Origin of the sequence: Streptomyces sp. ISL-99 (assembly GCF_018614005.1) — a bacterium.
GTDB classification, from domain to species: domain Bacteria; phylum Actinomycetota; class Actinomycetes; order Streptomycetales; family Streptomycetaceae; genus Streptomyces; species Streptomyces flavidovirens.
Genome location: NZ_JAGGPC010000016.1, coordinates 1 through 55,073, shown reverse-complemented (window position 1 = coordinate 55,073; position 55,073 = coordinate 1). Strand labels below are relative to the sequence as shown.

44 protein-coding genes and 1 tRNA gene are annotated in these 55,073 nt (G+C 71.7%); 28 read left to right on the top strand and 17 right to left on the bottom strand.

Features of this window, described 5'->3' with window-relative positions:
• Positions 1-66 precede the first annotated feature (66 nt).
• The 3 genes from J7E91_RS10445 to J7E91_RS10435 form a co-directional block, all read right to left on the bottom strand.
• Positions 67-294 carry a DUF3107 domain-containing protein gene (locus J7E91_RS10445; RefSeq protein ID WP_028811791.1) on the bottom strand — a complete coding sequence of 76 codons (228 nt, stop codon included), beginning with the start codon at positions 292-294 and terminating at the stop codon, positions 67-69.
• A 163-nt stretch (positions 295-457) separates the two neighbouring features.
• On the bottom strand, positions 458-1,096 hold the full coding sequence (locus J7E91_RS10440; protein ID WP_028811790.1) for a TetR/AcrR family transcriptional regulator: 639 nt from the start codon (positions 1,094-1,096) through the stop codon (positions 458-460).
• A gap of 196 nt (positions 1,097-1,292) precedes the next feature.
• On the bottom strand, positions 1,293-1,520 hold the full coding sequence (locus J7E91_RS10435) for a hypothetical protein (protein ID WP_214901156.1): 228 nt from the start codon (positions 1,518-1,520) through the stop codon (positions 1,293-1,295).
• A gap of 114 nt (positions 1,521-1,634) precedes the next feature.
• Here J7E91_RS10435 and J7E91_RS10430 point away from each other — a divergent pair, with 114 nt between their 5' ends.
• The 7 genes from J7E91_RS10430 (at position 1,635) to moeZ (ending at position 10,651) form a co-directional block, all read left to right on the top strand.
• Positions 1,635-2,600, top strand: coding sequence for an alpha/beta fold hydrolase (locus J7E91_RS10430; RefSeq protein WP_214901154.1), 966 nt, complete (start codon positions 1,635-1,637; stop codon positions 2,598-2,600).
• 8 nt (positions 2,601-2,608) lie between these two features.
• On the top strand, positions 2,609-4,027 hold the full coding sequence (locus J7E91_RS10425) for a DUF3152 domain-containing protein (protein WP_214901152.1): 1,419 nt from the start codon (positions 2,609-2,611) through the stop codon (positions 4,025-4,027).
• A 220-nt stretch (positions 4,028-4,247) separates the two neighbouring features.
• Positions 4,248-5,987, top strand: a complete 1,740-nt coding sequence (locus tag J7E91_RS10420) for a DUF3492 domain-containing protein (RefSeq protein ID WP_214901150.1) — start codon at positions 4,248-4,250, stop codon at positions 5,985-5,987.
• Between the two features lie 147 nt (positions 5,988-6,134).
• On the top strand, positions 6,135-7,505 hold the full coding sequence (locus J7E91_RS10415) for a hypothetical protein (RefSeq protein ID WP_214901148.1): 1,371 nt from the start codon (positions 6,135-6,137) through the stop codon (positions 7,503-7,505).
• 141 nt (positions 7,506-7,646) lie between these two features.
• The gene (locus tag J7E91_RS10410; RefSeq protein ID WP_214901146.1) at positions 7,647-8,648 is read left to right on the top strand and encodes an NAD-dependent epimerase/dehydratase family protein; all 1,002 of its coding nucleotides are present in this window, start codon (positions 7,647-7,649) and stop codon (positions 8,646-8,648) included.
• Positions 8,636-9,409, top strand: a complete 774-nt coding sequence (locus J7E91_RS10405; RefSeq protein ID WP_214901144.1) for a spherulation-specific family 4 protein — start codon at positions 8,636-8,638, stop codon at positions 9,407-9,409. The genes J7E91_RS10410 and J7E91_RS10405 overlap by 13 nt, the downstream gene beginning before the upstream one ends.
• A gap of 63 nt (positions 9,410-9,472) precedes the next feature.
• A complete protein-coding gene (gene moeZ, locus J7E91_RS10400) occupies positions 9,473-10,651 on the top strand; it encodes an adenylyltransferase/sulfurtransferase MoeZ (protein ID WP_214901142.1) in 1,179 nt (392 codons plus the stop codon).
• A gap of 91 nt (positions 10,652-10,742) precedes the next feature.
• On the opposite strand, the gene J7E91_RS10395 is transcribed toward moeZ, so the two are convergent.
• The 8 genes from J7E91_RS10395 to J7E91_RS10360 form a co-directional block, all read right to left on the bottom strand.
• The gene (locus tag J7E91_RS10395; protein ID WP_214901141.1) at positions 10,743-11,540 is read right to left on the bottom strand and encodes a ParB/RepB/Spo0J family partition protein; all 798 of its coding nucleotides are present in this window, start codon (positions 11,538-11,540) and stop codon (positions 10,743-10,745) included.
• The gene (locus tag J7E91_RS10390; protein ID WP_214901139.1) at positions 11,540-12,313 is read right to left on the bottom strand and encodes a ParA family protein; all 774 of its coding nucleotides are present in this window, start codon (positions 12,311-12,313) and stop codon (positions 11,540-11,542) included. Before J7E91_RS10390 ends, J7E91_RS10395 begins: the two co-directional genes overlap by 1 nt.
• A gap of 151 nt (positions 12,314-12,464) precedes the next feature.
• Complete coding sequence (locus tag J7E91_RS10385) at positions 12,465-14,072, bottom strand: alpha/beta hydrolase (protein ID WP_214901137.1); 1,608 nt, start codon at positions 14,070-14,072, stop codon at positions 12,465-12,467.
• 108 nt (positions 14,073-14,180) lie between these two features.
• On the bottom strand, positions 14,181-15,743 hold the full coding sequence (locus J7E91_RS10380) for an alpha/beta hydrolase (RefSeq protein ID WP_214901135.1): 1,563 nt from the start codon (positions 15,741-15,743) through the stop codon (positions 14,181-14,183).
• 98 nt (positions 15,744-15,841) lie between these two features.
• A complete protein-coding gene (locus tag J7E91_RS10375; protein ID WP_214901133.1) occupies positions 15,842-17,818 on the bottom strand; it encodes an ABC transporter permease in 1,977 nt (658 codons plus the stop codon).
• On the bottom strand, positions 17,815-18,591 hold the full coding sequence (modA, locus tag J7E91_RS10370) for a molybdate ABC transporter substrate-binding protein (protein ID WP_308376310.1): 777 nt from the start codon (positions 18,589-18,591) through the stop codon (positions 17,815-17,817). Before modA ends, J7E91_RS10375 begins: the two co-directional genes overlap by 4 nt.
• A gap of 70 nt (positions 18,592-18,661) precedes the next feature.
• Positions 18,662-19,057: a molybdopterin-binding protein gene (locus J7E91_RS10365; RefSeq protein ID WP_214901128.1), complete on the bottom strand. Its 396-nt coding sequence runs from the start codon at positions 19,055-19,057 to the stop codon at positions 18,662-18,664.
• A 95-nt stretch (positions 19,058-19,152) separates the two neighbouring features.
• Positions 19,153-21,750 (bottom strand): lysylphosphatidylglycerol synthase transmembrane domain-containing protein, encoded by a 2,598-nt coding sequence (locus J7E91_RS10360; RefSeq protein ID WP_214901126.1) that lies wholly within the window; start codon positions 21,748-21,750, stop codon positions 19,153-19,155.
• 249 nt (positions 21,751-21,999) lie between these two features.
• Between J7E91_RS10360 and J7E91_RS10355 the strand changes: the two genes are divergently transcribed.
• The 5 genes from J7E91_RS10355 to nudC all read left to right on the top strand — a co-directional run bounded on the left by J7E91_RS10355 (position 22,000) and on the right by nudC (position 32,502).
• On the top strand, positions 22,000-22,386 hold the full coding sequence (locus tag J7E91_RS10355) for an MGMT family protein (protein WP_214901124.1): 387 nt from the start codon (positions 22,000-22,002) through the stop codon (positions 22,384-22,386).
• A gap of 298 nt (positions 22,387-22,684) precedes the next feature.
• Entirely contained in the window at positions 22,685-26,110 is a 3,426-nt protein-coding gene (locus tag J7E91_RS10350; protein WP_251015479.1) for an ATP-dependent DNA helicase, read from the top strand.
• A gap of 83 nt (positions 26,111-26,193) precedes the next feature.
• Complete coding sequence (locus J7E91_RS10345; RefSeq protein ID WP_214901120.1) at positions 26,194-30,048, top strand: UvrD-helicase domain-containing protein; 3,855 nt, start codon at positions 26,194-26,196, stop codon at positions 30,046-30,048.
• A gap of 10 nt (positions 30,049-30,058) precedes the next feature.
• Positions 30,059-31,459 (top strand): dipeptidase, encoded by a 1,401-nt coding sequence (locus J7E91_RS10340; RefSeq protein ID WP_214901118.1) that lies wholly within the window; start codon positions 30,059-30,061, stop codon positions 31,457-31,459.
• A 101-nt stretch (positions 31,460-31,560) separates the two neighbouring features.
• Entirely contained in the window at positions 31,561-32,502 is a 942-nt protein-coding gene (gene nudC, locus J7E91_RS10335; RefSeq protein WP_214901164.1) for an NAD(+) diphosphatase, read from the top strand.
• A 96-nt stretch (positions 32,503-32,598) separates the two neighbouring features.
• Here the strand turns inward: nudC and J7E91_RS10330 are convergent, their stop codons facing one another.
• Positions 32,599-32,853, bottom strand: coding sequence for a mycoredoxin (locus J7E91_RS10330; protein WP_028811775.1), 255 nt, complete (start codon positions 32,851-32,853; stop codon positions 32,599-32,601).
• A 223-nt stretch (positions 32,854-33,076) separates the two neighbouring features.
• Here J7E91_RS10330 and J7E91_RS10325 point away from each other — a divergent pair, with 223 nt between their 5' ends.
• From J7E91_RS10325 to J7E91_RS10305, 5 genes are all read left to right on the top strand, one after another.
• Positions 33,077-35,209, top strand: coding sequence for an ATP-dependent DNA helicase UvrD2 (locus tag J7E91_RS10325; RefSeq protein ID WP_374224662.1), 2,133 nt, complete (start codon positions 33,077-33,079; stop codon positions 35,207-35,209).
• 181 nt (positions 35,210-35,390) lie between these two features.
• Positions 35,391-35,693, top strand: coding sequence for a hypothetical protein (locus J7E91_RS10320; RefSeq protein WP_251015477.1), 303 nt, complete (start codon positions 35,391-35,393; stop codon positions 35,691-35,693).
• Positions 35,694-35,851: 158 nt separating this feature from the next.
• A complete protein-coding gene (locus J7E91_RS10315; RefSeq protein ID WP_214901106.1) occupies positions 35,852-36,229 on the top strand; it encodes a WhiB family transcriptional regulator in 378 nt (125 codons plus the stop codon).
• Positions 36,226-36,549, top strand: a complete 324-nt coding sequence (locus J7E91_RS10310) for a hypothetical protein (RefSeq protein WP_028811771.1) — start codon at positions 36,226-36,228, stop codon at positions 36,547-36,549. Before J7E91_RS10315 ends, J7E91_RS10310 begins: the two co-directional genes overlap by 4 nt.
• Before the next feature lie 118 nt (positions 36,550-36,667).
• Entirely contained in the window at positions 36,668-36,895 is a 228-nt protein-coding gene (locus tag J7E91_RS10305) for a hypothetical protein (protein WP_214901166.1), read from the top strand.
• Between the two features lie 9 nt (positions 36,896-36,904).
• On the opposite strand, the gene J7E91_RS10300 is transcribed toward J7E91_RS10305, so the two are convergent.
• Positions 36,905-38,335, bottom strand: a complete 1,431-nt coding sequence (locus tag J7E91_RS10300; protein ID WP_214901104.1) for an AarF/ABC1/UbiB kinase family protein — start codon at positions 38,333-38,335, stop codon at positions 36,905-36,907.
• A gap of 42 nt (positions 38,336-38,377) precedes the next feature.
• Complete coding sequence (locus J7E91_RS10295) at positions 38,378-39,532, bottom strand: ThiF family adenylyltransferase (protein WP_214901102.1); 1,155 nt, start codon at positions 39,530-39,532, stop codon at positions 38,378-38,380.
• A gap of 201 nt (positions 39,533-39,733) precedes the next feature.
• Between J7E91_RS10295 and J7E91_RS10290 the strand changes: the two genes are divergently transcribed.
• From J7E91_RS10290 to J7E91_RS10275, 4 genes are all read left to right on the top strand, one after another.
• Entirely contained in the window at positions 39,734-40,309 is a 576-nt protein-coding gene (locus tag J7E91_RS10290; RefSeq protein WP_308376309.1) for a SprT-like domain-containing protein, read from the top strand.
• A gap of 107 nt (positions 40,310-40,416) precedes the next feature.
• Positions 40,417-42,063, top strand: coding sequence for a TerD family protein (locus J7E91_RS10285; RefSeq protein WP_214901100.1), 1,647 nt, complete (start codon positions 40,417-40,419; stop codon positions 42,061-42,063).
• An 11-nt stretch (positions 42,064-42,074) separates the two neighbouring features.
• Positions 42,075-42,755, top strand: coding sequence for an AIM24 family protein (locus tag J7E91_RS10280; protein WP_214901098.1), 681 nt, complete (start codon positions 42,075-42,077; stop codon positions 42,753-42,755).
• A gap of 19 nt (positions 42,756-42,774) precedes the next feature.
• Entirely contained in the window at positions 42,775-43,530 is a 756-nt protein-coding gene (locus J7E91_RS10275) for an AIM24 family protein (protein WP_214901096.1), read from the top strand.
• A 73-nt stretch (positions 43,531-43,603) separates the two neighbouring features.
• Here J7E91_RS10275 and J7E91_RS10270 read toward each other — a convergent pair whose 3' ends face one another.
• Positions 43,604-44,176: an NUDIX hydrolase gene (locus J7E91_RS10270; protein ID WP_214901094.1), complete on the bottom strand. Its 573-nt coding sequence runs from the start codon at positions 44,174-44,176 to the stop codon at positions 43,604-43,606.
• On the bottom strand, positions 44,173-45,624 hold the full coding sequence (locus J7E91_RS10265; protein ID WP_214901092.1) for a zinc-dependent metalloprotease: 1,452 nt from the start codon (positions 45,622-45,624) through the stop codon (positions 44,173-44,175). The genes J7E91_RS10270 and J7E91_RS10265 overlap by 4 nt, the downstream gene beginning before the upstream one ends.
• A 190-nt stretch (positions 45,625-45,814) precedes the next feature.
• Between J7E91_RS10265 and J7E91_RS10260 the strand changes: the two genes are divergently transcribed.
• From J7E91_RS10260 to J7E91_RS10245, 4 genes are all read left to right on the top strand, one after another.
• On the top strand, positions 45,815-46,948 hold the full coding sequence (locus J7E91_RS10260) for an SDR family oxidoreductase (RefSeq protein WP_214901090.1): 1,134 nt from the start codon (positions 45,815-45,817) through the stop codon (positions 46,946-46,948).
• A gap of 80 nt (positions 46,949-47,028) precedes the next feature.
• Positions 47,029-47,490 carry a molybdenum cofactor biosynthesis protein MoaE gene (locus J7E91_RS10255; RefSeq protein WP_214901088.1) on the top strand — a complete coding sequence of 154 codons (462 nt, stop codon included), beginning with the start codon at positions 47,029-47,031 and terminating at the stop codon, positions 47,488-47,490.
• Positions 47,491-47,641: 151 nt separating this feature from the next.
• Positions 47,642-47,812, top strand: a complete 171-nt coding sequence (locus J7E91_RS10250) for a hypothetical protein (protein ID WP_167546446.1) — start codon at positions 47,642-47,644, stop codon at positions 47,810-47,812.
• A gap of 99 nt (positions 47,813-47,911) precedes the next feature.
• Complete coding sequence (locus J7E91_RS10245) at positions 47,912-49,000, top strand: PDZ domain-containing protein (RefSeq protein WP_214901086.1); 1,089 nt, start codon at positions 47,912-47,914, stop codon at positions 48,998-49,000.
• A gap of 46 nt (positions 49,001-49,046) precedes the next feature.
• Here J7E91_RS10245 and J7E91_RS10240 read toward each other — a convergent pair whose 3' ends face one another.
• The gene (locus J7E91_RS10240) at positions 49,047-49,604 is read right to left on the bottom strand and encodes a PPA1309 family protein (protein WP_214901160.1); all 558 of its coding nucleotides are present in this window, start codon (positions 49,602-49,604) and stop codon (positions 49,047-49,049) included.
• Between the two features lie 136 nt (positions 49,605-49,740).
• On the opposite strand from J7E91_RS10240, the gene J7E91_RS10235 reads away from it, so the two are divergent.
• From J7E91_RS10235 to J7E91_RS10225, 3 genes are all read left to right on the top strand, one after another.
• Entirely contained in the window at positions 49,741-52,671 is a 2,931-nt protein-coding gene (locus J7E91_RS10235) for a UPF0182 family protein (RefSeq protein WP_214901158.1), read from the top strand.
• A gap of 42 nt (positions 52,672-52,713) precedes the next feature.
• A tRNA-Met gene (locus J7E91_RS10230) sits at positions 52,714-52,787 on the top strand.
• A 213-nt stretch (positions 52,788-53,000) separates the two neighbouring features.
• A partial coding sequence (locus tag J7E91_RS10225) for a tetratricopeptide repeat protein (protein WP_214901084.1) occupies positions 53,001-55,073 on the top strand: 2,073 nt, incomplete at its 3' end.

The window sequence follows — 55,073 nt, the reverse complement described above, 5'->3', positions numbered from 1 at the left end:
CCACCGGGCCGGTTCCGTCTGTGGTGTTGCTGTGTGGTGCTGCTGGTGCTGCTCTGCACCCGACGCCTACAGCGCGCCGAAGCCCACCCTGCGCGTCGTCGGCTCGCCGATCTCTACGTAGGCGATCCGGTCAGCCGGAACGAGGACCGTACGGCCCTTGTCGTCCTTGAGGCTGAGCAGCTGCGCCTTGCCGGCCAGCGCGTCGGATACCGCGCGCTCGACCTCCTCGGTGGACTGCCCGCTCTCCAGAACGATCTCCCGGGGCGCGTGCTGCACGCCGATCTTGACCTCCACGGCTATGTCCCTCCGACGGTCATCAGTGCTGCGGTGCGCGGTCAGCCGCGCTGTACGCAGCACACATTAGCCCGGTGAGGGGACACGGAACGCTCCGACGCCGCACGCCAGAAGCGAACACGCACCGGGAACACGTCCCGGACACGCGCCGCGACGCACCGCGTCAGTGCTCGCTGCCGTGCAGCGGGAAGCCCGCGATGCCGCGCCAGGCGAGCGACGTCAGCAGCTGCACCGCCGTGTCGCGCGGGATGGTGCTGCCACTGGAGAGCCAGTAGCGGGCGACCACCTGCGACACACCGCCGAGGCCGACGGCCAGCAGCATCGACTCGTCCTTGGACAGGCCGGTGTCCTCGGCGATGACCTCGCTGATCGCCTCGGCGCACTGGAGGGACACGCGGTCGACGCGCTCGCGCACAGCGGGTTCGTTCGTCAGGTCCGACTCGAAGACCAGTCGGAACGCGCCGCCCTCGTCCTGGACGTACGCGAAGTAGGCGTCCATCGTCGCGGCCACGCGCAGCTTGTTGTCCGTGGTGGAGGCGAGGGCGGTACGCACCGCCTGGAGCAGCGAATCGCAGTGCTGGTCCAGGAGGGCCAGGTACAGCTCCAGCTTTCCCGGGAAGTGCTGGTACAGGACCGGCTTGCTCACACCGGCGCGCTCGGCGATGTCGTCCATCGCCGCCGAGTGGTACCCCTGCGCGACAAAGACCTCCTGCGCCGCGCCCAGAAGTTGATTGCGTCGGGCTCGGCGGGGCAGGCGTGTGCCGCGTGGGCGTGCCGCCTCTGTCTGCTCGGTGGCTGTCACGCCGCCTCCCATGTCTTTCAGTGTCGCGGCCTTTCAACAGCACGGCCGTTCCGTGCGCCGTGTGCGCCGCGCCCGCCATCGTACTTTTGGGTAATGCGGGAGCGCGCGGTGCGGACGGAGAATTTCACGGACCGGACGGCCGCGGAAGGCCGATCACGTGGTGATCGGATACCGGCCAGGTGCTGCGGCCGGCCCGTCAGCGGTAGTCGTCCTCGTCGACGGTGACCACGCGGGCCTGCTCGGCAGCGTCCCCGTCGGTCGCCTCCCCGGTGTCGATGCCGGTCGGACGGTCGTCGTGGACCTCCTGCCACTCCTTGCGCTGCTCCGCGGCGTCGGCCTCGGAGGCGTCGTTGCCGAGCTCGTCGGGTTCGTCGAGGGGCTCCTCCGCGTCGAAGGTGTCGGGGTCGGTCGGGTCGACGGACATGCGGGCTGCCTTTCGCGAGGAAGCGGGGGCGGGCGCGTACCCCCTTTGCTCCGAGGGTAGATCTGTGACGGCGAACACACGATTCAGTGCGTGATCGTCTCGTAACATTGCCGCATGTCTTCGACCGAGCTGCCCGGAACTAGCCTCGCCGCCGCCACGGTGGTGCCGCGGGTCAGTGCCGTGCGGGTCGCCGAGGGGGAGAAGCTGCGCTCCGTCACCCTGCCCGGGCTGACGCTGAACGTACGCGCACGGCCTCCGGCGCGCACTGGACTGCCACCCGCGCTGTACGTGCACGGGCTCGGCGGCTCCTCGCAGAACTGGTCGGCCCTGATGCCGCTGCTCGCCGACCGCGTGGACGGCGAGGCGGTCGACCTGCCCGGCTTCGGGGACTCCCCACCGCCCGACGACGGCAACTACTCCGTCAGCGGGCAGGCGCGCGCGTGCATCCGGCTGCTCGACGCGAGCGGGCGCGGACCGGTGCACCTCTTCGGCAACTCGCTGGGCGGCGCCGTCGCCACGCGCGTCGCGGCCGTCAGGCCCGACCTGGTGCGCACGCTCACGCTCGTATCGCCCGCTCTCCCCGAACTCCGGGTGCAGCGCGCGGCGGTGCCGACCGGACTGCTCGCGCTGCCGGGGATCGCCTCGCTGTTCGCCCGGCTCAGCAAGGACTGGACGGCGGAGCAGCGCACGCGCGGTGTGATGGCGCTCTGTTACGGCGATCCCGAGGCGGTCACGCCCGAGGCCTTCCAGCACGCCGTTCAGGAGATGGAGCGGCGGCTGGAACTGCCGTACTTCTGGGACGCGATGACGCGGTCCGCGCGGGGCATCGTCGACGCATACACGATGGGCGGTCAGCACGGTCTGTGGCGGCAGGCGGAGCGGGTGCTCGCGCCGACGCTGCTGGTGTACGGAGGGCGGGATCAGCTCGTGTCGTACCGTATGGCGCGCAAGGCGGCCGCGGCGTTCCGCGATTCACGGCTGCTGACCCTGCCCGACGCCGGGCACGTGGCGATGATGGAATATCCGGAGGCGGTCGCCAGTGCTGTCCGGGAACTGATGGACGACAGCGGTAGGAGCTGATCGGGCGCGTGGGACGTCATAGTCGCCGAGGCCCCGCACCCAAGGGGGCGGCCGAGAAACCCGCCATACCCGGCCCCGGCGAGGGAGCCGCGGCAGGTCCGGACGCGGTGGGCGCACGACACGGGCGTGCGAGAGCGGCGGGGTACGACGCCGCACCGGCGCCCGCGCCCCAGCGGCCACAGCAGCAGCATCAGCAGTACGGCGGCACTCCGGCTCACGGGGTGCCGCACGTGCGCGGCGGGCATCCCGAGCAGCGCGAGCGCGGCGGCGGCTGGGGCGCCGCGCCCGGCGACCGGTACGGCGACTGGCAGGGGGCTCCTCGCGGGCCGCAGGGGCCGCCCGGCCAGCAGCAGGGCGCTCAGCAGGGCGCGCACGGAGCGCAGGGTCAGGCTCAGGCGCGTTACGCGGCGGCCGGGGCCAGGATTCCGGGGCCGCGGCAGGAGTTCGTCGACGCGTTCGACGCCCCGCCGAGGATCCCGTCGGCGGCCGGTCCGTTCGGCTCGGTCGCGGATGCCGCCGGAGCCGCGCGCGACGGCCGTGACGGACGCGACCGCGATTCCGGCGACAGCCAAGAGGTCCAAGAGGTCCCCGAGGTCCATGAGGTCCAGGACGCACCGGCCAAGGGCGGCAAGGGACGGGCCTTCACCGGGATCGCCGCAGCCGCGGTGACCACCGTGCTCGCCGTTGTCGTCGCCGGGCAGGTCGCTCAGGGCGAGAAGGGCCCCGTGGCGCCCCCGGCCACCGGCGACAGGAACACCGTCGAGAGCGACGCCTCGCGTTCGGACGCCCGGCCGACGCCGTCGCGGGGAGCGGAGGCCGCCCCGGCGACGTACGAACAGCAGATGGCCAGGACGTACCCGATCGACCCGAAACTGACGGGCGGCGGGGAATTCCAGGCGATCGGCGGATTCGACAAGGCGCCCGGCAAGGGGCAGAAGTACTCCTACCGGGTCGATGTCGAGAAGGGGCTCGGCCTCGACGGCGCTCTCTTCGCCCGCGCCGTGCAGGAGACCCTCAACGACGACCGGAGCTGGGCGCACAACGGCGCCATGACGTTCGAGCGGATCTCCTCGGGGCGGGCCGACTTCGTCGTGACGCTCGCGAGCCCGGGCACCACCGGCGTGTGGTGCGCGAAGTCCGGCCTCGACACGCTCTCCGGCAACGTCTCGTGCGATTCGGCGGCGACCGAGCGCGTCATGATCAACGCGTACCGGTGGGCGCAGGGTGCCGAGACGTTCGGCAAGGACAAGATGTTCGCGTACCGGCAGATGCTCATCAATCACGAGGTCGGTCACCGGCTCGGGCACGGTCACAAGAATTGCGAGACGCCCGGCGAACTCGCCCCGATCATGCAGCAGCAGACGAAGTCGCTCGACATCGGCGGCATCGCGTGCAAGCCCAACCCCTGGGTCTTCCCCGGCAGTTGAGTCTCCTCCGCACGCAGGCCGCAGCCTGACACTTCGTAACCGATCAGCCTCTTAGCGCGACGGAACGCTACGGCGAGGCGAAAGTTACGCGTGTTCACCCCTTTTGGTGGCGCGATGGACAACCGTCCGTCGCGTCACCGGCATGTCCGCATACGGTCGGTCCCGCTGCGAGTCGCCGGACCAACGGCGGCCGCCCACAAGGGAGATCGGGGGTGCACTCGTGCGGATCGGACTGCTCACCGAGGGTGGCTACCCGTATGCGACGGGTGAGTCCAGGCTCTGGTGCGACCGGCTCGTGCGCGGGCTCGCGCAGCACGAGTACGACATCTACGCCCTGAGCCGCAGCGCCCGCCAGGAGGCCGGGGGCTGGATCCCGCTGCCGCCCCAGGTGCGGCGCGTGCGCACCGCGCCGCTGTGGGCACCGCAGGACAACGGCAGTACGTACGGCCGGCGCGAACGGCGCCGCTTCGCAGGGCACTTCGGCGAGCTGGCCGGTGCGATCTGCGCGCCGGACGAAGAAGGCGCGGGCGAGCGCTTCGCCGCCGGTCTCTACGGGCTCGCGGAGCTGGCGGGGGAGCACGGCGGGCTGCACGCCGCCCTGCGCTCCGAAACCGCCGTGCGCGCCCTCGAGGCCGCCTGCCGCGCCCCCGGCGCGAACCGCGCCGTACACGCCGCGAGGGTCCCCGACTACCTCGAATGCGTCGACCTGCTGGAGCGCGCCCTGCGGCCGCTTTCGCTGGACTGGTACGACGACGAGAGCCTCGGGGCCGTCGACCTGTGCCACGCGGCTTCCGGCGGGCCCGCCGCCCTGCCGGGGCTGCTGGGCAAACGCTTCTTCGGTGTTCCGCTGCTGGTCACCGAGTACGGCGTACAACTGCGCGCGCACTACCTGGCGGCGGGTGACACGGCCCGCAGCGCGCCGGTACGGGCGCTGCTCGCCGCCTTCCACGGCAGGCTCGCCGCCGAGGTGTACGACCGGGCGACGCTCATCACGCCGGGCAATACGCACGCCAGGCGGTGGCAGGAGCGGTGCGGCGCCGACCGCGCGAAGCTGCGTACGGTCTACCCCGGCATGGAGGCCGACCGCTTCGCGGCGGTGGGGGAGGGGGACGACGGCGGCGACCCCCGGACGCTGGTCTGGGTGGGCCGCGTCGAGCCGGCCAAGGACCTCGTCTCGCTGCTGCACGCCTTCGCGGAGGTGCGCAAGGCGCAGCCGCAGGCCCGGCTGCGGCTCGTACACAGCCGGCACGGGCAGGGCGCCGAGGCCGCCGCCTATCTCGCGCACTGCGAGGCGCTCGCCGCCCAGCTGTTTCCCGACGAGGCCGCCGACGCGCACGCCGTCGGCGACAACCCTGTCTCCTTCGAGGAGATCGGCGGGCCCGAGGTGCCGGACCTGGCCGACGCGTACGCCGCGGGGAGTGTGGTCGTACTGTCCAGCGTTGTCGAGGGCTTCCCGGTCAGCCTCGTCGAGGCGATGTTCTGCGGACGGGCCACGGTCTCGACGGACGTCGGTGCGGTCGTCGAAGTCATCGGCGGTACGGGCCTGGTGGTCCCGCCGCGCAATCCCCGCGCACTGGCCGACGCCTGCGTGGCGCTGCTGCGCGATCCCGAGCGGCGCGAACGGCTGGGAGCGGCGGCGCGCGCACGTGCGCTCGAACTCTTCACTGTCGAGCAGAACCTCACGGCATTTCGAGGCATTTACCTGGAGCTGATCTCGCACTGCCCGGTCCGGCGCGAAGCGGTGGGGACGGACGGCGAACCGCTGCTCTTCGCCCATCCGGCGGAAGCCCACGTGCCGGTTCGGTGGGCGGGTGGTGGGACGAGCGGCGGCTCGGGCGGTGGCGTGGGCGGTGGCGTGGGCGGTGGAATCTCCACGCCGAGTTGGGCGGTCACCGCGGATCCGCCGCACCGGGTGAGCGCGGGCGCCGGGCCGGGAAGGCCGGAGCGGCGCGATGCCTGAGCGACGCAGCCGGCAGGCCCCGGCGAATTCCTCGCCGAGCGCGACCGCGATCCCGTCCACCACCGCGATGGAAACCACTCCCGCAGCGACTGCGACTGCGACCGCGACGGCGACGAACACGACCACCGTCACGCAGGAGGCACGCCGATGAGCGCATCCCGTACGTCGGCCGTTTCCGGTGGGGCCGGTGAGGCTGGTGGCGCCGGTGGGGCTGGTGGGGCCGCGTGGGACGCGCCCCGTACCCCTGTCGGCCCCGGCGGACCGGGCGATGAGCCGCCGGTGGACGCGGCGGCCGATGGGCGCCCGCCGGGAGCCGTGCCCTTCGCTCCCGGCCGTGCCGGGGCTGCCGCGCCGTCGCGGCGCGGGCCCGCCGACCCGGTGCGGGCGCTCATGCACCGGCACCGGGAGCTGTGCGAGCGGGCCGTCGATCCGCTGGAGATCGCCGCCGGGCTCGAAGCGCACGGGGTGACCGACAGGACCGCCGCGCGCTTCCGCCACCGGGACGTCTTCGCGCTCGCCGAGGAGTTGCACGCCCGCGTCCCGCGAGCCGGCGACAGCGCCGGGCAGGTCCCCGTCCGTGAGACCCCCGCGCACGCCGGCTGGATCGCTTACGCGCTGCTGCCCGGCGTCGCGTGCGCGCTCACGGCCGCGGGGTTCGAACTCACCACCGGACGCGCGTCGTTGGCGGTCGGCGTGGCCGGGGCGCTGATCGTCGCGGTCACCCTCGTGGTGTGCCTGCGCCACGGGCCCCTGCGCGCCGAGGGGCGCCCGGCGCCCGCCGCGCGCCTGTGGGTGTGCTGGCTGCTCGGATACGCCGTCTTCGGTGACGGGCTGCTCGGCGAGCTCATCACGGGCGGCCCCGACGGCCCCTGGCCGATGGATGCGACCACGCTCGCGGCCCTCGCCGCGGCGCCGGCCCCCGCCGCCTGGTGCGCGCACCTCCTCGCCGTACGGGCGCGGCGCAAACTCGCCGCGAGCCGTGGCACCGAGGAGTTCGGGGCGTCGGTACGCCCGCTGCTGCTCGGCGTCACCGGACTCTTCGTGGGCGTGCTCGTCTGCCTCCAGATCGCGGTGGCAGCCGTGGGAGCCGCAGGAGCGTCGGGAGCGGTGGGCAGTGTGACCGGCGGCAGCGGCCGGGCCGCCCTGGCGGCCGGCGTGGCCCTCGGCACGCTGCTCTTCCTCGCGCGCCTGCTCACCGTCCACGGCTTCCCCCGACCCGCGTCCGCCGGGCTCGCCGCCGCAGCCGCCTTGCAGGTCATTGCCCTCTGCGCGGTACTCGCGGCCCGTCTGCCCGGCTGCGGCTTCCTCGCCCGGCCCGTCGAGCGCCTCGTCGACGCCGGAGGCGTGGGCGCCGTACCGGCCGTCGCCTGCGCCGTGGCCGCGCTCGCCCTGCTCGTCCACGCCACCGCGGCCCTCTCCCGCACCTCGGCCCACGCCGCCCGGACCCGGACCGGGACCGACGACCCGAAGGGATCCGACGGCCGGGACAGCCCGGACGGACGCCACGGGCCGCACTGACCGCACCCATCCGCCCAAGCCTCCCGCGGAGCCGACGCCGCGGGCGTACACCGCAGCACTCACCGCAAGATCCCCGAAGGAGAACGTGACCATGACCCCCCAACCCCCAACTTCAGCCGGTCGGCACCGAGGGGACGCGCGATGAGGGTGCTGCTGCTGGGTGCCAACGGATATCTCGGCCGCTTCGTCGCCGACCGGCTGCTCGCCGACCCGGCCGTGCAGCTCACCGCCCTCGGGCGGGGCGACGACGCCGACGTACGGTTCGACCTCGCCACCGGCAGTCCCGGCGCGCTGACCCGCTTCCTGGACGCCGTACACCCCGGAGTCGTCATCAACTGCGCCGGTGCCACCCGCGGCGGCGCCCGCGACCTGACCCGGCACAACACCGTCGCCGTCGCGACCGTCTGCGAGGCCCTGCGCCGCAGCGGCTGCGGAGCGCGGCTCGTACAGCTGGGGTGCGCCGCCGAGTACGGGCCCTCGCAGCCGGGATCCTCCACCGCCGAAGACGCCGTACCCCGCCCCGGCGGCCCGTACGGCGTCAGCAAGCTCGCCGCCACCGAGCTGGTGCTCGGCTCCGGGCTCGACGCCGTCGTGCTCCGCGTCTTCTCACCGGTCGGGCCCGGTACGCCCGCCGGTTCGCCGCTCGGGCGGCTCGCCGAGGCGATGCGCCGCGCGATGCAGTCCGGGGACGGCGAGCTTAAGCTCAGCGGCCTCGGCGTACAGCGCGACTTCGTCGACGTACGCGACGTGGCGCGCGCCGTGCACGCCGCGTCGCTCTCCGCCGCGCAGGGCGCCATCAACATCGGCACCGGCCGTGCCGTCCGGCTGCGGGACGCCGCCGCGGTCCTCGCCAGGGTCGCGGGCTACGGCGGCGCCCTGCACGAACTCGACGCGCCGTCCGGTTACGTCCCGGGAAGCTCCGCGGCGGCGGCGCGCAACGGGGGAGTGGGCAGCGTGCTGGGCGCACCGCGCGGCGAGATGGCCCCGGAGCACCTCGGCACCCCGTACCCCTACCCGGACGGGTGCGGCAGCTGGCAGCAGGCCGATGTGCGCACCGCGCGCGACCGGCTCGGCTGGCGGCCCCGGATCAACCTGGAGGAGTCGCTCGCCGACATCTGGATGGAGGCGGCATGCCGCATCTGACCAGGCGGTGGCGGGAGCAGGACGCGACCACCGTCGACCGCATGGGCCTGGGCGTCCCCGGGTACGCCCACCCGCTCGTCGCCCCCGTCGAGTGGGGCGAACTCGCCCGCCCGGGAACGCCGTTGCACTGGGTGGCGCTCAACGTGTCCAACGGGCCGGGCACCTGCCCCGACCCGCACTGCCTGGAGGCCGCGGGCCGCATCCGCAATGCCGGTGTCCCGGTGCTGGGCCGGCTCGACATGGCGTACGGGACGCGCTCCTTCGGCGAGCTCGTCTCGGACGCGCACCGGTTCCGCGACTGGTACCGGGTCGACGGCTTCTATCTGGACCGCTGTCCCAGCGGGCGGACGGAGCTGTCCGGGGTGCGCCGAGTGACCACCACGGTCGCCGGGCTCGCCGAGGGCGGTGGTCACCTGGTCCTCGGCCACGGCACGCACCCCTGGCCCGGCTATGCCGAGATCGCCGACCAGCTGGTGACCTTCTCGGGGCCGTGGACGGACTACCGCTGGTCACAGGTGGCGGAGTGGACGGCGGACCACCCGCCGGAGCGCTTCTGTCATCTGGTGCACGGGCTGCCGCGTACGCACCTGGAGGAGGCCGTGCGTATCGCCCGCTGGCAGGGGGCCGGGACGGTCTTCATGACGGACCGGACGGCCGACGGAGACCACAGCGACGGCGACGGACAAAGCGACCCATTCGAGACACTGCCCGGCTACTGGGACGAAATCGTCTCGCGGATCGGACCGGGTGTCTCGGAATGAGAAGGGGCGTGGCAGTGTTACGCGGAGAACAACCGTACTGATTGACCGACCTACGGAGTCCCCGTGTCGCTGCCACCCCTGGTCGAGCCCGCTGCCGAGCTCACTGTTGATGAGGTTCGCAGGTACTCCCGCCACCTGATCATCCCGGATGTCGGGATGGACGGGCAGAAGCGGCTGAAGAACGCCAAGGTGCTCGCCGTGGGCGCCGGCGGCCTGGGTTCGCCCGCGCTCATGTACCTCGCGGCGGCCGGCGTGGGCACGCTCGGCATCGTGGAGTTCGACGAGGTCGACGAGTCGAACCTGCAGCGCCAGATCATCCACAGCCAGGCCGACATCGGCCGCTCGAAGGCCGAGTCCGCCCGCGACTCGGTCCTCGGCATCAACCCCTACGTGAATGTCGTCCTTCACGAAGAGCGGCTCGAAGCCGAGAACGTGATGGAGATCTTCTCCCAGTACGACCTGATCGTTGACGGCACCGACAACTTCGCGACCCGTTACCTGGTCAACGACGCGTGCGTGCTCCTCAACAAGCCGTACGTCTGGGGCTCGATCTACCGCTTCGACGGCCAGGCGTCCGTGTTCTGGTCCGAGCACGGCCCCTGCTACCGCTGCCTCTACCCCGAGCCCCCGCCGCCGGGCATGGTCCCGTCGTGCGCCGAGGGCGGCGTGCTGGGGGTGCTCTGCGCGTCCATCGGCTCGATCCAGGTCACCGAGGCGATCAAGCTGCTGGCCGGCGTGGGTGACCCGCTGGTCGGCCGGCTGATGATCTACGACGCCCTGGAGATGCACTACCGCCAGGTCAAGGTCCGCAAGGACCCCGACTGCGCGGTGTGCGGCGAGAACCCGACCGTCACCGAGCTCATCGACTACGAGGCCTTCTGCGGCGTCGTTTCCGAGGAGGCGCAGGAGGCGGCGCTCGGCTCCACGATCACTCCCAAGCAGCTCAAGGAGTGGATCGACGCCGACGAGAAGATCGACATCATCGACGTGCGCGAGCCGAACGAGTACGAGATCGTCTCGATTCCGGGCGCGCGGCTCATCCCGAAGAACGAGTTCCTGATGGGCTCCGCTCTCCAGGGCATGCCGCAGGACAGGCGCATCGTCCTGCACTGCAAGACGGGTGTCCGCAGTGCGGAGGTCCTCGCGGTGCTGAAGTCGGCGGGCTTCTCGGACGCGGTGCACGTCGGTGGCGGAGTCATCGGCTGGGTCAACCAGATCGAGCCGGAGAAGCCGATCTACTAGGCCCCTGCTGTTCGGGCATTGCTGTACGTACGAAGGGGCCGCCCCGCACATCAGGTGCGGGGCGGCCCCTTCGCGTGCTCCGTGCCGGTGTTCAGCGCCCCCGGGTCAGCAGCTCGGCCACCCTTTCGAGCGCCGCGGGCGCCAGGTTGCGGCGCAGCACCTCGACGAGCTCCTCCGGCGTACTGCGGCTGTCGAGGGTGATTACGCCGTAATCGCGCCGCCGCGCCTTCGGTACGGGTGCGGGCGCTTCCGGTGTGCTGCCGGGAAGCTGCTGCTCGTCACGCGGCAGCCGCGCGATCCGGCGGGCGTCCTCGACCGAGACCCGGCCGTCGGCCAGTGCCTCCTGCAGGTCCTCGCGGAGCCTCATCAGCGACAGCCGTTGCGAGACGAATCCCTGGGTCTTGCCGATGCGGGCGGCCACCTGGCGCTGCGAGTAGCCGTACGAGGTGATCAGGCCCTGGATGGCCTGGGCCTGTTCCAGCTCGGTCAGATCGTCGCGCTGGACGTTCTCGATGAGCGCGTCCTCGTCGGTGCGGCTCGCGTCCTCCCGTACCAGGACCGGCACTTCACTCAGCCCGGCGAGCCTGGCCGCGGCGAGCCTGCGGTGGCCGTGCAGGACGACGTACGGGGCGTCGCCGACCGCCGCCTCGTGCTGCGGATGCGCGGCGAGGAAGGCGCCGCGGGAGACGACGCCGAGGGCCTGGAGCACTCCGCGCTCGCGCAGCGTCTCGGCCAGCCCGTCCAGGTCGCGCAGTTCGTGGCGCGGGTTGTCGGGGTTCTCGGCGAGGTCCGTGACGGGGACGGTCAGCGGGTACGTGTCCCGCCCGGCCCGCGGCACGGGAGCGTCACCCGCGGTGAGCAGCGTGGCGAGGTCGGTGCGGCGGCCCATCAGCGGGCCCCCGCCTTCTTCGTCGTACGCGTACGCCTCGGCCTCACCGGTTTCGCCGGGGCCGGAATGACCGCGAGGCCGACTTCCAGGGCGAGCCGGAAGAAGTCCTCGCGGGCCTGGAGCGCGACGCGGTTGGCGCCGTACTGCGTGACGACGAGGCCGTCGGCGGAGGCGCGGGTGTGCAGCTTGTAGTGGCGTACGACGGTGCGCGCGAGCGGCCAGCCCTGCGCCTCGACGAACGCCCGGGTCTGGTCCAGGTCCGCCTTGCCGTCGCGCGGGTCCCAGTTGTTGATGACCACGCGGAACGGCAGCCCGCGCGGTTTCACGACGCGCTCGATGGTGCGCTGGGTGGGCTGGAAGCCGAGCGGCTCGGGCTCGATCGGCACGATCACGTCGTGCGCGCTGTCGAGGACGGCGCGCAGCGCGTCCGCGGCTGCCCCGCTCCCGAGGGGATCCTCGCTGTCCGTCTCGGCGAGGTCCAGCCAGCCGGGGGTGTCGACGAAGACGTGCTGGGCGGAGGGGATGCGGGGGAGCGCGGCGAGGCCGGGGAGGTCGTCGTGCGCCTGCACGAAGTCGAACGGCAGGCCGTCGCCGACCCGTTCCGACCACCACACGGCGGAGCCCTGCGGGTCGATCGAGACGGCGACGACGGGTGGCCGCTCACCGTCGGGCCCGGCGCCGAGCACATCGGCCGTGACGGCGGCGAGGTTGACGGCGAGAGTGGATTTACCCACGCCGCCTTTCTGATTGAGGATCACGTGTACGTGTGCCACGACCACTCTCCCTGATTCACGCAAATCCGACATTCGGGATTTACGGTCACTGTGACAGTGGTGCGTGGCCGCGCGCCGCATACACGCCGGAGGGCAGCTCTGTGCATGCCCAGTGCAGCCTGTGCGGCCCCGTGCGGCCTTGTGCGGTCCGTCAGGAGCAGGTGGTGTTGTTCGCCGGGATCTTGCCGTTCAGGAAGTACGGGTCGACGGCGCGCGTTATGCACCCGTTGCCGTTCAGGTACGCGCCGTGGCCCTCGCCCTCGTACGTGATCTGCACTCCCACACCCTCGCCCAGTTCCTCGACCATCCGGAGCGAACCCTCGTACGGGGTGGCCGAGTCGCCCGTGCCGCCGATCACCAGGACCGGGGCCGCGCCCTTCGCGGCCACCTCGGGGGTCGCGTGCTCGCCCTCGACCGGCCAGGAGGCGCACCAGCCGGCCAGGTCCCACGCCAGGTAGGGGCCGAAGACGGGGGAGACCTTACGGAAATCGGCGAGGTGGGCCGCCCTGACCTGGTCGCCGCTCACCCGCCCCTTGGCGTCGGCGCAGGATATGGCGCGCTGGGCGTGGTGCGCCGTGCCGTAGTGCCCCTGCTGGTCGCGGTCGTTGTACCCGTCGGCGTACTTCAGCAGCGGGGAGCCGTCACCGTTCTCCGCCGCGCGCAGGGAGGCGGTGAGGCCCGGCCAGCTGTCCTCGCTGTAGAGCTGCGCGATGATGCCGGTCGTCGCGAGGCTCTGGGTGAGCGGGCGGCCGGTCCCGGTCGTGAGCGGCTTCTTGTCGAGGCGGTCGAGGAGCCGCACGACGCGCGCGGTGCCGGCCTCGGCGGTGGTGCCGGTGCTCTTGAAGTAGTTCTCCAGGGCGCGCTGGAAGCCCAGGGCCTGGTTGCGGGAGTGACGGACGATGTCCGCGGACGGGTCGACGACCGCGTCCAGTGCCATGCGCCCGACGTTCTCGGGGAAGAGGTGGGCGTACGTGCCGCCCAGCTCCGTGCCGTAGGAGAAGCCGAAGTAGTTCAGCTTCTTGTCGCCGAGGACCTGGCGGATCAGGTCCATGTCGCGGGCGGCGCTGCTCGTCGCGACGTACGGAAGGATCTTGCCGGAGCGCTCGGCGCAGCCCGCGCCGAAGGCGGCCGCGTCGTCGAGGTAGGCCTTCTCCTCGGCGGGGGTGTCGGGGGTGAAGTCCAGCCGGAAGGAGGCCTCGGACTGCCGGTCGTCCTGGCAGACGACGGCGGAGCTCTCCGCGACACCGCGCGGGTCGAAGCTCACCAGGTCGTAGCGGGTGTGCAGGGTCGTGAAACCCGGGGCGTGGCCGGGCATCGACGCCACACCCGAGCCGCCGGGGCCGCCGAAGTTGAAGAGCAGCGAACCGATGCGCCGGTCGTCGTCGGTGGCCTTCGAGCGGATCAGTGCGATCCCGATCGTCTCGCCGTCCGGCTTGCGGTAGTCCAGCGGTGCGGTGAGAGTGGCGCACTGCCAGCGGCCGCCGGGCGCCTGGGCAGCGCTGCCGGCCGCCTTGCGAGGCGCCCGGCACCGCTTCCAGTCGAGCTGCTGGCCGGTGAGCGCGGCGGGGAGGACGGGCAGCTTGCCGGGGCTTTCGCCGCTGTCGCTGCCGCTGCCGCCCTGGTGGGCCGGGGCCGGGGCTGTGGGTGACGCCGGGGGCTTGTCCGCGCTGCCGGTGGAGCCGCTGCCGCAGCCGGCGGCCGCTCCCGCCGTGAGGAGCGCAGCGACCGCCAGGGCGCCTGCCCGTACAAGATCCGCCATCGTGGCCCCCCGTATGCGCTCAGAACTCGAAAAGAGATTCGCCATCCTAGGCGGCCCCACTGACAAGCCCCCTGACAGCCCACTCACCGGATTATCGGCAGGACTGGTCTACGGGCACACCGTCCCGTCGGCCGGGACCTTGCCCCTCAGCAGGTACGCGTCCACCGCCCCCTGCACGCACCTGTCACCGCTGTTGTACGCGCCGTGGCCCTCGCCCTTGTACGTCAGCTCGACGCCGACGCCCTTGCCCAGTTCTTCGGCCATCTTCTTCGCGCCCGCGTAGGGCGTCGCCGGGTCGCCGGTGTTCCCGATGACGACGATGGGGGCCGAGCCGGGCGCGCTCACATCGGGGGTGTCCCACTGGCCGTCCACCGGCCACTCGGAGCAGCCCAGCAGACCCCAGCCCCAGGCCTCACCGAAGAGCGGCGAGACCTCGCGGAAGTCGCGGAGCTTCGCCTTCGTCTGCGCCACGTCGAAACGGGCCTTGGAGTCCACGCAGTTGATTGCGGTGTTGGCGGCCCCCTGGTTGCTGTACGAACCGTCGGGACTCCGGCCGTTCATGGCGTCCGAGAGGCTGAGCAGAAGCTCACCGTTACCGCCGTCCGCTTCGTCGAGGCCCTGCTCCAGGTACTTCCAGTACTCCAGGGAGTAGAGGGCCTGGGCGATGCCGTTGGTGGCGTGGGTCTGGGTCAGCTCGCGGTCGCCGATGCCCTTGACGGGCTTCTTGTCGAGCCGCTTGAGGAGGTCGACGACGAAGCCCTCGATCTCCTTCACGGTGTTGCCGGGCAGAGCGCACGCGTCGCCGCGCTCCACGCAGTCCTTGGCGAAGCTCTCAAAGGCGAGCTGGAAGCCCTTGAGCTGGGTGAGCGAGCCCTGCTCGGCGGGCTGAGTGGGGTCGACGACCGCGTCGAAGACCGCCCTGCCGACTCTCTTCGGGAACAAGTGGGCGTAGACGCCGCCCAGTTCGGTGCCGTACGAGATGCCGAAGTAGTGCAGCTTGTCGTCGCCGAGAGCCTGCCTCATGAGGTCCATGTCGCGGGCCGCGTTGGTGGTGCCGACGTGCGGGAGGTCCTCGCCGGAGTTGTCCTCGCAGGCGGCGGCGTACTCCGCGAGGCTGTCGGTGAAGGTCTTCTCCTCGGCGGCGTCGTCCGGGGTGCTGTCCTCGGCGTAGTACTCGTCGAGCTGCTCGTCGCCCTGGCACTGGACGCCCACGCTGCGGCCGACGCCGCGCGGGTCGAAGCTCACCAGGTCGTACCGGGAGCGCAGGCGCTCGTAGTTCGGCGCCAGGGAGGGCAGGCCTTTCAGACCCGAGCCGCCGGGCCCGCCGAAGTTGAAGACGAGGGAGCCGATGCGGTTCTTGGTGTCGCGGGCCTTCGCGCGGATGAGTGCCAGTTCGATCGTGTCGCCGTCGGGCTTCGCGTAGTCGCGCGGGACGTCCATGAAGGCGCACTGCCAGGTGGTGCCGCCGGGGAGAGGAGAGGGGGAGGCGCCGCCGCCCTCCGCCGCGGACGGGGCCGGGCAGTCCGTCCAGTCGAGCTGCTGGGCGGCGAGGTCGTTGGCCCCGCTTCCGTCCTTGCCCTTGTCACCGTTGTCCGTACAGCCGGCGAGGGACACGAGAACGGCGGTGGCGGCGAGGAAGGCCGTGGCGCGCAGGGCGGCGGAAGTCGGCATGCGTCCATCGTGCGACGGGGGGCGGGAGCGTGCGCCCCGAGAGCGCCATTCGGGACGGCGGACGAGGCGTACGGGATGTGCCGGGCACGGTGTACGTCTCAGAGCGCGACCAGGGTCACCTCGGTCGCCTTCACGCTCACCCATACCGGCACGCCCTCCGCCAGTCCCAGCTCCGCGGCGGCCACCGGAGTGACCTCCGCGACGACTTCGGGGGCAGCGTCGATCAGGACGCGCATGCGGCTCCCGTGCGAGGTCAGCTCGCGGACCGTTCCCGGCCAGTTGTTGCGTGGGCTCCCCGTGGGCCGGTTCCGGTGTACGGACACCGCCTCGGGGCCCACCACGGCGAGCCCTGCGACGCCGCCCGGGAGCGGTTCCGCCGCGACCAGGCGTGCGCCGCCGCTCAGCTCCAGGCCGTCCGCCGTGGCCGTGCCGGGCCAGGCGTTGCGGCCGAGCATCCGGGCCACCCAGGGGGAACGCGGGTGGCGGGCGACCTCCGCCGGAGGCGCGTACTGCACGGACTCGCCCCCTTCCAGTACGAGAACACGGTCCGCCAGTGAAACGGCCTCGACCGGGTCGTGCGTGACGATCAGACAGACACCGGGGAAGCCCGCCAGGTGGTCGCGCAGGGTGTGCCGGACGCGTGCCCTTGTCGTCTGGTCCAGTGCGGCGAGCGGTTCGTCGAGGAGGAGCAGCCGGGGGCGAGCGGCGAGCGCCCGGGCGAGGGCGACGCGCTGTGCCTGGCCTCCCGAGAGCTGGCCCGGCCTGCGGTGCGCGAGGTGACCGACGCCGAGGCGGTCGAGCCACTCCTGCGCCTCCGCGCGGGCGTGCGCCTTCGAAGCGCCCTGGGCTGTTCTCCCGTACGCCGTGTTGGCGAGGGCGGTCAGGTGCGGGAACAACGCGCCGTCCTGCGGCACCCATGCGATGCCGCGCCGGTGCGGAGGGAGAGAGGACACGTCCCTGTCGCCGAGCCGGAGGGAGTGCGCGGTTGCCCGGTCGGTGAGCCCGAGGAGCGCGCGCAGGAGGGTGGTTTTACCCGCGCCGTTGGGTCCTACGACGGCCACCGTACTACCGCCCGCGACATCGAGCTCCACGCGCGCGTGCCCCGCGATTTCGGCGACCAGTGACCACCGGGGAACGTCGTCGGAACGTACACCGGCGCCACCGGCGGAGGGCGCGTTCCCGGGAACGGCGCGCGGGCTCGCGGACACGGCCCCTGTGGGCAGCGCGCCCGGGGACGGTGTTTCGCCGTCGGGTGCCGGTGCCTGCGCCGTGCCGCGGTCCGTACCCTGCGGACCGAGCCACCGGCCGCGCAGAGCGATCAGTACCGCTGTCGCCACCGCGAGCAGCAGCAGCGACACCGCCACCGCACCGTCCGGGTCGTTCTGCAGCAGCAGATAGACCTGGAGGGGCAGGGTCTGAGTCGTCCCCGGCAGATTGCCGGCGAAGGTGATCGTCGCCCCGAACTCGCCCAGTGCCCGCGCCCAGCACAGCGCCGCTCCCGCGAGCAGGCCCGGAGCGACCATCGGAACGGTCACCGTGAAGAACGTCCGCAGCGGTGACGCGCCGAGCGAGACGGCCGTCTCTTCGTACCGGGGGTGCAGCCCGGCCAGCGCCCCCTCCAGGCTGATCACCAGGAAAGGCATCGACACGAAAGCGGACGCGACGACCGCACCCGCCGTCGAGAACGGCAGCGTCACCCCGAACCAGTCCGACAACTGCTCGCCGATCAGCCCGCGCCGCCCGTATCCCTGAAGCAGCGCCACTCCGGCGACCGTCGGCGGCAGCACCATCGGCAGCATCACCAGAACGCGCACCAGAGCCTTGCCGCGGAACGACACCCGCGCGAGCAGCCAGGCCAGCGGTACGCCCAGTACGAGCGACAGGAGCAGAGCCCAGCCGGAGACCACGAGCGACAGGCCCAGTGCCTCGGTCACCGCGGGCGCGGTCAGCCGCCGGGGAAGCGTCGACCACGGCGCGCCGGCGAGCACCCCCGCCAGCGGGAGCAGCAGGAAGACGACGGCCAGCCCGGCCGGAAGCGTGAGAGCGAGCGGCGCACGCCCCTTCACCCGGCTCACGGCGCCTGGAACCCCGCGTCACGCAGCAGCTTCTGCGCCTTCGGGGAAGCGAGCCACCGCACGAAGTCCGAGGCCTCCTCGCGGTGCTCCGAGTCGTCGAGTACCGCGGCCGGGTACGACGCGACGGCGTTCTGCGCGTCGGGTACGGCGACCGTGCTGACCTTTCCCCCGGCCGCCGCGGCGTCGGTCACGTACACCAGACCGGCATCGGCCTCGCCCAGCTCCACCTTGCTCAGTACGGCGCGCACATTCGGCTCCTGGGAGACGGCCCTGACCTTCACACCCGCCCCGTCCAGAATCTTCTGGCTGTAGCGGCCGACCGGCACCTCGGGCGCCGCGAGAACGACCTTCAGGCCGCTCCTGGAGAGGTCCTTCAGGCCGTCGATCTTCTCCGGGTTACCGCTCGCGGTGGCGATGGTGAGGCGGTTCTTGGCGATGACGACGGGGTCGCCGGTGTTCTCCTTCAGCCCGTCCATGGTCTTCGTGTCGGCGGTGACCAGAGCGTCGGCGGGCACGCCCTGCCGCACCTGTGAGGCGAGTTCCTGCGAGCCGTTGAAGGAGAAGGTGACCTCCGTGCCGGCGTGCTCCTTCTCGTACGCCGCACCGGCCGCCGTGAAGACGTCGGTGAGCGAGGCCGCGGCCAGGACAGTGATCTTGGTGGTTCCCCGCTCCTCGCCGGCCTGCGATCCGGTGCCGCCGTTCTCACTGCCGCAGGCGGCGAGCAGCGGGACGAGCAGTGAGGCGGTGATGACGGGCAGGACGGTGCGGCGCACGGAAACCCCCTGGGGTGTCGGACACGGCCGGTTCGGCCACAGCCGCGGGCGCAGCCGGATCACAGCCGGATCACACCCGGTCGATATGGACATTGGTCGACTTCACGCGGGCCACCGCCTCCGTCCCGACCTCCAGGCCGAGTTCTTCGACGGCCTCCCGCGTCAGCAGGGAGACCAGCCGGTGCGGGCCGGCCTGTATCTCGACCTGGGCGGCGACGTCGCCGAGCTTCACCGCGGTGATGATCCCGGCGAAGGCGTTGCGCGCGCTCGTGTACGGGACCTCGCCGTGCTCATTGGCCTGCTGGGCGAGCTCGACCGCGTACGCCGCGAGAACGGGCCCGTCGATCAGCCGCCGTCCGGTCTCGTCCCTGCGCGTGGTGATCCGCTCGGCATCGGCCCAGCGGCGGACGGTGTCGGGGCTGACGCCGAGAAGCCGCGCCGCCTGCTGAGTGGTGTAGGACCGCATGTGCGGCAATGTATGACCGCGTGGGCCGCGTATGCAAGGAAGATAGGTCGATTCTCCTGGCAGGTGCGGTACGGCTCGTACGAAGCCACCAGCGCCTAGAGCTGTTCCTTGCGCGTCAGGTTGTTGAAGAACAGCCAGCCCGGCAGCACCGGCAGCCAGAACGTCAGCAGCCGGTACAGCAGCACAGCGGGGGCCGCGATCGCGGTAGGCAGACCCGCGACCGTCAGGGCCGCGATGAGCGCGCCCTCGACCGCCCCGACACCGCCAGGTGTCGGCACCGCGGAACCCAGCGCGTTTGCGGTCAGGAAGACCACCGCGATGGTGGCGTAACTCAGGCGGGCGTCGCTGTCGAAGGCGCGGATCGACGCGTCCAGGCACATCACGAACGCCGCGGTCAGCAACAGCATCCCGCCGATGCCGGTGATCAGCTTCTGCGGCCGCTGCAGTACGTCGAGCATGCGCGGCACCACGCCCGCGAACAGCGACCGCACCCGCGTCACCACGAACCTGCGCAGGATCGGTACGGCCGTCACCACCAGCGCCAGCACCGCCGCCGTCAGCAGGCCGGCGATCACCGTCCGGGACGGGGAGAGCGTGGGGGTCCGTTCGGTGCCCGTTACGTAACCGAAGATCATCAGCAGCGTGATGTGGCTCGCGAGGCCGAAGAGCTGCGAGGCCCCGACACTCGCCACCGCCAGCCCCGGACGTACGCCGGCGCGCTGGAGGAAACGGGCGTTGAGTGCCACACCGCCGATCGCCGCCGGGGCGACCAGCTTCACGAAGGACCCGGCCACCTGCGCTTTGACCGTTCGCCCGAAGGAGACCTTCTCGGGAACGAAGCCGAGCAGACTCATCGCCGCCGCCGGGTAGCTCAGTGCGGAGAACAGCACGGCCACCCCGGCCCAGCGCCAGTCCGCCGTCGCGATCGCCTCGCTCATGTCGTTGGCCATCAGCCCCGAGATGAGGAAGTACGCGGCGAACGCGCCGGCGATGACGCTGACGAGCGTGCGGGGCCTGATGCGTTCGAGGCGGGCCGGCTCGACGAGCGCTTGCGGACGGATGAGCAGCACCTGATGACGGATCTGTGTCAGCAGGTCCTCTTCGCGAGCCTCCTCCAGGGCCTCCTCTATGGCCCCCTTCTCGGCCTTCTTCTCCGCCCGTACGGCCTTGCGCCCACTCACGGCCCCGGCGTCCTCGGCGCCCGGCTCGGCCGCCTTGGCGGCGTGCGAGGCATCGATCACGGCCTCGCGCTCCCGCTGCGACCGCTCGCGCGCCAGCTTGCGCAGCGTCGCGCGCGTGGAGCGGCTGAGCGCGATCGGCTGGAGCAGCGGCAGGCTGTCGGCGACCGCGTCGGGACCCAGCACCTCCACGGCGGCGGCCACGGCCCGCTCGGCGCCCGCACGCAGCCCGAGCGTCGTCAGGAGCTGCGCGACGTCCATGCGCAGTACGACGTCGCCGGCGGCGATCTCACCACCGCGCAGGTCGGTCAGGATCACCCTGCCGGAACGATCCACCAGGATCGCGTCGCCGACCAGCCTGCGATGCGCGATACGGCGCGACTGGAGGGCCTTGACCTGACGCCACGCGCCGCGCAGCAGCTCGTCGGTGATCTCCTCGTCGGGCAGCGAGTCCAGCGAGCGGCCGCCGAGGTGCTGGTACACGAGCATCACGGCGTCGGGGCCGAGCTCGGACGTGGCGATCAGCTTCGGCGCGTTGGCCCCGGCGGCGATGGCGGCGTACGCGAGAAGCGCCTCCTGTTCCAGTGCCTGGCGCAGCGACTGGATCGAGCGGCGCTGGGTGATGCCGCGCAGGGTCACCTGCCGCCACACGCGGTAGAAGAACCCCTGCGCCTGCTGCTCGCGGTCGACGACGGTGACGTCGAGGGGAGGCCCGTCCTCCAGGGTGACGAGGTAGCGCCGCCCGCGGTCGCCCTGTTCGGCGGAGTCGGGCGCGTCCTCGGCGCGCATCGCGGTCACGGGGCGGAAGCCGACGTGCCGCAGGCCCGCAAGGAGCGTCTGTCCGGTGGGTCGTACGTTCGGCGATCCGACGGCGTAAAGCGTCCCGTACGCGACCGTCCAGCCGATCAGCACCGTCACGATGATCGAGAACGGTGTGGTCTGGCGGCCCACCAGTACGGCGAACGAGTTGAGCAGCAGCACCGCCCACAGCGCCACGCGCCAGCGCGGCCTGCGGGCCATACCGACCGCCGTCATGTAGGCGATGACGGGCGCGAGATAACCGTGCACGGGATCGGTGAGTTCGCCGTTCGCGGTGGCCTGGGTGAGCGCTTCCCTGATCGTGGCCGGGGCGGCCTCGGAGACCCACAGGTCGGTGGCGAGCGCCACACCGTGGGCGAGCACGGCCGCGAGTACGCCGTCCGCGATCCGCAGTCCGTCGCGCTTGATCAGCCGCTCGATCGCGAAGGCGACCGGCAGGATCAGTACGGCGATGCTGGAGATCAGACCGGCCAGTTTGATGAAGACGTCGGGGGTCTGGCCGGTGCCCTTGCTGATGTCCTGTTCGAGCCCGGACGCGGTGCCGTGCGCGAAGGCGGCGATGGTGAGCACGCAGATGATGCCGAGTACGCCGACGAGCAGTCGCACCAGGTCGGAGGGGCGGTGCACGCGCGCGGCGAGCAGCGGTTCGTCGCCGGAGACCCGGTCGGTGTGGGGTGCTTCGGGCCCGCTGTCCATGTTCTCCGTGGGCCTCTCGGGTGCGTCAGGGTGCGAATCGGCGCCAGGGGTGCGCGCCGCCGGGGGCGGCTGCACGCCCTGCTCCTTCGTCGATTCTTCTTGATCTCGTATCACCTGTCACCGCCCGGATGATGGTGGCATGACCGGATGACAGAGGGGGGCATCAGGGTGCATTGCGGGGGCGTGCGGTGTTTTGGGTACGCCCCATGGAGCAGCGCACTGTCGGTGCCGTGGTGCAGGATGGACCGGATGAGCGACGAGCCGGAAGTCCCCGAACTCCCCGAGTACGCCGAGCGCGTGCTGGAGGTGGCGGAGATGATTCCACCCGGCCGTGTGATGACGTACGGGGACGTCGCCGAGTGGCTCGAGGAGGGCGGCCCACGCCAGGTGGGGCGGGTCATGGCGCTCTACGGCGGCGGCGCGCCCTGGTGGCGTGTGGTGCGTTCCGACGGCGCACTGCTTCCCGGCCATGAGTTGCGGGCGCTGGGCCACTACCGCGCGGAGGGCACCCCGCTGCGGACGGCCACCCGGCAGTCCGGGACCCACCTCCCGCGCCTGGACATGAAGCAGGCGCGGTGGGACGGCGGCACGGCCGGCTCCGGCGGAAGTGCACAAGCTCACACGGCTCACACCTGACAGCCTCCTGCATGCGGCGACGCGGCGGGCGGCGCCGGGCCCGTGCGGGGTACGAGAGGCGTAGCGGGAGGCGGACTCGCTGCGTCCCCGGCGCCCACTGGCGTAGCGTCGTCGGCACGCGTCGCGCGCACACCGCTCATCGCGCACGCACCGCGCCCCGCACGGGGTGGTAAGTCAATCCGTACACCCACCAGGACCGGCGATCCACGTGAGCTCCTCCCCTTCCCCAGGTTCCGCGGGTTCCGGCTGGAATCCGCCGCACCGTCAGGCGCGGCAGCGGACCCCGGGCGCGTACCGACTGGTACGTACCCGGCCGGGCCCGGTGAACCCCCCTCTTCTGGACGCACGCCAGCGTGCGGTGGTTGACCATGCCGGGGGCCCGCTGCTTGTCCTCGCGGGACCGGGCACCGGCAAGACGACGACCCTGGTGGAGGCGGTGGCCGCGCGCGTCGCCAAGGGGGCCGACCCGGCGCGCATCCTGGTGCTCACCTTCAGCCGCAAGGCGGCGGTGGAACTGCGCGACCGGATGGCGCTGCGGCTCGGCGGCGCGTACGGGCCGCAGGCGACCACCTTTCACTCCTTCTGCTACGCCCTGGTCCGGGCCCATCAGGACAGCGACCTCTTCAGCGAACCGCTGCGGCTGCTGTCCGGCCCCGAACAGGACGTCGCCGTACGTGACCTGCTCGCGGGCCACGTGGACCTGGAACGGGACGGCCGGCCCGCCCCCGTCCACTGGCCGGACGAACTGCGCGCCTGCCTCACCACGCGCGGCTTCGCCGACGAGGTCCGCGCCGTGCTGGCGCGCAGCCGCGAGCTGGGGCTCGGCCCCGACTCGCTCGGAGCCTTCGCGGCGCGTACCGGGCGGCCCGACTGGAAGGCCGCGGCGGCCTTCCTGGCCGAGTACCTCGACGTACTCGACATGCAGGGCGTCCTCGACTACGCCGAACTGGTCCACCGGGCGGTGCTGCTCGCCGAACAGGCGGAGCTCACGGGCCGGCTCAGCGCGCAGTACGACGCTGTCTTCGTCGACGAGTACCAGGACACGGACCCGGCACAGGTCCGCCTCCTGCACGCGCTGGCCGGCTCCGGCCGCACCCTGGTGGCTTTCGGTGACCCGGATCAGTCGATCTACGCGTTCCGAGGAGCGGACGTCGGCGGCATCCTCGACTTCCCGGACACCTTCCGCAGAACGGACGGCAGCCCTTCGCCGGTGGAGGTCCTGACGACCTCCCGCCGCTCGGGAGCGGGCCTCCTGGCGGCCACCCGTCTGCTCACCCGCCGGATGCCGCTGACGCGCCTGCCGGCCGAGAAGGTACGGGCGCACCGCGACCTCGCCGCCGTACGCGAAGGGGGCCGCACGGAGGTCTTCACGTACCCGACGGCGGGCACGGAGCTCGACAACATCGCGGACATCCTGCGCCGCGCCCACCTGGAGGAGGGCGCGGCGTGGAACGAGATGGCGGTACTGGTACGCGCCGGCGGCCGCACCATCCCCGCCGTACGCCGCGCCCTGACCTCCGCGGGCGTCCCCCTGGAGATCGACGGTGACGACCTGGCCCTGCGCCACGAGCCGGCGGTAACGCCTCTGCTGACGGCGCTGCGGGCGGTGGCCGAGGCGGCGCTCGCCCCCACGCCACCGCTCACCGCACAGCCCCCGCAACCGGAAGCCGCGAGCGCCGTCCGGAGCGACGATCCGGCGCCGGGCGAGGACCCGGGGCGGGGCGAGGACCGGGGGCAGGATGAGGACCCGGGGCGGGCCGAGGGCCAAGGGCGGGGCGAGGACCCGGGGCAGGGTGTGGACCCGGCCCAGGCCGAAGGCCGGGGGAGTCCCAACCCGCCCACCACCACCTGGCTCAGCGCAGAGGTCGCCGCCGAGCTGCTCGCCTCGCCGCTCGCCGGCATGGACACCGCCGACCTGCGCCGGCTCGGCCGTGCCCTGCGCGACGAGGAGCGCGCCGCCGGGAACCGGCTCCCGCCGCCCTCCGGCGAACTGCTCGCCCGCGCCCTCGCGGAACCCGAGCGCCTGGCCGCGCACGACCCGGCGTACGCCCGCGGCGCCCAGCGCCTCGGCGCGCTCCTGCGCACGGCCCGTACGCTCCTCGAAGCCGGCGGCACGGCCGAGGAGGCTCTGTGGGAGCTGTGGAACGGCACCCCCTGGCCGGGGCGCCTCGAACGCGCAGCCCTGCGCGGGGGCACGGCCGGCCGCAACGCCGACCGCGACCTCGACGCCGTATGCGCGCTCTTCGACACCGCGGCCCGCGCCGAGGAACGTTCCGGCGGCCGCGGCGCCCTGAACTTCCTGGAAGAGCTCGACGCCCAGGACATCGCCGCCGACACCCTCAGCAAGCGCGCCGCACGCCCCGACGCCGTACGCCTGATGACCGCGCACCGGTCAAAGGGCCTGGAGTGGCGCCTGGTCGTCGTGGCGGGCGTACAGGAGGGACTGTGGCCGGACCTGCGCCGCCGCGGATCGCTCCTCGAAGCGGACCGGATCGGCCGCGACGGCCTCGCCGAGCCCCTCACCCCCGGCGCCCTCCTCGCCGAGGAACGCCGGCTCTTCTACGTCGCCGCCACCCGCGCCCGCGAGCGCCTCGTCGTCACCGCCGTCAAGGCCCCCGCCGACGACGGCGACCAGCCCTCCCGCTTCCTCGCCGAACTCGGCGTCGAACCCAAGGACGTCACAGGCCGCCCCCGCCGCCCCCTCGCCGTAGCCGCACTCGTCGCCGAACTGCGCGCCACCACCGTCGACCCGGCGGCGACCCCCGCCCTGCGCGACGCCGCCGCCCGCCGACTGGCCCGCCTCGCCGCGCTCGCGGACGAGGACGGCCAGCCGCTGGTCCCTTCGGCGCACCCGTACCGCTGGTGGGGCCTGTACGACCCGACGCACAGCAGCGTCCCGCTGCGCGACCGCAACGAACCCGTAGCGCTCTCGGGAAGCGCACTGGACCAGCTCGCGAACACGTGCTCCCTCCAGTGGTTCCTGGGACGCGAGGTGAAGGCAGACGCACCGGCGACCGCCGCGCAGGGTTTCGGGAACGTCGTGCACGTCCTGGCCGACGAGGTCGCGTCCGGCCGTACGCCCGCCGACCTCGCCGTACTCATGGAACGCCTCGACTCCGTCTGGGACGCCCTCGCCTTCGACGCCCCCTGGAAGTCCCAGCAGGAGAAGGAGCACGCGCGCGTGGCGCTCGAACGCTTCCTGAAGTGGCACGTCATGGACCGCGGCGGACGCACCCCGGTCGCCACCGAGCACGACTTCGACGTGACCCTGGAAGCGGGCGGGGAGTACGAGGTGCGCATCCGGGGTTCCATGGACCGCGTCGAGCGGGACGCCGAGGGGCGGGCGTACGTCGTCGACTTCAAGACCGGGAAAGCAACCCCCACGCGCGACGAGGTCGCCCGCCATCCGCAGCTCGCCGTCTACCAGCTCGCCGTACGGGAAGGCGCGGTGGACGAGGCGTTCGGGGGAACGCGCCCCGAGCCCGGCGGCGCCGAACTCGTACAGCTGCGGCAGGCCGCCGCCAAGAAGGACGGCGGGGAGGCGCTGCCCAAGGTCCAGGCGCAGGAGCCGCTCGCCGGGGAGTGGGTCGGCGACCTGCTCGCCACCGCCGCCGGCCGCGTACTCGACGAACGCTTCGGCCCGGCGACCGGCCAGCACTGCACGCACTGCGCGTTCCGCGCTTCGTGCAGCGCGCAGCCGGAGGGCCGCCACATCGTCGAGTAGCACGCTCGTCGAATAACCCGCTCGTCGAGTAGCGCCGGCTTCACGGACCGTCGTTGTCAGTGGGGCCGGATAGCCTCTCTGGGGTGTCAGCCCGAATCACCGACCCCGAGCAGCTCAAAGAGCTCCTCGGCATCCCGTTCACCCCGGAGCAGATGGCGTGCATCACCGCACCGCCTGCCCCGCAGGTCATCGTGGCCGGAGCCGGTTCGGGCAAGACGACGGTCATGGCCGCGCGCGTGGTGTGGCTGGTCGGCACCGGGCAGGTCGCCCCCGAGCAGGTACTCGGCCTGACCTTCACCAACAAGGCGGCCGGTGAGCTCGCCGAGCGCGTCCGCAAGGCGCTGGTGCGCGCCGGGGTGACCGACCCCGACGTCATCGACCCCGACAACCCCCCCGGCGAGCCCCGGATCTCGACGTACCACGCCTTCGCCGGGCAGCTCCTCGCCGAGCACGGCCTGCGCATCGGCCTCGAACCGACCGCCCGCCTCCTCGCCGACGCCACCCGCTACCAGCTCGCCGCGCGGGTGCTGCGCGAGGCGCCAGGGCCGTATCCGGCGCTCACCAGATCATTTCCGTCCCTGGTCAGCGACCTGCTCGCGCTGGACGCGGAGCTGGCCGAGCACCTCGTGAAGCCGGCCCGCCTCGCGACGTACGACACCGAGCTCCTGAACACCCTCGCGTCCGTCAAGCTCTCCAACGCCGACCTGCGCAAGGTCCCCGAAGCCGCCGCCGCCCGCCTCGAACTCCTCGACCTCACCACCCGCTACCGCGAGGCCAAGCGCAGCCGCGACCTCCTCGACTTCGGTGACCAGATCGCCCTCTCCGCCGAACTCGCGCTCACCAGCGAGGAGGCCGGCCGGATCCTGCGCGACGAATTCCGGGTCGTCCTGCTCGACGAGTACCAGGACACGTCCGTCGCACAGCGCCTGCTCCTCTCCGGACTGTTCGGCGGCGGCACCGGGCACGCGGTGACGGCGGTGGGTGACCCCTGCCAGGCGATCTACGGCTGGCGCGGTGCCTCCGTCGCGAACCTCGACGACTTCCCCGCCCACTTCCCGTACGCCGACGGGAGCCCCGCGGCCCGCTACTCGCTCAGCGAGAACCGCCGCAGCGGCGGCCGCCTCCTCGACCTCGCCAACGGCCTCGCCGTCCCGCTGCGCGCCATGCACGAGGGCGTGGAGGCACTGCGCCCCGCCCCCGGCGCGGAGCGCGACGGCATCGTCCGCTGCGCGCTCCTGCCCACCCACGCGGAGGAGATCGCGTGGCTGGCCGACTCGATAGCCCACCTCGTCCGTACGGGCAAGGAGCCCGGCGAGATCGCCGTCCTGTGCCGTACGGCGGGCGACTTCGCCGAGATCCAGGGCGCGCTGGTGGCCCGCGACGTACCGGTCGAGGTCGTCGGCCTCTCCGGGCTCCTCCACCTCCCCGAGGTCGCGGACCTCGTCGCCGTCTGCGAGGTCCTCCAGGACCCTGGGGCCAATGCCTCGCTCGTACGCGTCCTCACCGGACCGCGCTGGCGCATCGGCCCGCGCGACCTGGCCCTGCTCGGGCGCCGCGCGCGCCTGCTCGTCCACCGCGCGCCGGGCGCCGACGCGGACGCCGACCCCGACGGCAGGCTGGCCGAGGCCGTCGAGGGCGTGGACCCGGCGGAGGTCATCTCTCTCGCGGACGCGCTCGACACCTTCCTGGAGTCCGGCGGCGGCCCGGACGACGGCCTGCCCTTCTCGGCCGACGCCCGGGTCCGCTTCGCCCGCCTGGCGGCCGAGCTGCGCGACCTGCGGCGCTCGCTCGCGGACCCGCTCATGGACGTACTGCACCGGGTGCTCGCCACGACGGGCCTCGAAGTGGAACTCTCGGCCTCACCGCACGCCCTGGCCGCCCGCCGGCGCGAGACGCTGAGCAACTTCCTGGACACGGCGGCCGGATTCGCGGCGCTGGACGGCGAGGCGAACCTGCTGGCCTTCCTCGCCTTCCTGCGGACCGCCGCCCAGTACGAGAAGGGGCTCGACAACGCCCTGCCCGGTGGCGAGAACACCGTCAAGGTCCTCACCGCGCACAAGTCCAAGGGCCTGGAGTGGGACGTCGTGGCGGCGCCGGGCCTGGTCGCGGGCCACTTCCCGAGCGAGCAGTCACGCGACTCCTGGACCTCGCAGGCCAAGGTCCTGCCGCACGCGCTGCGCGGCGACGCCAAGACGCTCCCGGACGTGGGCGACTGGGACGCCAAGGGCATCAAGGCGTTCAAGGACGAGATGAAGGCACACCAGCACACCGAGGAACTGCGCCTCGGATACGTGACCTTCACGCGCCCGCGCTCGCTGCTCCTCGGCTCGGGCCACTGGTGGGGCCCGACCCAGAAGAAGCCGCGCGGCCCTTCCGGCTTCCTGCGGGCGCTGTACGACCACTGCGCGGCCGGATTCGGAGAGATCGAGGCGTGGGCGGACGAGCCCGCGGAGGACGAGGAGAACCCGTCCCTGCGCGAGTCGGCGACGGACCGCGCGTGGCCGCTGCCGCTGGATCCGGCGTCCATGGCCCGCCGCCGCCGGGCAGCGGAGACGGTCATGGCCCACTTGGCGGCCCTGGCGGCAGCTCCGGCCGAGGCGGAGGCGGAGCCCCTCACGGACTTCAACTCCGACTTCGACTCCAGCTTCGACTTCGACCTCGAAGAGCCCGTCGAGACAGATTTCGAAGCCGCCTTCGAGGCGGACTCCGACGCCACCCCGCCGGACTGGGAAACCCTGCTCACGGAACGCCCCACGACGCACCCGACCACGCCGGCCACCGGCACGGACACCGCCCACGCCGAGGCGGCGCCGCAGATCCGTACCGGCATGGAGGCCCGCGCGGACGGGGACGCCGCCCCCGGCGCCCGTACCGGGACCAGCGTCCCCGCCGAGGCCACCGCGCCCGACAGCCGCGCCCACGCCGCGGTCGACGCCGGGGCTTCGCTCGACGCGCTCCATGGCCACGATGCCGACCCGGGGGACTGGGACAGCTGGTCCGCTGTGCGCCCGGGCGCCGTACCCGCGCCCCGCACGCACGCGCGCGCGGACCGCCCCGGCGCCGTACCCCACCAGCACGCACAGTCCGCCCCGGGCCACGACACCGTCCCCGCACGCCCCCACCCGACGCACGAGACGCACGGGACGCACGAGACGCACGCGACGGGCCCGGGCGGCCCGACGGTGTCCAGTGGAACCAGCACGCCTCGACCGGGCCATGATGGAGACCCCCTCACCCCCGAAGAGGCCCGCGCGGTCGCGTCCTGGGACCGGGATCTCGACGCCCTCGCCGGTGAGCTGCGCCGTGCCCGCGCCACCACCCGTGACGTCCTCGTACCGCCCTCCCTCACCGCATCCGAGCTCCTGCGGCTCGCCGCGGACCCCGACGGCTTCGCCCAGGAGCTCGCCCGCCCCATGCCACGTCCGCCACAGCCCGCCGCGCGCCGGGGCACCCGGTTCCACGCGTGGGTGGAGTCGCGTTTCGAGGAGCTGCCGCTGCCCATGCTCGGGCCGGACGAGCTGCCCGGCGGCGACGAGTCCGACGCCGAGATCGCGGACGAGCGCGACCTGGCCGCACTCAAGGAGGCGTTCGAGCGCACCCCGTACGCCCGCCGCACCCCGTACCGCGTCGAGGCGCCCTTCCACCTCACCCTCGCGGGCCGCGTCATCCGGGGTCGCATAGACGCCGTATACCGCGACGAGACGACCGGCGCGTACGAGATCGTCGACTGGAAGACCAGCCGCACGCGCGCCGCCGACCCCCTCCAGCTCGCCGTCTACCGCCTCGCCTGGGCGGAACAGCACGACTTGCCCCTCGACTCCGTGGGCGCGGCGTTCCTCTACGTCCGCACCGGTGAGATCGCGCGCCCCACCGGCCTCCCCGGCCGTGCCGAGCTGGAACGGATCCTGCTGGACGAGCCCGGCCCGGCGGCCGGATAGGCTCAAGGCCATGAGCGACACCCCGGACAGCGTCGTCCGTACGTACATCGACACGCACCGCGCGGCCTTCCTCGGCGACCTCGCCGACTGGCTGCGCATCCCGTCCGTGTCGGCGCAGCCGGACCACGCCGCCGACGTGCGGCGCAGCGCCCAATGGCTGGCGGCGAAGCTCAAGGCGACCGGCTTCCCGGTCACCGAGATCTGGCCCACCGCAGGCGCCCCGGCCGTATTCGCCGAGTGGCCGAGCGGCGACCCGGACGCCCCCACCGTGCTCGTCTACGGACACCACGACGTGCAGCCCGCCGCCCGCGAGGACGGCTGGCACACGGACCCCTTCGAGCCGGAGATCATCGGCGGCCGGCTCTACGCCCGTGGCGCCGCCGACGACAAGGGCCAGGTGTTCTTCCACACCCTCGGCGTGCGCGCCCACCTCGCCGCCACCGGCCGCACCGCCCCCGCCGTCAACCTCAAGCTTCTCGTCGAGGGTGAGGAGGAGTCCGGCTCCCCGCACTTCCGCGCGCTCGTCGAGGAGCGCGCCGAGCGCCTCGCCGCCGACGCGGTGATCGTCTCCGACACCGGCATGTGGTCCGAGGACACCCCCACCGTCTGCACCGGCATGCGCGGCGTGACCGACTGCGAGATCGAGCTGTACGGGCCCGACCAGGACATCCACTCAGGGTCCTTCGGCGGCGCCGTCCCCAACCCGGCCACCGTCGCCGCCCGGCTCGTCGCGGCCCTCCACGACGAGAACGAGCACGTCACGATCCCCGGCTTCTACGACGGCATGGTCGAGCTCACGGACCGCGAGCGCGAGCTGTTCGCCGAGCTCCCCTTCGACGAGGACGAGTGGCTCCGTACGGCCAAGTCCCGAGCCACGCTCGGCGAGGCCGGCCACACCACTCTGGAGCGTGTCTGGGCCCGGCCGACCGCCGAGGTCAACGGCATCGGCGGCGGCTACCAGGGCCCCGGCGGCAAGACGATCGTCCCGTCCTCCGCCCACCTGAAGCTGTCGTTCCGCCTGGTCGCGGGCCAGCGCCCGGACAAGATCGAGCAGTCCGTACGCGACTGGGTCGCATCCCGCGTACCGGCCGGCATCCGCCACGAGATCACGTTCGGCTCCGCCACGCGCCCGTGCCTGACGCCACTGGACCACCCCGCCCTCCAGTCCGTCGTACGGGCCATGGGCCGCGCCTTCGGCCAGAAGATCCTCTTCACGCGCGAGGGCGGCTCGGGGCCCGCGGCGGACCTCCAGGACGTACTCGGTGCACCCGTGCTCTTCCTGGGTATCTCCGTACCCTCGGACGGCTGGCACGCACCCAACGAGAAGGTCGAGCTCGACCTGCTCCTCAAGGGCGTCGAGACAACCGCGTACCTGTGGGGCGACCTCGCGGCGCACTGGCGCGCCTCCTGAAGCCGAACCTCATCCGAATCCACCAGGGGGAGTTGGAAGCACCTGTGAGCACCTCGACCGACCACACGGGCCTGACCGCGGGCAGCTCGGCCGGCTCGGACATGGCGGGCAGCACGGACACCACGCAGCGGCCGATCGGGCTCACCGCCCCGAGCGGCATCGACCGCGCCGCGCACCACCGCCTCGACGAGGCCTGGCTGGCGGCGGCGTGGAGCCACCCGACGACCCGTGTCTTCGTGGTCTCCGGCGGACAGGCCCTGATCGACGACACCCCGGACGGGCGCACCGAACTCGTCATGACCCCCGCCTTCGAGGCCCCGGTCACCGAGACGCACCGCTATTTCCTCGGTACGGACGAGGACGGCGTCAGCTACTTCGCTCTCCAGAAGGACTCCCTGCCGGGCCGCATGGACCAGTCCGCGCGCCCCGCCGGTCTGCGCGAGGCCGGGCTCCTGCTCGACCCGCGCGACGCGGGCCTGATGGTCCACGCGGTGGCCCTGGAGAACTGGCAGCGGCTGCACCGTTTCTGTTCGCGCTGCGGCGAGCGCACCGTCATCGCGGCGGCCGGACACATCCGGCGCTGCCAGGCGTGCGGCGCCGAGCACTACCCGCGCACCGATCCCGCCGTCATCATGCTGGTCACGGACGAGGAGGACCGCGCGCTCCTCGGCCGCCAGGTGCACTGGCCGGAAGGCCGGTTCTCGACGCTCGCGGGCTTCGTGGAGCCCGGTGAGACGATCGAGGAGTCGGTGGCCCGGGAGGTCTTCGAGGAGGCGGGTGTCACAGTCGGCCGGGTCGAGTACGTCGCCAGCCAGCCGTGGCCGTTCCCGTCCAGCCTGATGCTCGGCTTCATGGCGCGCGCCACGTCGTCGGAGATCGACGTGGACGGCGAGGAGATCGAGGAGGCGCGCTGGTTCTCCAGGGACGATCTTCGGAGCGCCATCGAGTCCGGTGAGATCCTGCCCCCGTCGGGCATCTCGATCGCCGCCCGCCTGGTGGAGCTCTGGTACGGCAAGCCCCTGCCGAAGCCACTGAACCCGTAACGCCCGCTCATACGTAACGCCCGCTCATACGTAACGCCCGCTCATACGGAAGGGCCCTTCCGTATGAGCGGTATGTCTTCTCTGTACCTTCGTACCTCAGACGGCCAGCGCCTGCTTGACCTGGGCGAGGCTCGGGTTGGTCATGACCGACTGCTCACCAGAGGCGGGAACCACGAGGACGGTCGGGACCGTCTGGTTTCCGCCATTCGCCTTCTCGACGAAGGCCGCCGACTCCGGGTCCAGCTCGATGTTGATCTCGGTGTACGCGATGCCCTCACGGTCCATCTGGCTCTTGAGCCGACGGCAGTAGCCGCACCACGTCGTGCTGTACATCGTCACTGTTCCCTGCATGTCGAATGCGCTCCTCTGGTTCGCCGGAGTCCGTACCCCGGTGAGTCGAAAATCCAGTGAGTCGAACGTACGCGACCCGACCGCCATTCCCGCATTAGTACGACCAGTGCCAGGGCCCTGTGGACAAGCGCCGCACCCACCACTCCCGACCTGGCAGCATGGCGGGGTGACAGCAGCAACGCACTCCTCTCTTTTCCCGCAGGTCCCCGACTCGGCGGACGCGGTGCTCGATGGGCTCGACCCCGAGCAGCGCGAGGTCGCGACGGCCCTGCACGGTCCGGTGTGCGTGCTGGCGGGAGCCGGCACCGGCAAGACGCGCGCCATCACGCACCGCATCGCGTACGGCGTGCGCGCCGGGATTCTCCAGCCGGCCAGTGTGCTGGCCGTCACGTTCACCAACCGCGCCGCGGGCGAGATGCGCGGGCGGCTCCGCCAGCTCGGCGCGGGCGGCGTCCAGGCGCGGACCTTCCACTCCGCCGCGCTCCGCCAGCTCCAGTACTTCTGGCCGAAAGCAGTCGGTGGCGACCTGCCCCGGCTCGTCGAGCGCAAGATCCAGCTGGTCGCCGAGGCCGCCGCCCGCTGCCGCGTCCGCCTCGACCGCAACGAGCTGCGGGACGTGACGGGGGAGATCGAGTGGGCGAAGGTCACCCAGACCGTCCCCGGCGACTACCCGGCCGCGGCCGCCAAGTCGGGCCGCGACGCTCCCAGGGACGCGGCGGAGATCTCCCAGATCTACGCGATGTACGAGCAGCTCAAGCGCGACCGGGCCGTGATCGACTTCGAGGATGTGCTGCTGCTCACCGTCGGCATCCTCCAGGACCGGCACGACATCGCCGACCACGTGCGCAGCCAGTACCAGCACTTCGTGGTGGACGAGTACCAGGACGTCAGCCCCCTCCAGCAGCGGCTGCTCGAACTGTGGCTGGGCGACCGGCCGAACCTGTGCGTCGTCGGCGACGCCAGCCAGACGATCTACTCCTTCACCGGCGCCACCCCCGACCACCTGCTGAACTTCCGCACCAAGCACCCGGACGCGACCGTCGTGAAGCTGGTCCGCGACTACCGCTCGACCCCTCAGGTCGTCCACCTGGCCAACGGTCTGCTGAGCCAGGCGCGCGGCCGCGCCGCCGAGCACCGCCTTGAGCTGGTGTCCCAGCGGGAGCCCGGCCCCGAGCCCCTCTACACGGAGTACGCGGACGAGCCCGCCGAGGCCGAGGGCACCGCCCGCCGCATCCGCGACCTCATCGCCGCCGGCGTCCCGGCCGGTGAGATCGCCGTGCTGTACCGGATCAACGCCCAGTCGGAGGTCTACGAACAGGCACTGGCCGACGCCGGAGTGCCCTACCAGCTGCGCGGCGCGGAGCGGTTCTTCGAACGGCAGGAGGTGCGGAAGGCGATCGCGGGCCTGCGTAGCGCAGCTCGGTTCGGGGACAACGACCCGCTGCTCGACGACGTCGTGGACCTGCCCTCCCAGACCCGCGCCGTCCTCAGCGGCAACGGCTGGACCACGCAGCCCCCGGCCGGCTCCGGCGCCGTGCGTGACCAGTGGGAGTCACTGGCCGCGCTGGTCCGTCTCGCCGAGGACTTCGCGAAGACCAGGCCCACCGCCACGCTCTCCGACCTCGTGGCCGAACTCGACGAGCGCGCGGCCGCCCAGCACGCGCCCGCCGTCCAGGGCGTCACCCTCGCCTCGCTGCACTCGGCGAAGGGCCTGGAGTGGGACGCCGTGTTCCTGGTCGGCCTCACCGAGGGCATGATGCCGATCACCTACGCCAAGACCGACGAGCAGGTCGAGGAGGAGCGACGCCTGCTGTACGTAGGAGTCACGCGCGCCCGCCTGCATCTGGTTCTGTCCTGGGCACTGTCCCGTTCCCCGGGCGGCCGGGCCTCGCGCCGCCCGAGCCGCTTCCTGAACGGACTGCGCCCCGGTTCCTCCGTCCCCGGCAGCCGTGGCGCGTCCGCTCCGCGCGGCGGCAGCGGCGCCGGTGCCGGCACGGGCGGTCCGGCCAAGCGCAAGCGCCGCAGCTCGGCTCTGTGCCGGGTGTGCGGAAAGACGCTCACCGACGCCGGTGAGGTGAAACTGATGCGCTGCGAGGACTGCCCGTCCGACATGGACGAGGCGCTGTACGAACGGCTGCGCGACTGGCGCGCGGGCCAGGCGCGGGAGCTGGGCCAGCCCGCGTACTGCGTCTTCACCGACAAGACGCTGATGGCGATCGCCGAGGCGGCGCCGGGCGAGGCGGGGGAACTGGCCGTCATCGCGGGGGTCGGCGCCCGCAAGCTGGAGCGTTTCGGAGCCGATGTGCTGGCTCTCTGCGCAGGTCAGGACCTTGGAGGGGCCGACGAGGAGGACTGATTCAAACTCGTCGGGAAAATAGTTTGCGCAAGCCCCAGCAATCCCCATAGGTTCTTAACCACGGGAACAGCGACTTCTCTGAAGCCCTGACTCCGTGCTGTACTTATCCGAATACGTAGGGACCGGCCTCGTGCCAAGGTCCCCGAGACGCCGAGAGGAGGCGAGCCCAGTGACCAGCTTCATGAACTTCACCAAAATGACCGATCGCTCGGTCGTCGCCCCCTGCCCGCTCGGCTCCTCGCTCCGTGGCACCGGTGTGTCCGGCGGCATTCCCGCCGTCCGCCCCGCCTCTCTCGCGAGCCTCCCCGTCCTGGTCCTGGCGCGCAATGAGCGACCGACCAAGGCACCGGAAGCAGCAGTAGCAGCGGCACAGGTGAAGGCCTATGCCTTTGCGGCAGCCGGTGCCGGATCCAAGAAGCAGACGACGCAGCACCACACGATGTGGGCCTTCCGTGGGCTCGAACCCTGGAGTGATCCAGCCTGATCCAGGATCAGGCAGGCGCCTTCAGGGCCGCGGAACCCCACCAGGGATCCGCGGCCCTTCTGTTTTTCCCGAACAGGAGAGACAGAGCGAAGGGGCTTCGGGACAGCAACCGCCACCCGGCCGACCGGCCGGAACGACTCGACGAGGAACAAACCACCGTGCAACTCGACACGCACGCCCCGTCCGTACCGCCTTCCCAACCGATCACCCCGCCCGGTCTCACGGAGGACCCCACCTTGACTGCCCCGGCCCCCCTGACCGCGCTCACCGCGCTCGACGACGCCATCGAGAACCTCGGCGTGCCCGTCCCCTGCCGTTCGTACGACCCGGAGGTCTTCTTCGCCGAGTCCCCGGCCGATGTCGAGTACGCCAAGTCGCTCTGCCGCACCTGCCCGCTGGTCGAGGCCTGCCTCGCCGGTGCCAAGGAGCGCCGCGAGCCCTGGGGTGTCTGGGGTGGCGAGCTCTTCGTCCAGGGTGTCGTAGTCGCCCGCAAGCGGCCGCGTGGCCGCCCGCGCAAGAACCCGGTCGCGGCATGAACGTCACCGGAACCATCGACCGACCCCATACGCACGATCCCAAGAAGCAGGCCCCAATGACCTCTTCCCCCAGCGAGCCCTTCGGCTCCGCTACCCACGACGTCACGATCACCGGCGCGAACGACTCGCGTCAGAACAGGAACCGCGAGATGCAACTCATCCCAGAAGCCCTGGCCCGTGCCCATATGCAAGAACGCCGGCGGGAAGCCGAGGCGGAACACCAGGCCGTGCGCCTGGTCGCCGCCCGGCGGATGCAGCGCCGCGCCGAGCGCGTCTCACTGCGTGCCCGCCGCGCCCTGGCCATGGCGGTCATGCAGTAACAGGCAGGCACCCAGCAGGCCGGAGCAGAGGAAGCCCTCCGCGGGGGCCGGTCCGAACGGACCGGCCCCCGCGGTGCGTTGTCCGGCCCCCGCGCCCCGTCGGAGATATCGTCACGGAGTGCTGAGTTCTCCCGGGGAGGACCCCCGGCCCCCCGAGCAGGCTCCTGATCCCGCAGAGCAGGGTGGCGAGAGCGTGGTGTGCTCCCGCTGCGGCAAGCCCTCCGAGCACACACCACCGACCTGGACCTGCTCCGTGGAGAACGGCAGGCGCCACTACTTCTGTGACGACTGCGCGCGCGCCAACCTCAGAGCGATCGAGGGCCGGCTCGATTCGCCCTGGTGGTGAACGGCACGGTTACGCTCCGGCCGCCGCCCCGTCCACTTCTTCGGCTACTTCCGCCTCTCGCGTTCCCTCCGCATCCTCGGCGAGGAAACCGGGCAGCCACTCCTCCAGTTCGCGCCGCAGCCGTACAGTCGCACCCAGTTGGCAGAGCACTCCGATGGTGCTCAAGGACACCCGGTGTATCAGCAGATAGGCCGGCGGCAGATTGAGCTGCTTGCCCAACCGGTGCGCGGGGGAGCGGACATCGGCGATCCGCGCCGCCTGCTGGCGCAGCCACGCCCGCGTGAACGTGAACTCGTCGGCCTGCGCGGGCTCGATGATCGGCAGCAGATAGTCCAGCACCGCGTCCGGGTCGAGATCGATGGAATCCTTCACGAAGCCCTCCTCGCGGAGCAGCTCGTACACCGCGTCGGCCTCCCCGTCGAGCGTCAGCCGCAGTGAGGTCCCGATCGTGGCGGGCAGTCCGCCGGGCAGCCGGTCAACGGTGCCGAAGTCCAGCACGCCGAGCCGCCATTGCCCGACCGCGTCCTCCTGACCCTCCTCGTCGTCCCCCGCGTCCGCGTGGCCCACGGGCAGCAGCCGGAAATTGCCCGGATGCGGGTCCGCGTGCAGCAGGCCCGTGCGGGCCGGCCCCGAGAAGAGGAAGCGGGCCAGCAGTTGCCCCGCCCTGTCCCGCTGCTCCGTCGTCCCGTCCGTGATCACGTCGGCCATCGGTATGCCGTCGATCCACTCGGTCACCAGCACCTGATCGCTCTGGTGCACCACATCGGGCACCACCACGTCCGGGTCGTCAGCGAACTGCTCCGCGTGCTGCCGCTGGGCCTCCGCCTCCAGTTCGTAGTCCAGCTCCTCCGACACCCGGTCGCGCAGCTCGGAGATGAGCGGCTTGATGTCCATCCCCGGCACCAGCGGGCCGAGCAGCCGGGCGAAACGGCTCAGTTGGTTCAGGTCGGAGAGCAGCGCGTCCCCGGCGCCCGGGTACTGGACCTTGACGGCCACCTCGCGCCCGTCGTGCCACACGGCCCGGTGCACCTGACCGATCGAGGCCGCCGCCGACGGCTTGTCCTCGAACTCCAGGAACAAGTCGCGCCATTGTGCTCCGAGCCGCTCCTCCAGCACCGCGTGCACCGTGCGGGTCGGCATGGGCGGCGCGGCTTCCTGAAGCTTCGTCAGCGCCGCCCGGTACGGCCCGGCGACCTCTTCGGGGAGCGCGGACTCGAACACCGACAGGGCCTGCCCCAGCTTCATCGCTCCCCCCTTCAACTCACCGAGGACCTTGAACAGCTGGTCGGCCGTGCGCTGTTGAAGCTCGCGACCCACTATCTCGGCCGACTTGCCGCCGATTCGCTTGCCCAGGCCCCAGGTGGCTCGGCCGGCGAAGCCCAGCGGCAGTGCCGCCAGCTTGGCGGTACGGGTGACCGCCTTTCGGGGAAGATCAGACATGCGCCCCTCCAAATCCCAGACACCCGTGGCCGCCTACGACGGTCACCCGGCCATTGTGTCCTGTGGCTCCCCGGCCCCCGAGGCGCACTCCCCCTGAGTCTGCCCACCGGCGCCGCAGGTACAGTCGCGGTGCGGTGACATCCGTTCCTGCCGCCAGTCCAGCAGCGGCATCGAGACCTCCCACCGGACCCCCGTGGTGGCCGGCAGCTCACCGTCCAGAAACGACAGGGCGTGCGCCGCCGCCAGCCCCGCCACGGCGGTCGCCAGACCGATGTCGCAGGCCGGTACGGGCCCGCCGCGGCCGGAGCGCCACTGCGCCAGCATCCGCAGCCACCCGGGGTCCCGGTCCACCCGCGCCAGCGCCATACAGCCCGCGCAGGCACTCCCACCCGGCAGCACCAGCGGCCCGACCACCCCCGTCGCCTCGACGACTCCCGCATAGAGATGGGGAGTTCCCGATCGCAGCCACGGTTCCGCGGCGACGGGATCGGGCGCGTACGCGGCGGATCCGTCGCGGGGCGCCACGATCACCAGTGAGAGACCCGGCTCGCCGCCCGCCGCGTCCCCCGCCGCCTCGGCGGTCTCAGCCGCACGCGGAGGCCTGCCGGGCGCGGCCCGCCGGACCAGCTGCCGCGCCGCCACGTCGCGCCGGCCGCCCACCGACTCCGCGCTCAGCCCGCCCGGCGCGACGTCCCAGAGCTCCGTGGAACCGCCGTCCATCACCTCGACCCGCCCCACGCCGCCGGCGGCCAGCACAGAGGCGATCGTCGCGCCGACTCTTCCGGCGCCCCGCACCTGGACCCGCATCGCGCGCCGCGCCGCCAGATGTCTCGCTCCGCCGCCCGGTTCGCAATGGACCACCGAAAGCGACGCCAGATCGGGGCGGAGCCGGTCGAACATGTCGGCGCGGCCCCGCAGCGCGTCCGCCGCCGCGCCTCCCGCCGTCGCGTCGTCGATCAGGCCCGCCGCCGTCAGCTTCGCCACCAGGTCGTCCACCCGTCCGTCGGGCAGCCCCATCGCCCGTGCCTCCTCCCGCAGCAGCGGAAGGCCGCGTGTCCCGTCGAGCAGCCCGAGGAAACTGCCCGTCGCCGTATCCACCGGGCCCACCGTTACCGCGTGTGCGGACGTCATGCCGAATTGCACGGTCTGCCGGTCCCGCCAGGCGCGCCGCAGCGCGGGCTTCACCATCGGATGCATATCGCCGTCCCCCGTCGGTCTGTCCCAAGATCCGCTCTCGGAACCCAGAATGCACGGCGCGGCCAAAGAGTGCCGAAAGTTGTCCACAGGCGGTGTGGATTAGTCGTATCAGTCGTTCAAATGCTGCACACCAGGGAGCGGATGGCGTTCGAACCATCCGGAGGCGGGACTTCCGCCACTGGCAGCGGGTAACGTCGTGGCGTGCCCGTCGACCCTCTGCACAGTGCGACACATCAGCTGCCCCGCGGCCCGCGGTCGAGCGCTGTCGAGGTCCGCAGAAGCGCCCGCCGCAGCAGGACGGTCTCCGCGTACCGGGAGGGCGACCGCACGATTGTGCTCATCCCCGACCGGATGTCGGAGGCCGAGGAGCAGCGCTGGGTGACCGTGATGCTCGACAAGCTCGCCGCCCAGGAGAGCAAGCGCGTCTTCGGTGACGCCGAACTGGCCGAGCGTGCCCGCCGGCTGTCCGCCCAGTGCTTCGACGGCAGGGCGCGCCCCGCGTCCGTGCGCTGGGTGACGAACCAGAACACCCGCTGGGGATCGTGCACCCCGGCCGAGGGCAGCATCCGCCTTTCGCACCGCCTGCAGGGCATGCCGGAGTACGTCGTCGACTACGTACTCGTCCACGAGCTTGCCCATCTGCTCGTACCGGGTCATGGCCCGCGCTTCTGGCAGCTCCTGGAGGCGTACCCGCGCACCGAGCGTGCCCGCGGCTACCTCGAGGGAGTGGTCGCAGCCGAGCGGTTGCCGCACCTGCCGGGCGCGCGCACCGAGTGAGGCCCGGTGATCCTGTACCGAGTGTGTACCGGCCTGGCCGGATGCCGCCCTTCGCGGGTTAGCCTGACGCGACGCATTCACCTCGGGATGGGGGACGGTCGTTACGCATGGCCAGGGAATTTCAACGCGGCCACAAGGCCAAGATCAGTGATCTCACAGCGGGCACGGATCTGTACGTAGGTGTGCAGATCGCGGGGGCCGGACTGACCTTCGACATCAGCTGCTTCGGGCTCGACGCCAATGAGCAGCTCTCGGACGACCGGTATTTCATTTTCTTCAATCAGCCGAAATCGCCCGAGGAGTCGATTCAGCAGCTCGGCGCGCAGTCGGGTGACACCGAGTCGTTCCGCGTCACGCTGGACCGCATCCCGGCGAACATCCACCGGCTTTCCTTCACCGCGACGATCGACGGCGCGGGGCAGATGTCGCAGGTGGGGCCCGGTTACATCCGGATCGTCGCGGGTGGCGAAGAGGTCGTCAGGTACGCCTTCACCGGCTCCGAGTTCACCACCGAGCGCGCGGTGATGCTGGGGGACTTCTACCTCAAGGACGTGTGGCGGTTCGCCGCGGTCGGCCAGGGGTTCGACGGCGGGCTCGACGCCCTGCTGAAGAACTTCGGCGGTGAGGTGGCCGAGGAGCAGCCGGCCGCGCAACCGCAGGCAGCGGCACCCTCCTTCGCCCCGCCGCCCCAGGCGGCGCAGCCCGCACCGTCCTTCGGCGCACCCGCCGCCCCGCCGGCCCCGGCCCCGGCGCCCGCTCCTGCCCCGGCCCCCGCGCAGGGCTTCGCCCCGCCGCCGCAGCCGGCAGTGCAGCAGCCCGCCCCTCAGATGTACGCGGCGCCGACTGTCGCCGCGCCGATGGCTCCACCGCAGAGTGGCCCCGTACCGCCGACGCCTCCGTCGCCGTACGGACACCCGCCCCAGCAGCCGCAGTTCGGCCAGGTGCCGGGTCAGATGCCCGGCCAGGTCCCCGGCCAGGTCCCCGGCCAGGCCCAGCCGCCCAGCGGCTACGGCCAGCCCGCCCCGTACGGCCAGCCCCAGGGCATGCCGCCGGGCACGCCCCCGGGCGTCCCGCAAGGCGTCCCCCAGGGCGGAGCCGGGCTCAAGGCCGCCCTCCAGCCGTACCGCGAGGCGGCCACCGGACAGCGCTGGACCCCGCAGAACCAGCAGCTCATGCGCGTCGAGCTCGGCATGGGCGGTATGCCGATCCTCGCCCGCCAGGGCAGCATGGTGATGTACCAGGGCAAGGTCGACTTCAGCCACAAGGGCGCGGGCTTCACCGGCCGCATCGTGGGCAACGCGACCGGTCAGGAAATGCAGTTGATGCGCTGCTCCGGACGCGGCCAGGTCTTCCTCGCGGAGAACGGCGCGAACCTGCACCCCATTGAGCTCCAGGGCGACGGTATCTGCGTCTCCGCCGAGAACGTTCTCGCGTTCGACGAGTCGCTGCAGTACGAGGTCCGCCGCATCGAGGGGCACGGCATTCCGGGCGGCGCCCTGTTCACCATGCAGTTCCAGGGAACGGGCACCGTCGTCGTGAAGACGCACGGTATCCCCGTGGTCCTGCCGGTCACGCCGACCACGTTCGCCGACGCCAACGCCGTCGTCGCGTGGTCCTCGGCATCCCAGGTGATCCTCTCCAGCCAGGTGCGGCTGCGCCGCAACGCCTACCCCGGCCACAGCGGAGAGACCGTCAACCTGCAGTTCCGGGGAGCGCCCGGAAACTTCATCGTCGTCCAGCCCTACGAGGTCTGAGGGAGCCCGTCATGAATCAGCAACTCGCGGGCTACGCCCCGACCCCGATCGCGGCACGCATGGAGAACCACGGGCGCGCGATGCTCAAGGTCGCCATGGCCACCGGCCAGGACCTCTACGCGCGCACCGGCTCGATGGTGGCGTACGAGGGCTTCATCCAGTACGAGCCGAACCCGCCCGCTGTACGCCAGGTCGCGTCCCAGTGGGTCACCGGCGAGGGCGCGCCCGTCATGAAGTGCTCCGGTGACGGTTTGCTCTACCTCGCCGACTACGGCGCGGACGTCGTCGTCATCAACCTCAACAACGACTCGCTCTCGGTGAACGGCAGCAACGTGCTCGCCTTCGACGCGCACCTCCAGTGGGGCGTCGAGAAGGTCAAGGGCATGGCGAAGCTCGCCGGACAGGGCCTGTGGAACGTCGAGATCGCCGGCACCGGCTGGGTCGCCCTGACCTCGCGCGGCACACCGATCGTCGTCGAGTGCGGCCGCGGCGAGGACGAGACGTACGTCGACCCCGACGCCCTTGTCGCCTGGTCCCCGAACCTGAAGGTGAAGGGCAAGCGCAGCTTCAAGGCGTCCGCCCTCGTCGGGCGGGGCAGCGGAGAGGCGTACCAGATGGCCTTCTCCGGCGAGGGAATCGTCGTCGTACAGCCGAGCGAGGACAGCACCGACCGCCTGCGGATCCGGGGCTGAGGGGGAGCGAGAACACACCATGCAAAGCCCGCTTTTCAGTCACACCGAACAGCAGTCCCAGGACCGGTACACCGTGCAGAACCCGCAGCTCCTGCGGGTCTCGCTGTCCGGTCAGGACGACCTCCTCGCCCGCAAGGGCGCGATGGTCGCGTACCAGGGGCTGATCGATTTCGACGGCGAGTACCGGTCGAACAGCCAGCGGCGCGCCCGCGCCAACACCGGTGAGGGTCTCGACCTGATGCGCTGCTCCGGGCAGGGCACCGTCTACCTCGCCAACCTCGCGCAGTACGTCCATCTCGTGGACGTCGACCGCGAGGGCATGACGGTGGACAGCGCGTACGTCCTGGCGCTGGACTCCTCGCTGAACACCGAAGTCATCGCCGTGGACAGCCAGTACGGCATCTCCGGCACGGGCAAGTACCAGCTCAACATCTCCGGGCGGGGCAAGGTCGCGCTGATGACCTCCGGCCAGCCCCTGATGCTTGAGGTCACGCCCGAGAAGTACGTCAACGCCGACTCCGACGCGATCGTCGCGTGGTCCAGCTCCCTGCGCGTGCAGATGCAGGCCCAGACGCACTCGGCGAACGTGCGCCGCCGGCGCGGCAACACCGGTGAGGGCTGGGAACTCAGCTTCCTCGGGCAGGGCTTCGCGCTCGTACAGCCCAGCGAGGTGATGCCGCCGCAGGACGCGCAGCTGGGGCAGGGCATCGCCGCACAGTTCGGCATGGGACAGCAGGGCGCCCGCGGCCAGAACCAGAACAACGCCTGGAACTGACCGTCTTGAGAGCACAGGTAAGGGGCGGGCTCCTGGGAGCCCGCCCCTTACTCACCTGCGCGCGTACGTCTGTCTACAGCGCCGCGCGGGTACGCTCCATCAGCCGTACGACCGACTCGTCGGCCACGCCCGCCACTTCGTCGTACGCGAACCAGCGCAGGTCCAGCGACTCCTCGCTGATCGCCTCGACCGCACCGCCCGGCGCCAGCGCCGCGTACTGCACGTCCAGGTGCCAGTTGCAGGGCGCCGGGATCGGATGCCGGTCCAGCCGCACGGGCCCACCCGTCACCCGACCGCCGCCCCTCATCGAAGCGCTGCGCGCTGCCCCTGCTGATGGCAGCAGCGTGAGCCCCGCGATGCCGGACTCCTCCGTCGCCTCGCGCAGCGCGGCGTCGCTGAGCGTCGCGTCGCCCGGCTCGCAGTGGCCGCCCATCTGCAGCCACATGTTCAGCTTCCTGTGCAGCGTCAGCAGCACCCGTCCGCGCTCCGGATCGACGACCAGCGCACTCGCCGTGAGGTGCCCGGCCTCGCAGGCCTTCCACATCCCGTCCGGGTGCGCCGACAGGTGATCCAGATAGGTCTGGCGCAGTTCTTCCTGGTCTTCGTACCTCTTCAGTACGAGGACAGCGTCGTCGTGCAGGCTCACTTGTCGCTGTCGCCCTCTTCGTCGCTGCCCTTGTCGTCGTCCTTCTTCAGGTTCGGCTTGTCCGCGCTGCCGCCGGCAGCCTCGCCGAGCATCTTGTCGATCTCGGAGAAGTCCAGCTGCTCGCGGTGCACGAACCCGTCCGGGTCGTCCAGGTCCTCCGCCGTCGGCAGCATGTCCGGGTGCTCCCACAGCGCGTCGCGCCCGTCCAGACCGCGCGCGTCGGTGAGCGAGGCCCACAGCCGCGCCGCGTCCCGCAGCCGCCGCGGACGCAGCTCAAGACCGATGAGCGTCGCGAACGTCTGCTCGGCGGGACCACCGGAGGCCCGGCGCCTGCGCAGCGTCTCGCGCAGCGCGTCCGCCGACGTGAGCCGGGGCTTGGCAGCCTCGTGCACCACGGCGTCCACCCAGCCCTCGACGAGCGCGAGGGCCGTCTCCAGACGGGCCAGGGCCGCCTTCTGCGCGGGGGTGTCCTCCGGTTGGAACATGCCCTGCTGGAGCGCCTCCTGAAGCTGCTCCGGGTGCGACGGGTCGAGCTGGCCGACCACGTCCTCCAGCTTCGAGGTGTCCACCTGGATGCCGCGCGCGTACCCCTCGACCGCGCCGAACAGGTGCGAGCGCAGCCACGGCACATGAGCGAAGAGCCGCTGGTGAGCGGCCTCGCGCAGCGCCAGATACAGCCGCACCTCGTTCTTCTCGACGCCCAGGTCCTTGCCGAACGCCTCGATGTTCAGCGGCAGCAGCGCGGCCTTGCCCGCCGGGCCCAGCGGCAGCCCGACGTCGGTCGAGCCGACCACCTCGCCCGCCAGTACGCCCACGGCCTGCCCGATCTGCTGGCCGAACATCGCACCGCCCATGGACCGCATCATCCCGAGCAGCGGGCCCGCCATGGCCTGCATCTCCTCGGGCAGTACGTCGCCCATGGCCGCCCCGACGCGCTCGGCGACCGGGTCCACGAGCTGCTTCCACGCGGGCAAGGTCGCCTCGACCCACTCCGCGCGGCTCCACGCCACCGACGTGGCCGCGCCGGAGGGCATCGAGGTCACGCCGTCCAGCCACAGATCGGCGAGACGCACCGCCTCCTCGACCGCTGACCGCTCGCCGGGGCTCACGCTGGAGTCCTTGGCGCCGTCCGAGGTGCCCTGCGAGACCGTCTGGCGGGCGATGTCCTTGGCCATGTCCCAGTTCACGGGACCGCCCTCGTAGCTGAGCATCTGCCCGAGCTGCTGGAAGGCCGCGCCCAGGTCGTTCGGGTTCAGCGAACCGAACATCGCGGCGAACGGATTGTCTCCGCCCGCGCCGCCCGAGCCGCCCGGCAGACCGAACCCGCTGAACGGGTTCGCCGGACCCTGGCCACCCTGGCCACCGCCCTCGCTGCCCTTCTTCTTGCCATCGTCGCCGTCCTCCGGCTCCTCCGGCGGAAGGCCGAATCCGAATGGGGTGTCACTCACGGGTTTCCTCGGCTCGTAAGGCCGCCGGCTCCGGCCGACGGCAGCTGCCCGACATCACCACCCAGCGTAGACACCGGAGCCGGATAAGGGCTCGGTGCTCCGCCGGGACTCTGCCTGCGGCAGGATGGACGCCACCTGGTACGCACGCGCAAGGCGTGTACGTACTGAAGACAACCGCTGGAGACGCCCGGTGAGTTCCCCAGATCCGCAGGTTCGCGCATCGCAGAGCGCTGAAGTTCGCCAGAGGCGAAACGACTCGTCCCCGACAGCCCGCGGTCCCGTCGTCGCTGTCACGGGTGCCGCCTCGGGCATCGGCGCGCTGCTCACCCGGCGCCTTGCCGCTTCCGAGGAGATCAAACAGGTCGTCGCCATCGACGAGCGCCGGGGCGACGTCGCCGAGGCGCAGTGGCACATCCTGGACGTACGCGACCCGGCCATCGCGGAGAAGCTGCGGGGTGCCGACGTCGTCGTGCACCTCGCGCTCGACCTCGACCTGGAGTCGGACCCCGCTGCCCGTACGGCGTACAACGTGCGGGGCACCCAGACGGTGCTCACCGCGGCCGCGGCCGCCGGCGTCCACCGGGTCGTGCTGTGCACGTCGGCGATGGTCTACGGCGCTCTGCCCGACAACGACATCCCGCTGTCCGAGGACGCGGAACTGCGCGCCACCGCGGAGGCCGCCGGTGTCGGCGACCTCCTCGAAATCGAACGTCTCGGGCGCCGTGCGCCCCGCGCGCACCCCGGCCTCAACGTCACCGTGGTCCGCCCCGCCGTCCTGGTCGGCGGTACGGACACCGCGCTCACCCGGTACTTCGAGTCGCCCCGCCTCCTCGTCGTCGCCGGTTCCCGCCCCACCTGGCAGTTCTGCCACGTCGAGGACCTGGTCAGCGCGCTGGAGTACGCCGCCCTGGAGAAGGTCGACGGCGAGCTGGCGGTCGGCTGCGACGGCTGGCTGGAACAGCCGGAGGTCGAGGAGCTCAGCGGCATCCGCCGCATGGAGCTGCCGTCCGCGGTCGCCCTGGGCGCCGCGGCGAGGCTGCACCGGATCGGTCTCACGCCCTCCCCGGCCGGGGATCTCGCCTACACGATGCATCCGTGGGTGGTGAGCGTGAGCAGGCTCCACGACGCGGGCTGGCGGCCGCAGTGGACCAACGAGGAGGTACTCGCGGAGCTGCTGGAGGAGGTCGCCGGCCGGCACACCGTCGCGGGTCGCCGCCTCGGCCGCAAGGACGCCACCGCGGCAGGCGCCGCGGGCGCCACGGTCGCGCTGCTGGGCACGGCAGCGCTGGTACGCCGCGTACGCAAGGCGCGGGGCCGCATGTAGGACCCTCCATACGAAGGGCCCGTACAGCCGGTCGAAAGAGCTATTCCGCAATGTCACCGCGGTACGGCACGATGGGCAGCATGGCAGGCACGTATTCTCACCCGGGCGAGCAGGCGGCGCAGGACCCCATCCGGCTGCTGGCGATTCGCGACACCCCGCTCTCCGTCGACGAGGTGTTCAGAGCCGTGGGGGACAGCGCCGCGGGCGGAACGGCGCTGTTCGTCGGCACCGTGCGCAACCACGACGGGGGCGCAGACGTGGACAGGCTCGGCTATTCCTGTCACCCCTCGGCCGAGGACGAGCTACGCCGTGTGGCCGAAAAGGTCGCCGCGGATTTCCCGGTACGCGCACTGGCGGCCATCCACCGTGTGGGTGACCTCGAAGTCGGCGACCTCGCGGTCGTCGTGGCGGTGTCCTGCCCGCACCGGGGCGAGGCATTCGAGGCCTGCCGCAGGCTGATCGACGATCTGAAGCACCAAGTGCCGATCTGGAAGCACCAGACTTTTTCGGACGGTACGGAGGAGTGGGTCGGCGCGTGCTGAGGCGCGTGCCGTCGGATCTCCGCTGAAACGTGGGTGGCGCCCAAGCGCCCCGATTTGCGTAACCGGGCCCCTGCCGTGAGCGTTGGACGCACCGGTGGCTAATCTGCTGATCGGCCGAATGCGGTCGGTCCCTAGGGGTCGGGAGGTCGGAATGGCGGCACTCGCGTGGTTGCTGATTCCGCTTTTCGCTGCACTTGGTGCTGCGATATGGGGAAGCTGGGCAGCCAGAAATCGAACGGCCGGCGATGTCTCCGAACTCGCCGGCTACGCGCGGTTCCGTGAGGCGATGGAGAAATCCCACTCCGGTACCGACGCCGTCTGACCACGTGTGATGCGGCCCCGACCGTACGAGCGAGCCGTGAGGTCCCGGACGGACCGGCCCCAGCGGTGCACTGACGGACCCGTCCCGTACTGTCGTTCCATGCCACGCCGCACAGTGACGATGCTCGCCTCCACCCTCATGCTGATCGCGCTGCTGTGCGCAGGCGTATTCATCAATGTCCCGTACTCGGAGATGTCTCCCGGCCCGACGGTGAACACGCTCGGCGAGGCCAAGGGCGAGCCGGTACTGCGGATCTCCGGTCGCAAGACGTACCCCACGAGCGGGCATCTCAATATGACGACGGTCAGAGTCACCGGCGTGGACTACAAGATGAACCTCGTCGAGGCGGTCTACGGCTGGCTCGCGCACGACAGCGTGGTGGTCCCGCACGACACCCTGTACCCCGACGGCAAGACCGAGGAAGAGTCGACGCAGGAGAACGCCGAGGAATTCAGCCAGTCGCAGGAGAGCGCCAAGACCGCCGCTCTGCGGGAACTGGATATCCCGGTGCAGACCCGGGTCGTGGTTTCGACCGTTCTCAAGAACAAGCCCGCCGAGGGCAAGCTGCACGCGGGCGACGTCATCAAGGCCGTGGACGGTACGGCCGTCAAGGCGCCCGAGGACGTCGCCAAGCTCGTCGGCAAGCACAAGCCCACGCAGAAGGTCGTCTTCACGATCGTCCCGGCCAAGGAGGCGGCGGCGGCGGAGAAGGCGGGCAAGGAGCCGGTGGGCAGCGAGGACATCGCCATCACCACGGAGAAGGCCGGAGACGACGGCCGGGCGCTCGTCGGCATCCAGGCGGGACCCGACCACACCTTCCCGTTCACCATCGACATCAAGCTGGCGGACGTCGGTGGCCCCAGCGCGGGCCTGATGTTCTCGCTCGGCATCGTCGACAAGCTCACGCCCGGTTCCCTGACCGGCGGGAGGTTCGTGGCGGGCACCGGCACGATCGACGAGGACGGCAAGGTCGGCCCGATCGGCGGCATCGAGATGAAGACCGTCGGCGCGCGCAACGCGGGCGCCGAGTACTTCCTGACGCCCGCCGAGAACTGCGCGTCCGCCGTCGCGGACATCCCCGACGGTCTCACCCTGGTGAAGGTCAAGACGATCGACGACGCCAGGAAGTCGCTGGAGAAGATCCGCGAGGGGGGCACGGCCGGCCTGCCGCAGTGCACGACAGGCTGACGTCGGCAGCCGGCCACCGGCGACCGTGCCCCCCGGGGCCCGGTGCCTACGCCTCGAAGGTCGCGGCCAGGGCCTCGGCCAGCCCCGGAACGAGCATGGCGCCGGTGAGCACCTCGGTCGGGGAGTCCTTCTCCCGCAGCCGCAGCGCGGACTCGCGTACGCCGTTGCGCAGCACGGCTACCGTCATGCGGACCTCCTGGCGGTCGGGGTGCTTCGCGACCCACTTCGCCAGCTCGGCCTCGTTCATGCCCTCGGGTACGGACGCCTCGGCGGACGGCGGAAGCATCAGCCGCTCCACCGTCAGCGCGCAGCCGGCCACCGCGTCGGGCCAGGCGATTGTCGCGAGGAACTCGTCGAGCGCGGTGCCCGTCGGGATCTCCTCCTGTTCGACAGGGGTGAGCGTGGCCGCCGCCTCGCCCTCGGCGAGACCGAGCTGGGCGGCGAGGCCAGGCTCCTGGGCACGAAGCTGGGCGGTGTCGACGAGGGCGAACAGCCTCGCGGGCTGGTCCCAGCCGAGACCGGCGGTGTATTCGTCGATTTCGAGCACGGCGCGGGTGAGCGGGCTCGTGGCCATGGGGGGCCCGGAGGGGGAAACGTTGGACATGGTCGACATCCTGCCTCCTTCGGACCCCAAAGCGGGAACTGAGTAAAGCTTCAGTAAGTTGCATGAGTGGGCTCTACGATCGCGGAGCCTGCTCCTACGACAGCGAACTTTCGAGGTGCGCACCTTGGCTTTCCAGATGCCGGACCGCGGCGGAGGCCCGACAGGGCCACGGATCAGAGTCGGCCGCCCGTCCCGGCGTGTCCGTACCCTGCTCATGACATTGGGCGTTCTGGCCGTCCTGGCCATGGCTTTCGTCATGTTCGCCGGGTTCTGGACGGACTGGCTCTGGTACCGCTCGGTCAGATATTCGTCCGTTTTCACCACCACCCTGTGGACCAAGATCGGCCTCTTCGCCGTCTTCGGTCTGCTGATGGCCCTGGCCGTCGGCGTGAACATCTGGCTCGCGCACCGGCTCAGGCCGCCGCTGAGCGCGATGTCGCTGGAGCAGCAGAACCTGGACCGCTACCGGATGGGCATCGCCCCGTACAAGAAGTGGGTGCTCCTCGCGGTCACCACTCTGGTCGGGCTGATCGCCGGAGCCTCCGCTTCCGGGCAGTGGCGTACCTGGCTCATGTGGGTCAACGGCGTGCCCTTCGGCCAGAAGGACCCGCAGTTCCAGCTGGACGTGTCGTTCTTCGCGTTCGACCTGCCCTGGTACCGCTTCCTGCTCGGCTTCGGCTTCGCGGCCACCGTGCTCTCCCTGATCGCCGCCGCGCTGGTGCACTACCTGTACGGCGGCCTGCGGATCACCAGTCCGGGCGCGAGGGCCACCGCCGCGGCGACTGGACACCTGTCGGTGCTGCTCGGCCTCTTCGTGGCCCTGAAGGCCGTCGCGTACTGGCTCGACCGGTACGGCCTCGCGGTCAAGTCCAGTGACTTCAAGGCCACGGGCAACTGGGCCGGTCTGCGGTACGTCGACGCGAACGCCTACCTCCCGGCGAAGACGATCCTCTTCTGCATCGCCGTCATCTGCGCGCTGCTGTTCTTCGCGACGCTGTGGCGCCGCACCTGGCAGCTGCCCGTCATCGGCTTCGGCCTGATGGTGCTCTCGGCGATCCTCATCGGCGGGCTCTACCCGGCGATCGTGCAGAAGTTCCAGGTCCAGCCGAACGAGCAGGCCAAGGAAGCGCCGTACATCAAGAAGAACATCGACGCGACGCGCGAGGCGTACGACATCGACGACGCGAAGGTGGACGACTACCAAGGCGTCGGCGACAGCAAGGACAACTCCCAGCTGCGCAAGGACGCGGACTCGGCGGCCAGCTACCGGCTGATCGACCCGAACGTCGTTCCGCCGACCTTCGACCAGCTTCAGCAGGAGCGTAAGTACTACCAGTTCCCCACGACGCTGGACGTGGACAGGTACAAGGGCCAGGACACGGTCGTCGGTCTGCGCGAGCTCGACCTCCAGGGCATCCCCAAGCGGAACTGGATCAACGACCACTTCACGTACACCCACGGATACGGCGTGGTCGCGGCCAAGGGCACGGCGGTCAAGCCGGACACCGAGGGCGCCCCGGACTTCAGCGAGTCCGGCCTGCCGTCCCAGGGCATGCTCGGCGAGTACGAGCAGCGGATCTACTACGGCGAGAAGACCCAGCAGTACTCGATCGTGGGTGGCCCGCAGAAGGAGCTCGACTACGAGAAGAACGGCGAGGCGACCAAGACCACGAGCTATGAGGGCAAGAGCGGAGTCAATCTGTCGAACGCGCTGAACCGTGCCGCATACGCCGTGGCCTTCAGTGAGCCGCAGATCCTCTACTCGGGAGCCATCGGCGAGGGCTCGCGGATCCTGTACAACCGCACGCCCAAGGAGCGCGTCGAAGCGGTCGCGCCGTGGCTGTCCCTCGACGGCGACGCCTACCCGGCGGTCGTCAACGGGCGGGTCCAGTGGATCGTCGACGCGTACACCACCACCAACGGCTACCCCTACGCCTCGCGTACGACGCTGGGGGACACGACGGCCGACGCGCTGACGCAGACCGACAGCCAGCGTGCGGTGATCGCCCAGCAGAACCAGGTCAACTACATCCGCAACTCGGTGAAGGCCACCGTCGACGCGTACGACGGCACGGTCCAGCTGTACCAGTGGGACACCGAGGACCCGGTGCTGAAGACCTGGATGAAGGCGTTCCCGGACACGGTGAAGCCCAAGGGCGACATCGCCCCGGCGCTGATGGAGCACCTGCGCTACCCGCAGGACCTCTTCAAGGTGCAGCGCGAGCTGCTCACCCGCTACCACGTCGAGAGCCCGTCGCAGTTCTACAGCGGCAGTGACGCGTGGCAGGTGCCGGACGACCCGACGACGGGCGAGAAGAGCTCCGTACCGCCGTACTACCTGAGCCTGAAGATGCCGCAGGAGCAGGACCGGAAGTTCTCGCTGACGACGACCTTCACCCCCAACGGGCGCCCGAACCTGGGAGCGTTCATGGCGGTCGACGCCGACGCGTCGAGCAAGGACTACGGCACGATAAGGCTCCTGAGAGTCACGGGCGACGTACCGGGGCCGCAGCAGGTGCAGAACCGCCTCAACAGCAATGCGGAGGTTGCCGAGTTCGTCAGGAACATGAAGGGCGCCAACTCGGACATCGAGTACGGCAACCTGCTGACGATCCCGCTGAACGACGGCTTCCTGTACGTCGAGCCGGTGTACGCCCAGGGCAACAACGCCTATCCGCTCCTGAAGAAGGTCGCCGTCTCGTACGGCAGGGAGACCGTCTTCAAGAACACGCTCGGTGAGGCGCTGAACGCCGTCTTCGGCGAGGAGGGTGAAACGCCGCCACCGCCGGGCGATGGTGACGATGACACCACCAGGCCGCCGTCCGACGGCGACGTGTCGCTCCAGAAGGCCATCGAGGACGCCCAGAAGGCGTACGACGAGGGCGAGGAGGCGCTGAAGCAGCAGGACTGGACCGCGTACGGCGAGGCGCAGGAGAAGCTCCAGGACGCGCTGCAGCGGGCCGCCGACGCGGAGGCCAGGACCGAGACGCCGGCCACGCCCGGCGCCGAGGGCAAGAAGCCCGAGAAGGCCGGGCAGGACGAGAAGGGCGACCAGAAGGGCAGCTGAGCTGGGACATCCCCGCGCCGTGGTACTGTTTGAACACAACGGCGCGGGGTGGAGCAGCTCGGTAGCTCGCTGGGCTCATAACCCAGAGGTCGCAGGTTCAAATCCTGTCCCCGCTACTGAAGAAGAAGACGAGGGCCCGGATCTCGAAAGAGATCCGGGCCTTTGTTGTGTGCGCGGATGCTCGCGCTCCCGTGCGAAGCGTCGTCCTGGTGGGCGGAGTTGGGGATTAGGCGTTTGGAGTGTCTCTCTGTGGGCATGTCGACAAAACGCTGAAGTGACCTCACTGGCTGCGGTATACCAGGTGTACGCGGGTTGCGGGTGGTGCGACGATGGCTTTTATGGGGGACAGGGCAACTCTGTTGGAGACAGGGCGGTTTGTGCAGCGACACCAGGAGCACGCTGTTGACACCGTGGATACCGCCGAGGACGAGACCGAGGCGAGGCACCGCCGCGCCGCTGAGAACGGCGACACGGAGTCCATGAGCGTGCTCGGCTCGCTGCTGCTGCGCCGCGGCGACCTCGACGGCGCCGAGCCGCACCTGCGCGCCGCGACCGCCGACGGCGACCGCGCCGCCGCGAACAATCTTGGTGTTCTCCTCCACCAGCGCGGGTACGCCGACGAGGCGGCCGGCTGGTGGCGCATCGCCGCCGTGGCCGGCTCCGCGGCCGCCGCGCACGCGCTCGGCCGCCACTACCGGGAGCGCGGCGACGAGCCCGCCGCCGAGTACTGGCTGCGCCAGTCCGCCGAGCAGGGGCACGCGCTGGGGGCGTACGCCCTCGCCGACCTCCTGGAACACCGCAGCGACGTGGGCGCCGAGCGGTGGCTGCGCGCCGCCGCCGAGCAGGGACACCGGGAAGCGGCGTACCGCCTGGCCCGCACACTCGACCGCCGCGCAGCCGCGGAGGCGCGCACCGGCGTGGACGCGGGAACCGGTGGCGGCCCGGCCGGCGGCTCCGGCACCGGTGCCGTCAGGGGCCGTGGCCACCTCGACTTCGACACGGGTACCCGCCTCCCGGGCGCCGGTGCGGTGGCGGGTGCGGTGGCGGGTACCGGCACCGGCGCCGGTCTCGGCCCCTCGGGCACGCGCTACCCGGGATACGGGTGGACCGGCGACGGCTCCGGTACGGGCACTGGGCCGGTTGCCGGGGAGTCCGGCGGTACGGGCCCGTCCACCGGGACGCGCAGGGCCCCTGTGGACACCGAGCCGGTCGGTGCGGGTCCGGGGCCCGGCACCGGTACGCGTCACGCCGTGGGGAGCGGAAGCCGTCGTACCGGCGCCGGGCAGCACAGTACGGGGACCCGGCACTCTGCGACCGGTGCCGGGACGGTGCCTCCTGCCGTGGAGGCCGAGCAGTGGTACCGGCAGGCCGCCGCGCGCGGGCACCGGCGTGCCGCCCTGCACCTCGGCGCCATCCTGGAGGAGCGCGGGGAACTCAAGGAGGCCGGCCGCTGGTACCTCACCTCCGCCAAGGACGGCGAGGCCCGCGCCGCGTGCGCGCTGGGCTTCCTGCTGCGCGACGCCGGTGACGAGGAGAGCGCAGCCGTGTGGTGGCTGCGCGCCGCCCAGGACGGCGACGGCAACGCGGCCAACGCGCTGGGCGCCCTGCACGCCGCGCGCGGTGAGCAGCAGACCGCCGAGCGGTGGTACCGCGCCGCCCTCGACGCCGGTGACGTGAACGGCGCGTACAACCTCGGGCTGCTCTGCGCCGCCCAGGGGCGTACCGCCCAGGCCGACCAGTGGTACCGCCGCGCCGCCTACGCCGGCCACCGCGAGGCCGCCAACGCGCTCGCCATCCTGCTGCTCCAGGGCGGCGACGCGGCCGGCGCCGAGCCCTGGTTCTCCAAGGCCGCCGAGGCGGGCAGCGTCGACGCCGCCTTCAATCTCGGCATCCTCTACGCGGGTCGCGACGACGACCGTACGGCCTTCGTCTGGTACGAGCGCGCCGCCGCCGCCGGGCACACGGAGGCCGCACTCCAGGTCGGCATCGCCCTGTTGCGCGACGGCGAGGAGCAGGACGCCGAGCGGCATCTGCGCTGCGCCGCGGGCAGCGGCAGCGCCGAGGCGGCCTTCCGCCTCGCCACGCTGCTGGACCGCCGGCAAGCCCCCGCCGGCCCGCCCGGGCTCGGCGAGACGCTGAACGAGAAGACCGAGTGCGAGGAGTGGTACGAGCGGGCCGCCGAGCAGGGTCACCGCCGCGCGCAGGTGCGCGTCGGCATGCTCGCCGCGGGCCGGGGCGACCTGGAGGGCGCCGCGCGCTGGTACCGGGAGGCCGCCGAGGCGGGCAGCCGCAACGGCGCCTTCAACCTCGGTCTGCTGCTGGCCCGCGAGGGCAGCGAGCCGGAGGCCGCCCTGTGGTGGTCCCGCGCCGCGCACGCGGGCCACGGCCGCGCCGCGCTGCGC

What these genes read in the sequence shown, in the direction of transcription:
- J7E91_RS10365 (WP_214901128.1), bottom strand. Translation starts at nt 19,057, where the DNA reads ATGCGGTCCTACACCACTCAGCAGGCGGCGCGGCTTCTCGGCGTCAGC.
- J7E91_RS10330 (WP_028811775.1), bottom strand. Translation starts at nt 32,853, where the DNA reads ATGCAGGGAACAGTGACGATGTACAGCACGACGTGGTGCGGCTACTGC.
- J7E91_RS10360 (WP_214901126.1), bottom strand. Translation starts at nt 21,750, where the DNA reads ATGGACAGCGGGCCCGAAGCACCCCACACCGACCGGGTCTCCGGCGAC.
- J7E91_RS10385 (WP_214901137.1), bottom strand. Translation starts at nt 14,072, where the DNA reads ATGGCGGATCTTGTACGGGCAGGCGCCCTGGCGGTCGCTGCGCTCCTC.
- J7E91_RS10295 (WP_214901102.1), bottom strand. Translation starts at nt 39,532, where the DNA reads ATGCATCCGATGGTGAAGCCCGCGCTGCGGCGCGCCTGGCGGGACCGG.
- J7E91_RS10285 (WP_214901100.1), top strand. Translation starts at nt 40,417, where the DNA reads ATGGCCAGGGAATTTCAACGCGGCCACAAGGCCAAGATCAGTGATCTC.
- J7E91_RS10275 (WP_214901096.1), top strand. Translation starts at nt 42,775, where the DNA reads ATGCAAAGCCCGCTTTTCAGTCACACCGAACAGCAGTCCCAGGACCGG.
- J7E91_RS10245 (WP_214901086.1), top strand. Translation starts at nt 47,912, where the DNA reads ATGCCACGCCGCACAGTGACGATGCTCGCCTCCACCCTCATGCTGATC.
- J7E91_RS10410 (WP_214901146.1), top strand. Translation starts at nt 7,647, where the DNA reads ATGAGGGTGCTGCTGCTGGGTGCCAACGGATATCTCGGCCGCTTCGTC.
- J7E91_RS10435 (WP_214901156.1), bottom strand. Translation starts at nt 1,520, where the DNA reads ATGTCCGTCGACCCGACCGACCCCGACACCTTCGACGCGGAGGAGCCC.
- J7E91_RS10395 (WP_214901141.1), bottom strand. Translation starts at nt 11,540, where the DNA reads ATGGGCCGCCGCACCGACCTCGCCACGCTGCTCACCGCGGGTGACGCT.
- J7E91_RS10240 (WP_214901160.1), bottom strand. Translation starts at nt 49,604, where the DNA reads ATGTCCAACGTTTCCCCCTCCGGGCCCCCCATGGCCACGAGCCCGCTC.
- J7E91_RS10415 (WP_214901148.1), top strand. Translation starts at nt 6,135, where the DNA reads ATGAGCGCATCCCGTACGTCGGCCGTTTCCGGTGGGGCCGGTGAGGCT.
- J7E91_RS10235 (WP_214901158.1), top strand. Translation starts at nt 49,741, where the DNA reads ATGCCGGACCGCGGCGGAGGCCCGACAGGGCCACGGATCAGAGTCGGC.
- J7E91_RS10340 (WP_214901118.1), top strand. Translation starts at nt 30,059, where the DNA reads ATGAGCGACACCCCGGACAGCGTCGTCCGTACGTACATCGACACGCAC.
- J7E91_RS10280 (WP_214901098.1), top strand. Translation starts at nt 42,075, where the DNA reads ATGAATCAGCAACTCGCGGGCTACGCCCCGACCCCGATCGCGGCACGC.
- J7E91_RS10250 (WP_167546446.1), top strand. Translation starts at nt 47,642, where the DNA reads ATGGCGGCACTCGCGTGGTTGCTGATTCCGCTTTTCGCTGCACTTGGT.
- J7E91_RS10300 (WP_214901104.1), bottom strand. Translation starts at nt 38,335, where the DNA reads ATGTCTGATCTTCCCCGAAAGGCGGTCACCCGTACCGCCAAGCTGGCG.
- nudC (WP_214901164.1), top strand. Translation starts at nt 31,561, where the DNA reads ATGGCGGGCAGCACGGACACCACGCAGCGGCCGATCGGGCTCACCGCC.
- J7E91_RS10310 (WP_028811771.1), top strand. Translation starts at nt 36,226, where the DNA reads ATGAACGTCACCGGAACCATCGACCGACCCCATACGCACGATCCCAAG.
- J7E91_RS10430 (WP_214901154.1), top strand. Translation starts at nt 1,635, where the DNA reads ATGTCTTCGACCGAGCTGCCCGGAACTAGCCTCGCCGCCGCCACGGTG.
- J7E91_RS10355 (WP_214901124.1), top strand. Translation starts at nt 22,000, where the DNA reads ATGAGCGACGAGCCGGAAGTCCCCGAACTCCCCGAGTACGCCGAGCGC.
- J7E91_RS10320 (WP_251015477.1), top strand. Translation starts at nt 35,391, where the DNA reads ATGAACTTCACCAAAATGACCGATCGCTCGGTCGTCGCCCCCTGCCCG.
- J7E91_RS10255 (WP_214901088.1), top strand. Translation starts at nt 47,029, where the DNA reads ATGGCAGGCACGTATTCTCACCCGGGCGAGCAGGCGGCGCAGGACCCC.
- J7E91_RS10405 (WP_214901144.1), top strand. Translation starts at nt 8,636, where the DNA reads ATGCCGCATCTGACCAGGCGGTGGCGGGAGCAGGACGCGACCACCGTC.
- J7E91_RS10380 (WP_214901135.1), bottom strand. Translation starts at nt 15,743, where the DNA reads ATGCCGACTTCCGCCGCCCTGCGCGCCACGGCCTTCCTCGCCGCCACC.